Below are 57,671 nucleotides of genomic sequence, written 5' to 3'. Positions count from 1 at the left end.
TAGCATCCTTTCGCATACGCAATCCCCAAGGCTGTGCTTCCTGCATCAAGCGGCATGTTACGGAGCTGAATGGGTACACGGGCCGTACCGTCGTCGCGGAAATGATCGAGCCGGCACTGTGGCCCGCATTTTTGCAAGGCATACGCCGCGGCGCCAACTCCTATTCGGAACTCGAGCGCACGCCTGCCAGGAACTCCCGTTCAGTCGACGACTCGGCCGGCACGCGCTCGTCCATGGAATGTGCCATTGCGAAGGCCAGCCATGGCTTGATAGACCCGCGCGATATTGAGCTGCGCTTTCATGCGTTTGAAACGCAGCGTCGCCTGCGCAATCTTCATTCGGATTCCCGTTCGAGTACGGGTCCCCGTACTGGTCCACGGCCTTCCAGCCCGCGGCTGAAGGTGGTGCCATGAGTGACCGTTCCCGTGATCATTGGCTGACAGCAATCCAACACGCTCTCGATTGCTTCCGGTTTGCCGGTGTTCGAGCCGATTACTACGATTACCTTGCTGCTTTGCTGCAAGGCATGCAAGGACGTCGCACGCTCAGGGAAATCTTCGAGCGGGATGCGAGGCGTTATGGCGCGAAATCGGTGCGGGGCAGGTTATCGAGACGGTGGAGTCAAACCTATCAGGGGGCTGGCGGCGATCTGTACGCCACATGGCTGGGCTGCTTTCCGCAAGACGAGCTGGGCCTGATAAGGATGGCGCAATCATTCGGAAATGCCGCACTGGTCAGGACACTGGCGGAACTGGCGCGCGTGCTGCAGCTGACCTCCCGCGCCAAAGCAATCCTGACGGCAACCTTATGGTCGGGTGCGATGGCGCTGCTTCTGGCATTTTGCATGGTGCTGGCGGTACCCTGGTTTACGGTGCCGAGCCTGATGCGCACTTTTTCCACCGTGCCGGCCGAATACCATGGCGGTCTTACCCGGTCCCTGCTTCGGTTTTCAGAACTCGTTCAGGCCAACTGGCCGTTCATCGCAGTCCTCACCGTGGGTGGCAGCCTGCTCGTACTGTGGTCATTGCCCAATACATGTGGGCCGTTGCGCCGCAGCCTGGAAAGGTTCGCCCTGTGGCGCGTATACCGCTACGTTGCGGCACTGCGCTTTCTGACTTTGCTCGCTATCGTGCTCGGTCGCGATGGAAGCGAATCGACACAGCTGCGCACCGCTCTCATCATGCAGGGTACGGGCGCATCCAAATGGCAGGCCAGCCATATCAACGCCATGCTGGCCCGTATCGATGCAGGCATGGCGGGCGCAGATACCTTCGATACGGGCCTTCTCGATAGGGCACAGTTTTGGTTCCTGGCTGACATGGTAACGGCTCGTGGGCTGCAGGCGGGCCTGGTCCTGGGCGGCGAGCGTCTTCGTACCCAGGTCCTCGGCACTGTCGCCAAACAGGCGATGGCCTTGCGCTGGGGGCTGATGCTGTCCAGCCTGGCCTGCCTGCTGGGCCTGGGTTTATGGCATTACGCCGTCATTGACGAACTACGTCGATCACTGATGCTTTTCTACGCCAGCCAATAAGGGCCGGCGCAACTTCAAGGAGCTGTTATGTCTGTTGTCACTATCCGTGCCCAGCAAGGGTTCTCGCTTATCGAAGTCTCGATCGTTTCGGCCATCGTGTTGCTGCTGGCCATTATTGGAGTGCCCGCCATAGGCGGATACATTATAGAAAACAAAGTCCCGAAGGTGGGCGAGGAACTGGCGCGGTTCATCCTGCAAACAAAGATCAACGCCCCAACCGGAACGTCCAGCCCTTACGAGGGCATTGAGATCTCAAACTTTGCGAACTTGGTGCGCGATTCCAGTGTCTTTACGGTCTCCGGCACCGGCGCTGGCACGAAAGTGCTGCACGGGCTGGGAACCGATGGTGAAGTCGGCATAGATGTCGATGAATCGGCCGACAGCTTCGAGATCACTTTATCGAAAGTCAATAATGCCGCATGCCCGTCCATCGCCTCAGTGATGCAGCGGGTGTCCGACTCCATAACGATTGCTCCCGATAGCGGCGCCGCTGTCGTGGTCAAGGATGCCAGCCAGAACATACATTACAGCGCGTTGACCGTCGAGTCCAAATGCGCCAGGGGCGACGTTAATACTTTTGTGTTTACCGCCGGGTAGGGGGTCGACATGCGGACGCAACAAGGATTTGCCATGCTGGAGATCGTAGTTGCGGCAATCATGACGACCTTGATTGCCGTCTGGGCCGGCAATACGCTAGTCAATAAAATCAATGATGCCCAGGCGCAGGCTAGCGCGGTCTGGATGATGTCGGTTAAAAAATCGGTGCATGGCTACATTCAACGCTACGCGGATTCGTTGATCCAGGCCGACCACGCTGGAGCGCTCAATGGCCAGGGATATGCCGACTGGGCGGCCCCATTGCTAAGCGAGCTCAAGGCGGACGGCTTGTTGACGTCTGGCTTTCCCGAAACCGTCGCGGTGACGGGAAGCGCAGCGGTTCGATTGATGCGGCACGGCGCTTGTCCCGGTCTTTCGTGCCGCCTCGAGGCCATCGTGTACAGCACCTCGCCGTTTCAAGTATCCGCGAACAAGCAGGTGGATGAGCAAATGGTCGCGCAGTGGCTGATGGCTGCACAAGGATGGGGCGGGTCAGTTTCTGCGTCCCAGCCTCATCTGTTTCGTGGAGCGGCGTTCGAAATGCCGAATCCGGTCGGGCCCGGCATGGCCTCGCCGCCCGGCACCGTGGCGCTGGCCATTACCGCCGAGCAACTGGATCACTTGGACTTCCTGCGTGTACGCGATTCCCGCGACCCGCAATTTCGCGGTACGGCCACCATCGAAGGCAATGTCAATGCACTGAGCGATCTTCATGTGGCGCAGTATATGCATCTGGGCGCGGAGGAAGAGTTGAACAGCCCTTGCACAGACAACACAGCCATAACGCGTGAAATCAACGGCGGCTTGCTGGTCTGTCGGGAAAACGTGTGGCGCTCGTCCAGCCGCACAGGAGGCGGTGGCTATTCGGAAAACCTGCTGTATGGTTGCCTGACACGCGCCGGAGGCTCGACCGCCAACCCCGTCACGGGCATATGTGCCTGTCCCTTAGGGTCAAGTCCTGTGCTGATCTCCGATAGCGGACCGCAGGCGTTTCCCGAGGGGCGCACCCTGGGTTACCTGTGTGTCGATTAAGCATGGCATCCGTTATTAGTGAGGAATGCTCCAGTTCGTGATGGTGGCGCGTTCCGCGTTTGTCATTCCGGTCAAATTACCCAGCGGCATATAGTTGCTTGCTACGGTTTCCTTGATCTTGGCGCCATGCAGGGCGATCTGGTCCGTCGTCTCAAGCACCACGCCCAACGGAGCGGACACGAATCCGGGCTGTGTGGGTTTTGCCGCATGGCACTGCACGCATCGGGCTTCGATGATGGCTTGCACCTGTTGCATTCCGGCGGTACCGGACGGCGATGCTAGCGACGCGGTGGGCGCCATCGTTCGGGCCGGTGCGCCCAGCCACGCAATGACCAGCAACAGCGCAACGCCCACGGCGGGATAAGCGAGCTGGTTCTTTCCAAGGTGACGCAGAACGAAATACTGACGTATCGCGGCACCTGCGAAAATGAATAGACTGAGAATTATCCAGGCATGGGGACTGGTAAAAGTAAAAGAATAGTGATTGCTGAGCATCAGGAATACGACGGGCAGCGTGAAGTAGGTATTGTGCACGGACCGCTGCTTGCCGCGCATGCCGTCCAGCGGGTCGGGTGGGACGTTGGCTTTCAATGCCGCGACCATGCGCCGCTGCCCCGGGATAATCCAGAAAAGCACATTGGCCGACATGCAGGTTGCCATGACGGCGCCCGTCAACAGGAAGGCGGCGCGTCCCTGGAACATCTGGACGCTCAGGTAAGCGACGAATACCATCATGACGCCTACCGCCGCGCTTAACAGGCCGTCGCGCTCCATGGTGGGGCTTATACGCCGGCATAGCTGGTCGTAAATCACCCAGCCTGCCAGAAGGAAAATCACCGCGGCCGCGGCAGCCTGCCAGGGCTCAAGCGCCGCCGCCCAGGCCCACGGGCTGGAGGGATTCGTCAAGTAAACGTCCGGCTTCCTGAGATACAGGATGGCGAACAGGGCAAAACCGGACAGCCACGTGGAATACGCTTTCCAATAGGACCAGTGCAGATCGTCGGGCAGCTCGGCAGGATTGGTCAGGTACTTTTGATTGTGATAGAAACCGCCGCCGTGCACGGCCCACATTTCGCCGAATACGCCTCGCTGTTTTGCGGCCGAACGCTGGGGCGGCCTGAGGCTGTTATCGAGCATGACGAAGTAGATGGACTCGCCGATCCATGCGATTGCGGCAATGACATGCAGCCATCTAAGAAGCAGGTTGCCGAATTCCAGCAGATAGGCGTGCATGGGAGCTTCCGTGTTAACTGCCCCGGTACGTGGACCAAGCCCAGGGCGTGACGACCAACGGGACATGGTAGTTCTCGTCAGGCTTGGCGACGCCGAACCGGATAGCCACTTTGTCGACGAAGCGCGGTTGTGGAACATCGATGCCCATGCCGGCAAAATAGTCGCCGGCATGAAAGACCAGTTCGTAGACGCCAACCTGAAGAGCACCGTCCTGCAGCAACGGTTCGTCGCAGCGGCCATCGCCATTGGTGAAAAGTTGCTTGAGTAGTTTGCGGCGGTCGCCTTGCACCGAAAAAAAACTTATTTGGACGTTCTGCGCAGGCAGGCCGTGCAGGGTGTCCAGGACGTGCGTGGTAAGTTTGCCCATCGGCGTGTCTCCGTTATTGCGGCAGCTGCGCATCAACTATGTGTTGACGATTCTCTGGGCCGCCTCAATAATTGTCAAGGTCAACAGGAAAAAATGATATCCGATGTTTATACGTTCGAATGGCCGGAGCGCTCATGGATGCTGACTACCCCCGCAATATGGTCGGCTACGGCCGCCATCCACCGCAGGCCAACTGGCCCGGACAGGCGCGCATCGCTGTCCAGTTCGTACTGAATTACGAGGAGGGCGGCGAAAACAATGTCTTGCACGGTGATGCCGGATCCGAGCAGTTCCTGTCCGAGATCATTGGCGCCGCCAGCTATCCCGGGCGCCATCTTTCCATGGAATCCATTTATGAATACGGCTCTCGTGCGGGTGTATGGCGCATCCTGCGCGAATTCGAGCGTCGCGGCCTGTCATTGACGGTTTTTGCCGTCGGCATGGCACTCGAACGCAATCCTGAAGTGGCCCAGGCGTTCGTTGAACTGGGGCATGAAATTGCGTGCCACGGATATCGCTGGATACATTATCAATCCCTGCCCGAAGCGCTGGAACGGGAGCATTGCCGGCGATGCGTCGAGGTGGTGTCGCGCCTGACAGGCAGGCATCCGGAAGGGTGGTACACCGGGCGCGACAGCCCCAACACCCGGCGCATCATTGTTGACGAGGGTGGCTTTCTTTATGATTCCGATTATTACGGCGACGACCTGCCTTTCTGGATGCCGGTGCGGCGTAGCGACGGCCAGGTCGTGCAGCAACTGGTCGTTCCCTATACGCTGGATACCAACGACATGAGGTTCGCCACGACGCAGGGCTTTAATACGGGCGAGCAGTTCTTTACTTACCTTAAAGACTCTTTCGATGTCTTGTATGCGGAAGGCGCCACGACGCCCAAAATGCTGTCAGTGGGTCTGCACTGCCGGCTTGTCGGGCGGCCGGGACGGTTCGCAGCCCTGCAGCGCTTCCTGGATTATGTACAGAGCCATGATCAGGTGTGGATTCCAACCCGCGCTGAAATCGCGCGTCACTGGAAAGCTATGCATCCTTACATCGCAAAACCGGAATGCGCATGAGTGCCCCGCTTATTCTCGCCAATTTGAATAGCCTGCCGGCGGACGACTTCGTGTCTCTATTGGCCGGCATCTTCGAGCATTCGCCATGGGTCGCGCAAGCCGCAGCCGGCCAGCGGCCTTTTGAAGACGTCGATGCCTTGCATGCGGCCATGGTGTCCGCCGTCGAGGCGGCCGATTTCCAGGTGAAGCTTGCCCTTATACAGGCCCATCCGGATCTGGCCGGGAACGCCGCGGTGCGTGGCGCGCTGACTGATGAATCGGCACGTGAGCAGGCCGGCGCCGGGCTTGATCAATGTTCCCCCACAGAGTTTGCATCACTGGCTCGCTTGAATGAGGCCTACAAGCATAAATTCGGCTTTCCTTTCATCCTCGCGGTGCGCGGCCATGATCGGGCCGACGTCATTCGTCAGCTTGAACGGCGCTTGGCGCTGGAGCCTTGCCGGGAATTCGACGAAAGCCTGAAGCAAATCTACAGGATCGCAAGATTCCGGCTCGATGACATCGTGAAAGCGGGTTGAATAGGTACAAGACCCGATTGCGATGGCAGTCCATTAAGTCGAACGTATGGTATTCAAGGATCTTGTACGGGCAATCGATATGGGTAAACGCGACACCCTGCGGTTTTATCTGAACGGGCATCTACACCAGGTAAGTCCGGCATCGGTTACCCAGACCGTGCTCGAATACCTGCGCGAGCATTTAAGGCTTACCGGTACCAAGGAAGGCTGCGCGGAAGGCGATTGCGGCGCCTGCACGGTCACCGAAGCCAGTCTTGCCGGCAACGGTCAAGTGGCGTACAGCGCCGTCAATGCCTGCATACGTTTTTTGCCTACCCTGGATGGCAAGGCCATCTGGACCGTCGAGGCGCTTTCAGGCGCGAACGGCCTGTTGCACCCGGTGCAGCAGGCCATGATCGATCACCACGGCTCGCAATGTGGGTTCTGCACTCCCGGCTTTGTCATGTCCATGTACACCATGTACCAGAAAGGCCTGCGGGCGCCCACGCGCGAGCAGGTCCTGGAGCATTTGTCCGGAAATCTGTGCCGGTGCACGGGATACCGGCCCATCATCGACGCGGCACAGAATATGGGAAGCTATCCCATCGCAGGTGCTGACCACGACCTGGTGCGACGCCAGCTTGAGACCCTGTCGGCGCAATGCCGCGACACACTCGAACTGGAAACGCCGGGGCAACACTATATTGCCCCTACCACGACCTTTGAGCTCGCGGGCTTGCTGCAAGACAATCCCCACGCGATCCTGCTCGCAGGCGGCACTGACGCGGGGCTTTGGGTCACCAAGCAATTGAAGAAGCTCGATAGCATCATATATCTGGGCAATGTCGCCGAACTCACGCATATCCAGCGGGTGGCAGGCCAATTGAAAATCGGAGCCGCAGTCCTGCTGAACGATGGCTACGAAGCCATCGCGGCCGAGTATCCCGAGGCCACTGAACTGTGGAAGCGATTTGCCTCCATGCCTATCCGCAATGCGGGTACGCTGGTCGGCAATGTAGCTAACGGTTCGCCTATCGGAGACTCCGCACCCTTCCTGATCGCGATCGGTGCGCACGTGGTGTTGCGCAAGGGCGGCCATAGTCGTATCCTGGCTCTTGAAGACCTGTATCTGGACTACCGCAAGCAAGACAGGGCACCGGGCGAATTCATCGAAGCCTTGCTGGTGCCTTTGCGTATTCCGGGCATGCAGGTTGCGACCTATAAATTGTCCAAGCGTTTCGATCAAGATATTTCCGCTGTATGCAGCGCCTATGCGCTCAAGCTCGAAAACGGAAAGGTAGCATCGCTTCGTATTGCCCATGGTGGCATGGCTGCCACCGCCCGGCGGGCGCTGCATACCGAGCAAGCACTCCTGGGGCGGCATTGGCAAGAGGCGCCCGTAAGGCTGGGCATGGTGGCGATGCCGCAGGATTACCAGCCCATGACCGATATGCGGGCAAGCAGTGCCTATCGCTTGAAAGCGGCACAAAACCTGCTGTACAGGTTCTATCTTGAAAGCACGGGTGGGGTTCGAACACGCGTTTAAGGAGTCCGCCATGCATGACCGTTCTCATCAAACCGTGGGCCGCTCCATTGCACACGAAAGCGCGCCGCTGCACGTAAGTGGGACCGCACTCTACACTGACGATATTCCCGAGACACACGGTACGCTGCATGCCGCATTCGGATTATCCGAAAGGGCGCATGCACGCATTTCCCTCATGAATCTGGACGCCGTGCGCAAGGCGCCAGGCGTGGTCGCCGTCATTACGCTGGCCGATGTTCCCGGTCAAAAATACCTGGGTCCGTTCCTGAACGACGAGCCTGTCTTTGCCGACGGCGTTACCGAATATCTGGGGCAGCCTTTGTTTGCCGTGGCCGCCATCTCGAGAGATCTGGCGCGCCGTGCCGTAAAGCTCGCCAGCGTCGACTACGACGACCTTGACCGTACTCTTACGGTGCAAGAAGCCGCGGCCCGCGAACACTACGTCCTGCCACCAGTGCGCATTCGGCGCGGCGACATTCATGCCGTCCTGGCACAGGCCCCGCAACGCCATCAGGGAGAGGTCCGTTGCGGCGGCCAGGAACAGTTTTATCTGGAAGGCCAGATCGCGTACGCGGTGCCGGGCGAGAACCACGAGATGCATGTGCATTGCTCGACCCAGCACCCTTCCGAAATGCAGTTCATGGTGGCGCACGTATTGCAGCAGCCCGCGCATACGGTCAACGTCGAATGTCGCCGGATGGGCGGCGGGTTTGGCGGCAAGGAGAGCCAGTCATGGCCTTGTGCCACCGTGGCGGCGCTGCTTGCCAGGCGCACCGGCAAGCCGGTCAAGCTGCGCCTCGATCGCGATGACGATTTCCTCATGACCGGCAAGCGACACGACTTTCGCAGCCTATACGACGTTGCCTATACCGACGATGGGCAGATTTTGGGCATTGTGTTCGAGCACCAATTGCGCTGCGGATATTCCGCCGACCTTTCAGGGCCTGTGGCGGATCGCCAGATCTTCCACACCGATAATACCTATTATCTGGATACCTTCGATATCCTTTCGCTGAGGCTGAAGACCAACACGCAGTCCAATACCGCATTTCGCGGCTTTGGCGGCCCGCAGGGCATCCTGGCAATCGAATACGTCATTGACGACATTGCAATACGCTTGGGGAAAGATCCCCTGGACGTGCGAAAGCTCAACTTCTACGGTCGTGCCGAGCGCAATGTGACGCCTTATGCCATGACGGTTGAAGACAACGTCATTCATGAGCTTGTTGATCAGCTGGAGGCTTCGTCCGATTATCGGTTGCGGCGTGCGGGCATCGAGCAGTTCAACCGGGGCAGCCGGATCGTCAAGAAGGGACTGGCTCTTGTGCCGGTGAAGTTCGGTATCTCGTTTACCGCCACGCACCTGAACCAGGCGGGCGCGTTGCTGCATATCTATACCGACGGTTCAGTGCTGATCAATCATGGCGGCACGGAGATGGGGCAGGGCTTGAACACCAAGGTTGCGCAAGTGGTGGCCGAGGAACTGGGGCTCGACATTGCACGCGTGCGCGTATCGGCCGCCGACACCTCCAAGGTGTCGAACACGTCTGCCACCGCGGCCTCGTCGGGCACGGATTTGAATGGCAAGGCCGCCCAGGATGCAGCGCAAAAGGTCAAGAACGCTCTGGTTGCTTATGCTGCCGACCACTACGGCGTCGCGCCATCTGAGGTCAATTTTCGATCAGACCGTGTGTTTTGCGGTGACAAGGCTATGCTGGACTTTGCCGAGTTCGTGCAACAGGCCTATAACGCGCGTGTGCCGTTGTGGTCATCCGGTTTCTACCGAACTCCCAAGATCCATTACGATTTCAAGACGCTTACGGGAAGGCCTTTTTATTACTTCGTCTATTGCGCCGCGTGTTCCGAAGTGATGATCGACACCCTGACAGGGGAAAGCCGCCTGCTGCGCGCCGATATCCTGTATGACGCTGGCCGATCGCTGAATCCGGCTGTTGACCGCGGCCAGATAGAAGGCGGTTTTATACAAGGAGCAGGTTGGCTGACCACCGAAGAACTTTGGTGGGACGATGCCGGAAGACTGATGACACACGCCCCATCCACCTACAAGATTCCGTCGATCTCCGACTGTCCGCCCATACTGAACGTCCAGTTCTTCGATAATGGCAACGCCGAAGACAACCTCCATCGCTCCAAGGCGGTGGGCGAGCCACCGTTGCCCGCGGCTATTTCGGTGTTGCTGGCGATACGCGATGCCATACGCGCCACGGCTGGCCCCGGCGTGATCCCCACCCTGAACGCGCCCGCGACCCCGGAACGTATTCTCGAAGCACTTGCGTCGGTTTCCGGTTCTTCCGCAGCGGATGCGCGGTCGGCGGAGGAGTCCGCCACGCAGGCGGGCGCGTCCGTGCATGAAACCGGCGAAGTCGTTGCGGGTCCCGTGTCTTCGTATGAGTAAACGGGACCATGTTTTGCCGGAACAGGCAGCTCCGACGGCAACCGGGTGGTTGGCCGAGCTGCTGCAAGGGCTGGTCCGCAAGGAACCGCAGGTCCTGATCACGGTATTGCGTGCCCAGGGTTCCACGCCTCGCAATCCAGGGGCGCGCATGTGGGTGCACCCCGGCGGCATCGCCGACACCATAGGCGGCGGTCACCTGGAGTGGAAGGCTATTGCGCATGCGAAGGAAATGTTGAAAAACGGCAAACGCAGCAGGGAAGTGCTGCGCTTTCCGCTTGGGCCATCATTGGGTCAATGCTGTGGCGGTGTGGTCTGGCTGGGCTTCGAGTGCCTGACGCATGACGACGTCGCGTGGTGCCGGACTTTGCTGGCGGGCCTGGAAGGCGGACATGGCGTTCGGCGATCGCTATCCATGGCAGGCGATAGCGCGCCTCATCTCGATCTCCTGTCCCACGGCGCCGACATGACAGGCGACTGGAATCCAGGCAGCGGCCAGTGGGCCGATATCTGGACCGTTCCGTCACTGGATGTGGTGGTTTGCGGTGCCGGCCATGTCGGCCTGGCTATCGTCCGGTTGCTGGGAGATCTGCCGGTACGGGTCGTCTGGCTGGACCCTCGGCCCGACTGCTGGCCTGCAGACGTGCCCGCCAATGTGCGCGTCCTGCAGGGTGATGCCGATGACGTCCGCGATATGCCCGATGGCGCATGCTGGCTGGTGCTTACCCATAGCCATGCGCTGGACCTGCAGATAATTGAAGCAGTTTTACAACATCGGTCTTTTCGGTTTTTGGGATTGATCGGGTCCCGCAGCAAAAGGGCGCGCTTCGAATCACGACTGTGCCGGCGCTTTCCCGAAGCGCTGGTCCAGCGCATCCAGTGTCCGATCGGCCTCGCCGACACGTCCAGCAAACTTCCGGCGGCGATTGCCGTGTCAACGGTTGCGCAATTGCTCGCCTTCATTCCGGCTTAGCGCTTTTGGCGAAACAGCCCCTATAATCAAGGGTTATTTATTAATTAGTGTTTTTCTGCAATGAAAACCTCCGAAATACGCCAGAAGTTCCTGTCTTTCTTCGAGTCGAAGGGACACCAGGTGGTGCCGTCGTCGTCGCTGGTACCGGGCAATGACCCGACTTTATTGTTCACCAATGCGGGCATGGTGCAATTCAAGGACGTATTCACCGGGAAAGACACGCGCCCCTATAGCCGGGCCACGTCTTCGCAGCGCTGCGTGCGTGCGGGCGGCAAGCACAACGACCTGGAAAACGTCGGTTATACGGCCAGGCATCACACCTTCTTCGAGATGCTGGGCAACTTCAGCTTCGGCGACTACTTCAAGCGCGAAGCGATCCAGCATGCATGGGAATTGCTCACTTCCGTTTACAAGCTGCCTGCCGAAAAGCTATGGGTTACGGTCTATCACGAAGACGACGAGGCTTACGATATCTGGGCAAAGGAAATTGGTGTTCCGACCGAGCGCATCATTCGCATCGGCGACAACAAGGGCGCCCGCTATGCGTCGGACAACTTCTGGCAGATGGCCGACACCGGCCCTTGTGGCCCTTGCTCCGAAATTTTCTATGATCATGGCCCCGAAATTTGGGGCGGGCCACCGGGGTCGCCCGAGGAAGACGGCGACCGCTACATCGAAATCTGGAACCTCGTGTTCATGCAGTTCGAGCGCGATGCCGCGGGCAATATGCCGAAATTGCCCAAGCCCTGTGTCGACACAGGCATGGGTCTCGAGCGCATTGCGGCCGTGTTGCAGCATGTGCATTCGAATTACGAGATCGACCTGTTCCAGTCCCTCATCAAGGCGGCGGCCCGCGAGACAGGGGCAAGCGACCTCAACAACAATTCGCTCAAAGTCATTGCCGACCACATTCGTGCCTGCAGTTTCCTGATCGTCGACGGCGTGATCCCCAGCAACGAAGGCCGCGGCTACGTCCTGCGCCGTATCGTGCGCCGCGCCTTGCGTCATGGTCACAAGCTGGGTCAGTCCGGCACGTTCTTCTACCGCATGGTGGGCGACCTGGTCGCCGAAATGGGCGCTGCGTATCCCGAACTCGCGGCCCAGCAATCACGTGTCGAGCAAGTGATCAAGCAAGAAGAAGAGCGGTTCAGCGAAACGCTGGAAAACGGCATGAAGATTCTTGATGCCGCGCTGGCGAACATTGCCGAAAATGGCATGCTCGATGGCCAGACGCTGTTCACGCTCTACGATACCTACGGCTTCCCGGTAGACCTGACCGCCGATATCTGCCGCGAACGAAACGTCAATGTCGACCACGAAGGTTTCGAGCTCGCCATGAATCGCCAGCGCACACAGGCGCGGGCGGCGGGCAAGTTCAAGGCGGTCGAAGGACTGTCTTATAGCGGGGCTGAAACCCGTTTCGAAGGATACGAAAACCTGGCCAGCCAGGGCAAGGTCACCGCGCTGTACGTCGACGGTACCTCGGTCGATTCCCTGGCAGCCGGCCAGGACGCCATTGTGGTGCTTGACGCCACGCCGTTCTACGCGGAATCCGGCGGCCAGGCGGGCGATGCGGGGCTGCTGCTGGGCAACGGCTCGCGATTCGAGGTCGCCGACACTCAAAAAATTCAGAATGGCGTCTTCGGCCATCACGGACACTTACTCGAAGGGTCGCTTGCTTTGGGCGATACTGTCGATGCGCAAGTCGATACGCTGCGGCGGGCACGCACGGTGCGCAACCATTCGGCCACGCATTTGATGCACAAGGCTTTGCGGCAGGTACTGGGCGCACACGTCCAACAACGCGGCTCGCTGGTCGACGCCGACAAGACGCGGTTCGATTTTGCGCACGACGCGCCGCTGACACCCGCTCAAATCGTTGAAGTCGAGCAACTGGTCAATGCAGAGGTTCTCGAGAACCACGCCACCAACGCACAGTTGCTGCCCTATGACGAGGCGGTGCAGGGCGGGGCCATGGCGCTGTTCGGTGAAAAATACGGCGATGTCGTCCGTGTTCTGGATATCGGATCCTCGCGCGAGCTGTGCGGGGGAACCCACGTCACCCGTACCGGTGATATCGGCCTGTTCAAGATAGTGTCCGAGGGCGGTGTCGCCGCCGGCGTGCGCCGTGTGGAAGCCATCACCGGCGACAATGCGGTCAAGTGGGTGCAGCAGGTCAACGATACCTTGTTGCGCTCAGCCGGTCTGCTGAAGACCCAGCCTGCCGAGCTCGTGGACCGCATCACTCTTTTGCAGGGCCAGGTCAAGGGTCTCGAACGGGATCTCGACCAGCTGCGCAGCAAGCAGGCCTCCGCCGCCGGTAACGATCTCGCCAACCAGGCGGTCGATCTCAACGGTGAATCAAAGCTATTGGTGGCCGGCCTATCGGGCGTTGAAGCCAAAGCGCTGCGCGGCATGGTCGATCAGCTTAAAGACCGCCTGAAGTCGGCGGTGGTGCTGCTGGCCACCGTGGCCGACGGCAAGATCAGCCTTGTCGCCGGTGTTACGGCCGATCTTACCGGCAAGGTCAAGGCCGGCGACCTCGTCGGCCTCGTGGCGGCGCAGGTGGGGGGCAAGGGCGGCGGACGTCCTGACATGGCCATGGGCGGAGGCACCGATGTCGCCGCGCTCAATGATGCCATCGCCGGTGCCGATGCATGGGTGCGCGAACGCCTGGGACTGGTTTAAGGCAATGAGCGATACCTTTGGCGGGCTGGATGCCGATCTGGAAGTGGATGCCTCGGGCTTGAAATGCCCGCTGCCTATCCTGCGCGCCAAGAAAGCATTGGCTCAATTGCAAAGCGGGCAATTGCTCAAGGTGATAACCACCGATACGCATGCCGTGCGAGACTTTCAGGCCTTTGCCAAGCAAACCGGCAATGCGCTTGAGGGCCAGTTCGAGACTGAAGCGTCGGCCGTCCACTTCTTGCGGCGGCGCTAAATAGTTGTTCTTCCTGTCGTTTTTTAGTTGTCTCATGCGTCTCTATGCTAATTGGGTTTGCGGAAGCGGCCCGAAAAGTGCTAGAATCTTTTGTTTTTCACAGTATATTTTTAAGGATTACCAATGGTTGTGATTCGTCTAGCCCGTGGCGGCTCGAAGAAGCGTCCGTTTTACAACGTTGTAGCAGCCGACTCGCGTAATCGTCGCGATGGCCGCTTCATTGAGCGTGTGGGCTTCTACAACCCTGTAGCCAACGAAGGCCAGGAAAACCTGCGTCTTGCCCTGGATCGCGTTCAGTACTGGACCGACAACGGCGCACAATTGTCGCCTGCAGTGGCACGTCTGGTTAAAGATTTCTCGGCCAAAGCTGCTGCCTGATAGCAGTGCTTCGCAGCATTCATAGTGGCCAAGGCTGATTCCACGCACGTCAGAGCTCCTGCGGATCTGGTAGAGCTCGGCCGTGTTGTATCGGCCTACGGAGTGCGGGGCTGGGTCAAGATCCAGCCGCATTCCGCGAATGCTCAGGTTTTGCTTGCGGCAAAAACCTGGTGGTTGAAAGCGCCCGTTCCGGTTGGAAGCACGGGCGCTTTGCCGTGTGCCTTTGCCGCGGACGTCATTGCGTGTCGCCCTCAAGGGGCTACGGTCGTCGCTGAACTAAGCATCGTCGCCGACCGGGATCAAGCCGAAGCCATGAAAGGGCATACGGTATGGGCGCCCCGCAGCGATTTCCCGTCTGCTGACGACGACGAATACTACTGGGTCGACCTGATCGGCTGCCAGTTGTTCGGAGAACTCGATGGCCAGCCGGCGCTTATCGGCAAGGTCATCGATGTCGTGGACAACGGTGCCCATGCGCTTTTGCGTGTGGCCCGCGCTACGCTGGATGCCAATGGCGAGCTGGTGCTGATGGAAAACGAAAAAGGCCGTGCCATTGAGGTACTGGTGCCTTTTGTCAGTGCCCATGTCCACACGGTAGATATCGCGAACAAACGACTCGATAGCAATTGGCCGGTCGAGTTCTGACCGGTTTTCTGCGGTAAGGTTTGCGTTACAGCAGAAAGGCGGGCGCTATGCGATTTGACGTTGTTTCTCTTTTTCCCGATATGTTCTCGGTGGTGCGCGATCTCGGCGTGACCGGGCGTGCCCACAAGCAAAGCCTATGGTCGCTGGCACTATGGAATCCGCGCGATTTCACCCATGATATCCACCGCACGGTCGACGATCGGCCTTATGGCGGTGGTCCCGGCATGGTCATGATGGCCGAGCCGCTGGAGCAGGCCGTCGCTGCCGCCCGGGAAAGCCGGGCAAGCCGCGAGGCGGGCACTGGCGTTTCGTCGCCAGACGACAGTCCGGTCATTCTCATGAGTCCCACGGGCAGGCGTTTTGATCAGGCCATGGCCCAGGACCTGGCCAGTGGCCCCGGCGCCATCCTGATTTGCGGGCGCTACGAAGGCATAGACCAGCGTTTCATCAATCGCAATGTCACCCACGAAGTTTCCATGGGTGATTTTGTGCTGTCCGGAGGTGAAATTGCAGCGCTGGCCATTATTGACAGTGCGGTCCGCCTGCTTCCGGGGGCACTGAACGACGCGCATTCTGCGCTTCAGGACTCCTTCAACACCGCATTGACCGGTCTGCTGGACAGCCCGCATTACACCAGGCCCGAGGTTTACCGGGACGAATCGGTGCCTGCCGAGTTGTTATCCGGGCACCATGCGAATATTGCCGTGTGGCGCCGTCAGCAGTCGCTGACCATTACCGCCGCGCGGCGCCCGGACTTGATAGCCGCCGCCCGCGAGGCGGGGCTGCTGTCCAGGGCCGACGAGAAGTTTCTTCAGAGCTTGGCCAGCTGATCCTGCACCTTCTGCAGAGTCTCACCGAACTGGGCGACACGCAGCTTTTCCTGCTCGACCACAGCCGCGGGAGCGCGCTCCACGAAACTGGCGTTGGACAGCTTGCCGTTGGCCTTGGTGATCTCATTCTGAAGGCGGTCGATCTCTTTGCCTAGTCGCAGTCGTTCTGCGTCGACATCGATTTCAACATGCAGCATCAACTGCGTCGTGCCCACCACCTGGACCGGTGCGCCCACATCAGGCAGTTGATCGACGATTTCCACCGTTTCCAGTTTGGCCAGCGCGGCCAGATAGGGGCTGTTGGCCTGGAGAACGTCGCGGTCGCCCTGGGCGACCAGCGGAACGCGTAATGCCGGGGACAGGTTCATCTCGCCGCGCAAGGCGCGAACTGCCTCGACCTGGGCTTTGAGCACCGCTACCTGTGCCTCGGCTTGATCGTCGAGCAAAGTGTTATTGGCACGCGGATAGGGTTGTACGCACACACTGGCGTCGTCATCGGGAGCGCGCTTGCCGGCGACCACGGCTACTTTCTGCCAGAGCTCTTCCGTGATGTACGGAATAATGGGATGTGCCAGCCGTAATACGGTTTCCAATACCCGGATGAGCGTACGGCGGGTGCCCAGTTGCTGCTCCGGAGTACCGTGCTGGATCTGGACTTTGGCCAGTTCGACATACCAGTCGCAATACTCATCCCAGACGAAGTGGTAGAGGGCATTGGCAATATTGTCGAATCGGTAATCCGTGAAACCGCGTTCAATTTCCGTTTCCAGCCGCTGCAACTGGCTGATTATCCAGCGATCCGCAAACGAGAGCTCGCCGGGCGGCTGTGTGCCGCCAGGTTGAGCGCCCAGGTTGTGGCCTTCGGTGTTCATCAACACAAAGCGCGTGGCATTCCAGAGCTTGTTGCAGAAATTGCGATAGCCCTCGCAGCGCTTCAGGTCGAAATTGATGTTGCGCCCCAGCGTGGCATAGGCCGCCATGGTGAAGCGCAGGGCGTCGGTGCCGTAGGCGGGGAAGCCGTTGGGGTAGTCCTTGGCAGTCTTCTTCCTGATGCTGGCAGCCTGCTTGGGATTCATCAGTCCGGTGCTGCGCTTTTCGAGCAGGGCGTCCAGCCCGATACCGTCGATAAGGTCGACCGGATCAATCGTATTGCCTTTGGACTTGCTCATTTTCTTGCCTTCCATGTCGCACACGAGGCCGTGCACGTAAACGGTCTGGAAGGGGACTTTGCCCGTCATGTGCATGCTCATCATCACCATGCGGGCAACCCAGAAGAAGATGATGTCGAAGCCGGTTACCAGGACGCTCGAGGGCAGGTAACGTGCAAGGTCGGGCGTTTGTTCGGGCCAACCGAGATCGGTAAAGGGCACCAGTGCGGAAGAGAACCAGGTGTCGAGCACGTCGGCATCGCGCGTGAGGGGGCCGCTGACGCCTGCTGCGTCTGCTTTCTGGCGCGCCTCAGCTTCGTTGCGGGCGACAAAAATCTGGCCGTCTTCGGCATACCATGCTGGAATCTGGTGGCCCCACCACAGCTGGCGCGATATGCACCAGTCTTGTATTTTTTCCAGCCACTGGTTGTAAGTCGTGGTCCAGTTCTCCGGGTAGAACTGGATGCGGCCGTCCGCAACCACTTCCAGCGCTACATCGGTAATGCTTTTTCCCGGATTCAAGGTGTCGGCCGGTGCCGGTTTGCTCATGGCGACGAACCACTGGTCGGTCAGCATGGGTTCGATGACGGTATTGGTGCGATCGCCGCGCGGCACCATCAGCTTGTGCGGCCTTACCTGCTGCAGCAGATCTTGGTCCTTGAGGTCCTGGACGATCATCTTGCGCGCGTCGAAACGGTCCATGCCCTGGTAGGCGGCCGGGGCGGTGTCCGCTACTTTCGCGTCCAGCGTAAGCACGCTGATCATGTCCAGCCCGTGGCGCTGGCCGACGGCGTAGTCATTGAAATCGTGTGCGGGCGTGACTTTCACCACGCCGGTGCCGAACTCGCGATCGACATAGTCGTCGGCGATGACAGGTATTTGGCGACCGACTAGCGGCAGCGTGACCATTGCGCCGATAAGGTGGGCGTAGCGCTCGTCTTCGGGATGCACCATGAGCGCGACGTCGCCCAGCATGGTTTCAGGCCGCGTGGTGGCCACGACCAGGTGTTCAATATCGCCAACCGGCGTTGTCAGCGGGTAGCGGATTTCCCACATGAAGCCGTCTTCTTCCACGCTGACGACTTCAAGATCGGACACTGCGGTGCCCAGTACCGGGTCCCAGTTGACCAGTCGCTTGCCGCGATAGATCAGGCCTTGCTCATGCAAGCGCACAAAGGTTTCGACCACCCCTCGAGACAGGTTGTCGTCCATGGTGAAGTATTCGCGCTTCCAGTCGCAGGAGGAACCCAGGCGCCGGAACTGCTCGGTAATGGCATTGCCCGACTTCTGTTTCCATTCCCATACTTTATCCACGAACGCCTCGCGGCCCAGGTCGTGCCGCGAAATATTCTGGGCATCAAGCTGGCGCTCGACGACGATCTGGGTAGCGATACCCGCATGGTCGGTTCCGGGAATGAATACCGTGTCGTCGCCCCGCATGCGGTGATAGCGGACCAGCCCGTCCATGATCGTCTGGTTGAAAGCGTGGCCCATGTGCAGCGTGCCCGTCACATTGGGAGGGGGAAACTGAACCACGAAGGGCTGGCTGCCATGCTGACCGGAAGGCTCCACATGCTGGCCTCCGCTGAAGTAGCCCCGACGTTCCCATTCTGCGTACCAGCGCGTTTCTAGTTCTTGCGGTTCGAAGCTTTTGGAGAGTTGGGCGGGGTCGGTCGGTGCGAGTTCGTTGGTCATGGTGTAAAAAGTAATTGCAGACAGCCGCAGAGCGGCGAAAGTCTGACTATATATGAAACCGGAAAGCTGTGTGGGCCGAGGCCCGGGCACGTGTGCGGCGGCAAAGCCGGATGTTGGAGTGGCCGCCAGGTAGCGCTATTTTATGATATGGCGCCTGTGATTAGGCATGTTAAAATGCCCGGTTAACAAAAACTTTGTCAAAGTTATTGTTTTTATTAAGAAAACCGTTATGCAACCCGGATTTTCGTTGTCTTTCCACCGTGCCACGCCCATTTGCAAGGCGTCGCGGGTAACGGCAGCGTAAGAATCCCCATTTATTCTTTGGATTTTATATGGCTATTGAACGCACCCTTTCCATTATCAAGCCTGATGCAGTTGCCAAGAACGTCATTGGTCAAATCGTGGCCCGCTTCGAACAGGCCAACCTGAAAGTTATTGCAGCCCGTCTGCAGCAACTGTCGCGTGAAGATGCAGAACGCTTTTATGCCGTACACAAAGAGCGTCCGTTCTACAAAGACTTGGTCGATTTCATGGTGTCGGGCCCCGTATTCGTACAGGTATTGGAAGGCGAAAACGCCATTCAAAAGAACCGCGACCTGATGGGCGCGACCGATCCTAAAAAGGCCGACGCCGGCACAATCCGCGCCGATTTCGCCGACAGCATCGACGCCAATGCCGTTCACGGTTCCGACGCCGCTGAAACCGCCGCCAACGAAATCGCTTTCTTCTTTGCAGAAAGCACCGTCCACAGCCGTTAATCCACCAGGATTGCACCTTTATTCACTGCGCCACGTTTATGTCATCTACTGAACCCATCAATCTTCTGGGCCTCGATACCGCGGCCCTGACCGACCTGGTCGGCCGGTGGGGCGGAAAGCCGTTTCGAGCCAAGCAGTTGCAACGCTGGGTACATCAGCGCGGCGTGGATTCTTTCGACGACATGACGGACCTGGCGCGTGAATTTCGCCAGCAGCTCACAGAGCATTGTTCGATTCATGCGCCAGACGTATCAACCGAACACCGCTCTGCCGATGGCACCCGCAAGTGGCTTTTCGACGTCGGCAAGAACAATGCCATCGAGACGGTCTTCATTCCTGAAGACGATCGCGGCACCCTGTGCATATCGAGCCAGGCGGGCTGCACCGTCGCATGCCCATTCTGTTCAACCGGCTATCAAGGCTTCAATCGCAACCTGACCACGGCCGAGATCATCGGCCAACTCTGGTATGCAAAACGCGCCGTGCAAGCCGACCTGTCCAACGCTCGCGTAGGCGAACAGGCTGCGGTTGCGCCCGAGCCGGCCCGCGTGATCAGCAACGTGGTCATGATGGGAATGGGCGAGCCCTTGCTCAACTACGATCAGGTGCTGGGCGCCTTGCGGCTCATGATCGACGACAACGCCTATGGACTATCCCGCCGCCGCGTCACGGTGTCGACTTCCGGAGTGGTGCCGATGATGGACAGGCTGGGCCGCGACTGCCCGGTTGCCTTGGCGGTATCGCTGCATGCGCCCAACGATGCATTGCGCGACAAGCTTGTACCCCTTAACCGCAAGCATCCCCTAGCCGAACTTTTGGCGGCGTGCAATCGCTACCTGGAACACGCGCCGCGTGACTTCATCACTTTCGAATACATCATGCTGGACGGCGTCAACGACACCGACCAGCATGCGCGGGAACTGATCGAGATTGCAAAGCAGGTGCGTTGCAAATTCAATTTGATACCCTTTAATCCATTTCCGCAGTCCGGGCTCAAGCGCTCGCCCACAGCGCGCATACGCTTGTTTGCCCAGCGCCTGATGGACGCGGGCCTGGTCACCACCGTGCGCAAGACGCGCGGCGACGATATCGCCGCAGCCTGTGGGCAACTTGCAGGCGACGTCAAAGACCGCACGCGCATCAACGAGCGCTTGCCCGACCGGGCAGTCATTGCCATCAAACAGGAGCGTGGATGAATCAACCATTGCTGAAAGAAGCCCGGCTCGAAGTCGTGGCCCCTCCCGTACCTACGGGAATAGGACCCACGCTGCGCAGTCTGCGTGAAGCCCGTGGCTTATCGCCTGGTGAAGTCTCGGCCAGGCTCAAGTTCACCAACCGTCAACTCGATGCGCTGGAAACCGAGCAATGGGACCGCCTTCCTAGTGGCGTTTCACTACGAGGCTTCGTCAAGAATTACGCACGCTACCTCGAGGCCGATGTCGAGGCATTGCTGACGATGCTCGACAATCAGGTCGGTGCAACCGCAGCCAAAACCGTTCCCGTGTCCCATGCCGGTTCGCTTGGGCCCGCCGACTTGCCCATACATGGCGAGCCCGTGCACAGGCCCTGGGGCTGGCTCCTTATTATCCTGGTCCTGCTGTTTGTCGCCGGTTTCTACGCGATCGAGCGCGGCTGGATTCCAGATTCCTGGCTCATATTCGACTGGCTTAAATCCCTGAAAAAATGAACGATCTTCCAGGCAGCACTTCCGGCATCCCTTCTTCACCTGTCGGCGCCTCGCCACGACGGCCCACGCGGGCAGCCGTGGTGGGCTGGGGCGGCAAATCAGTGCGGATCGGAGGCGGGGCGCCCGTTGTGGTGCAGTCCATGACCAATACCGATACCACCGATGCCGTTGCGACCGCCATCCAGGTCAAGGAATTGGCCATGGCGGGGTCCGAACTGGTCCGCATTACCGTGAACACGCCGGAAGCGGCGCGCGAGGTGGCCGCGATCCGGGAACAGCTCGATCGCATGAACATCTCGGTTCCATTGGTGGGCGATTTCCACTACAACGGCCATAAGCTGCTGACCCAATTTCCGGAATGCGCGCAGGCCTTGTCGAAATACCGCATCAACCCCGGCAATATGGGAGGCGGAAAGAAGCGCGATGACAATTTCGCCCAGATGATAGAAATTGCCTGCCGCTACGATAAGCCGGTGCGCATAGGCGTCAATTGGGGCAGCCTTGACCACGAGCTCCTTGCCCGCATGATGGATGAAAACAGTGCACATCCCCAACCCAGGGATGCGCAGGCGGTAATGCGCGATGCGCTGGTGGTGTCGGCGATCACCAATGCCCAGCGCGCCGAGGAACTCGGCCTGAACCCGAATGCCATCGTACTTTCGTGCAAGGTCAGCCATGTGCAAGACCTGATCACCGTATACCGCGACCTATCAGAGCGCTGCGACTATCCGCTGCACCTGGGATTGACCGAAGCCGGCATGGGCAGCAAAGGCATCGTGGCTTCTACGGCGGCATTGTCGGTGCTGCTGCAGCAGGGCATAGGCGATACGATACGTATCTCGCTTACACCGGAACCGGGCGGCGACCGGCGTCGCGAAGTCGTCGTCGCGCAGGAAATCCTGCAAACGATGGGTTTGCGTGCCTTTACGCCCATGGTGGTAGCATGCCCGGGTTGTGGGCGCACCAGCAGCACGGTGTTTCAGGAGCTCGCCGACAGCATACAGACCTATTTGCGTGAACAGATGCCGGTCTGGAAGAGCCGCTATCCCGGCGTCGAGACCATGAACGTGGCCGTCATGGGTTGCGTCGTGAACGGCCCTGGTGAAAGCCGCCATGCCGATATCGGCATCAGCTTGCCGGGCACAGGCGAGATCCCGTCTGCGCCGGTCTTCGTGGATGGTCAGCGCACAGTAACGTTAAAGGGTGATGGTATCGCCCAGGAATTTCAATCCATTGTCGAGCAGTACGTCGAACGTCGATATGGCGCCGGCCACCCGAACAACTACAAGGGGCGGGTCTGACCCGCGGAAAACAAGAACTCTATGACGCAGTCGTTTCAAAAGGTCCGTGCCCTGACCGGCATGAAAGATGTATTGCCCGATACCAGCGCCCAGTGGGAAGCGCTGGAAGCAACGGTTCGCGAGTGGCTGTCCGGTTATGGCTACCGCAACATGCGCACCCCAGTGCTGGAACATACCCGGCTGTTCACGCGGGGCATCGGCGAGGTCACCGACATCGTCGAGAAGGAAATGTATACGTTCACCGACGCCCTTAACGACGAGCAGCTGACCATGCGGCCCGAGTTCACCGCCGGTATGGTGCGCGCTGCCATCGAGCACAATATTCTGTATGACCGGCCCCAACGCGTATACGCCATGGGTCCGGTGTTCCGTCACGAAAAGCCGCAGCGCGGGCGCTATCGGCAGTTCCATCAGGTTGACGTCGAGGCCCTGGGGTTTGCCGGACCTGATGTCGATGCCGAACTTATCGTGATGTTGTCGCGCTTGTGGAAAACACTGGGCTTGACCGATATCAGGCTCGAGCTGAACTCATTGGGGCAAGCTGACGAGCGTGCCGCGCACCGCGACGCCCTGATCGGCTATCTGGAACAGCATAAAGACGTGCTCGATGCTGAAGCGCAACGGCGCATGTACACCAATCCCTTGCGCGTGCTCGACACCAAGAATCCCGCGATGCAGGAAATGGCGAACAATGCCCCCCGGTTGTTCGATTTCCTGGGTGATGAGTCACTGCGTCATTTCGAGGGCGTCTGCGAACGATTGCGCGATGCGGGCATCGATTACACACTGAACACGCGCCTGGTACGCGGACTCGACTATTACAATCTGACGGTTTTCGAGTGGGTCACCGACAGGCTCGGCGCCCAGGGTACGGTATGCGGCGGCGGCCGCTACGATGGATTGATCTCGCTATTGGGCGGCAAGGCGGCGCCCGCCGTCGGGTTTGCCATCGGCGTCGAGCGTTTGCTTGATCTTTGCGCACAGTCCGGCGAGCCAGATCCCTTACCCGAGTGCCAGGTCTATATGATTCACCAAAGCCCCGACGCCCAGCGCCTTGCCGCTCAATTGGCCGAGCCCTTGCGCGATGCGGGCTTGCGCGTCATCGTCCATGCGGGACCTGCAGGCTTCAAGGCGCAATTCAAGCGGGCCGATGCCAGTGGTGCCACGGTTGCGGTTATTCTGGGTGCCGATGAGCTCGCTACGAAAACAGCAAGTGTCAAATGGCTGCGGGTAAAAGAAGATGGACAGGAACAGCCGCAGCAAGAGATGATCGCGCTCGATCGCCTCGTTACAGAATTGAAATTAAAGGTCTAAGGCATGGCATACGATTTAGAAGAGCAGGAAAAGCTTGATGCATTGCGCGCATGGTGGGAACGCTACGGTACGGTATGCGCCATTATCGTCTTTGTGATCGTCGCGGGTATTGCGGGATGGCGCGGATGGCAGTGGTACGACGGTCATAAGGCGGGACAGGCCATGGGCTATTTCGAAGCCCTCGAGAACGCAGCGGCGCAAGAGGGCGATGACGCGGCTGCACGAATCAAGGCCGCCAGCACCACCTTGCGCAGCGATTTTTCCGGATCGGGTTATACAACGCGTGGCGTGCTGGTGGCGGCACAGGCGTTACAGGAACGTAACGACCTCGACGGCGCCCGTGAACAACTCGAATGGCTCATCAAGAACAGCACGGATATCGCGCTGGTCTCACTGGCGCGCCTGAGGCTGGCTGGTGTCCTCCTGGATCAGAAACAGTACGAGCCGGCCCTGGCCCAGCTTACCGGTGCGCCTGCCGCGTTTGAAGGCTTATACGCCGATCGTCGCGGCGATATCCTTTTGGCTCAAGGCAAGCAGGTCGAAGCGAAATCGGCTTGGGAGAACGCACTGAAAGAGCTTGGATCCGATCCCGTAGCGCAGATCGTGCGATTGAAAATTGATGCATTAGGTGGAGTCTGACCCATGTCTTTTTCCCTTACTCGCCGTGCCTTGCGTAACACTGTGCTGGCGTTCAGCCTTACGGCGCTCGCAGGTTGCTCGCTGTTCTCGAACCGTAATGCACGGTATGACCCCTCTCCCCTGACCGAATACACGGCCGGCGTGTCCGCCAATATAGCGTGGTCGGTCTCTATCGGCAGCGATGGCGGATACGGTTTTGCGCCTGTCATGGTCGGTGACTCGGTCTATGCGGCGACGCCCGACGGGTCCGTCAGCAAAGTCGATATCGCATCCGGCCGTATCCAGTGGCGCGGCGATGCGCAGCGTGAGCTCACAGCCGGTGTCGGTTCAGACGGACAAGTCACGGCCGTTGCCGCCGGTGATGGAACCGTGGTGGCCTTTGACGATACGGGCGCCGAGAAGTGGCGAACGAAAGCGTCCAGCGCGGTCAATATCCCTCCGGCAGTCGGTGCAGGCGTCGTGGTCGTTCGCAGCAGCGACTATCGTATTCAGGCATTCGACGCCGCGACGGGCGAGTTGCGCTGGAATATTCAACGTCCCGGACCGGCTCTGGCGCTGAAGACCAACATGCAGATGATCATTGTTGACGGTCTTCTGATATCCGGCATGCCCAACGGCAGGCTGATGGCAATCAACGCCGCCAACGGCGCTGTGCAATGGGAAGGCACCATTTCGGTTTCGCAGGGTGCAACCGATCTCGAACGAATCAGCGATGTGGTGGGCAGTCCCCAGATTCAAGGCCCGCTACTTTGTGGCGTCAGCTATCAGGGCAAGATGGTCTGCTTCGATGTGTCCCAGGGCGGCCGTCCGGTGTGGGAACAAAACTTCTCCAGCAATACCGGCATGGCTACCGATGCGCAGCAGGCTTATGCCGCCAATCAACGCAGTGTCGTGCATGCATTTTCGCTGGCTGATGGCCGGGAAGTCTGGAAGCAGGACGCACTGAGCAATCGTCGTCTTTCCGCACCGGCTGTTGTTCCGCAGGCGGTGGCATTTGGCGACCTTGAAGGTTATGTCCATTTTCTATCGCGTACCGACGGAACATTGCTGGGTCGGGTGCAAGTCGGTGGCGACGCCATTACGTCGCCATTGCTGGCCACCAATCGTGGTGTGCTGGTGCAAACAGGTAATGGCAATTTGGTTTTGGTTGGTGTCAATTGAATAGTATTAAGTTTAAACCGGTGGTAGCCCTGGTGGGCCGCGCCAACGTGGGCAAGTCCACGTTGTTCAACCGGATCACCCGCTCCCGCGCGGCTCTGGTCGCCGACTTCGCGGGACTGACCCGCGATCGCCATTATGGCGAGGGGCGTGTGGGCGAGCATCCTTTCATCGCGGTGGATACGGGCGGATTCGAGCCCGTTGCCAAAGACGGCATCCTGCTTGAAATGGCGCGCCAGACCCAGCAGGCAATCGCCGAATCCGACGTCGTCATATTCCTGGTCGACGCGCGGGCGGGCATAAATGCCCACGATCACGAAATTGCGCGGTTGTTGCGTAAAACCGGGCAACGCGTGTTCCTGGCGGTCAACAAGGCCGAGGGCATGCGCTATGGATCCGCTGCATCGGAATTCCACGAACTAGGCCTGGGCGAACCACATCCAATTTCCGCCTCGCACGGCGACGGGGTGGTCGATCTTATCGAACTTGCCTTGTCGTTTCTCGACAAGGAACCAACCGGCGAACCCGATGCACCGGTATTCGACCTGGACGAGGCCAATGCGGCCTTCGACGATGATGGCGATATCGTTCTTGACGCCGAAGAGGCCGACGAAGCCGGCCAAGACAGCGAGGCACCGGTCAACCATCGCATCAAGCTTGCCATTGTCGGACGCCCCAACGTAGGGAAGTCCACGCTCATCAATACCTTGCTGGGCGAGGAACGCGTCATTGCCTTCGATATGCCGGGTACGACGCGCGATGCCATTGAAATCGAATTTGAACGCGGCGGGGTCGCCTATACACTTATCGACACGGCGGGTTTGCGTCGTCGTGGAAAGGTATTCGAAGCGGTAGAAAAGTTTTCCGTGATCAAGACCTTGCAGGCCATCGAGGCGTGCAACGTGGTGTTGCTCATGCTCGACGCGCAAACCGAGATCTCGGACCAGGACGCCCATATTGCAGGCTTTGTGCTTGAGACGGGCAGAGCGCTTGTCGTGGGCATCAATAAATGGGATGGGCTGGATGCCCATCAGCGCGAAACCATCTTGCGTGAATTCGAGCGCAAGCTGCGTTTCCTGTCTTTCGCCAAGATGCACACCATGTCCGCCCTTAATGGCGCGGGCGTCAATGCGCTGATCAAATCGGTGAATTCGGCCCATGCCGCGGCGTTTGCAAAGCTGTCCACGCCCAAGCTCACCCGTATTCTGCAGGCCGCGGTTGAACAGCAGCCGCCGCCGCGCAAAGGGATCTTCAGGCCCAAGATGCGCTATGCGCACCAGGGCGGTCAGAACCCACCGCTTATCGTCATACATGGCAATGCGTTGGATAACATCTCCGAATCGTATCGGCGTTATCTGGAAACCCGCTTCCGCACCACATTCAAGCTCGAAGGCACGCCTTTGCGCATTGAATTCAAGTCATCGCACAACCCGTACGCAAAGGGGGACTCGTGAGTCGTTTCTGGAGTGACCACGTCGTAGATCTGTCGCCTTACACCCCCGGCGAGCAGCCTAAAGTCGACAATCTGCTGAAGCTGAATACCAACGAGCATCCGTTCGGCCCTTCGCCGCGCGTGCTGACCGCCATCAAGGATGCCGCCGACGACAGCCTGCGGCTGTATCCGGACAATGATTCCACGGCGTTGCGCCAGGCGGTGGCGACGCTGCATGGTGTGCAGGCCGGGCAGGTCTTTCCGGGCAATGGGTCGGACGAGGTGCTGGCGCATATTTTCAACGGCTTGTTTCGCCATGGCGACCGGCCCTTGCTCATGCCGGACGTTACCTACAGCTTTTATCGCACGTATTGCAAGCTCTACGGCATCGCGTGCCGAACCATCCCGCTCGCCGACGATTTCTCCATCCGCGTGTCCGACTATGTCGGTGCACATCCGGTCAGGCCGGCGGGCATCATCTTTTCCAATCCGAATGCGCCTACCGGTATCGCGCTGACTCTTGCCGATATCCGGGCCATTGCCGGCGCCAATCCGGATGTTCCGGTGGTGGTGGATGAAGCCTACGTGGATTTCGGGGCAAGCTCGGCAATAGCATTGCTGTCGGAATGCCCGAATATTGTCGTGGTGCATACGCTTTCGAAATCCCGCTCATTGGCGGGACTGCGGGTGGGGTACGCCGTCGCCTCAAAGGAAATTGTCGACGGTCTCGTACGTATTAAAGACAGCTTCAACTCTTATCCCTTGGACAAGTTGGCGCAGGTCGGAGCGGTTGCCGCATTGCAAGATAGTGCTTATTTTGACGAAACCCGAAATGCTGTCATAAAGGTTCGGGAAAACCTGTCGAAACAATTGAAAACGCTTGGATTCGAAGTTTTACCTTCGCTGGCAAACTTTGTTTTTGCGCGCCATCCGGAACACGACGGAGCCGCGCTAAGCCGCGCTCTGCGGGCCGAAGGCATTCTTGTGCGGCATTTCGGCATCGCACGGATTGATCAGTTTTTACGCATTACGGTAGGAACTCAGGCGGACTGCGACCGTCTATGTAATACCTTGTCCGAAATAATTCTGAAAACCCATTAGAATTAGGTCGAACTGGCGGAATTTGGCCGTTTTGGGCTGCGTATTCAGGGAAAACCCTGTACAGTAGAGCCCTTCACCAAAATTACTTTAAATAACAACACAATTGGAGCCTAGCCAATGAGCAACAAAGGGCAAACACTACAAGATCCGTTTTTGAATGCTTTACGCAAGGATCACGTGCCCGTATCGATTTACCTGGTTAACGGGATCAAGCTGCAAGGGCAGGTTGAGTCGTTTGATCAATATGTCGTTCTGTTACGCAATACCGTCACACAAATGGTTTACAAGCACGCCATCTCCACCGTCGTACCCGCGCGACCGGTTGTTTTCCAAGTGGATGAGCCCTCTGAGTAAGTTCCCGCTACATCCAGCCAATCAAATGCCCGCCGTGTGCTTAGTGCCGGCGGGTACTTTGTTCATGACCTCATGAAGGTCCTTATTCTCAATGTAGACCTCGGCAAGCCGGACTACCAGGCTCATGCCGATGAGTTCCTGATGCTGGCAAAAGGCGCAGGCGCGGAGGTCGTTGCGACGGTCGTCGCGCGTCGGTCTCGGCCCGATGCCGCGCTGTTCATTGGTACGGGCAAGCTCGACGAAGCGGTATTGATCGCCGATGAGATGGGCGCTGAAATCGTCCTGTTCGATCAGCCGCTTACGCCAGGCCAGCAGCGCAACCTGGAACGTGGATTCAATCGCCGTGTCGTGGACCGGGTCGCCCTGATCCTGGATATTTTCGCGCTGCGTGCCAAAAGCCATGAAGGCAAACTCCAGGTCGAATTGGCCCAGCTCCAGCATTTGTCTACGCGTCTTACCCGGATGTGGTCTCATCTTGAGCGCCAGCGCGGCGGTATCGGAATGCGCGGTCCCGGCGAGGCGCAGCTGGAAATGGATCGCCGAATCATCGGCGACAAGGTCCGCCTGTTGAAAGAGCGTCTGGCACGAGTCCAGCGCCAGCGTAGCACCCAGCGTCGTTCGCGTTCGCGCGGGAGCATACTTTCCGTGTCGCTGGTGGGCTATACCAACGCCGGTAAATCCACCTTGTTCAATTCGCTCACGCGGGCCGGCGCCTTTGCCGCCGACCAGCTTTTTGCCACGCTGGATACGACTACGCGCCGTATCTGGATAGAAGGGGCTGGACAGGTGGTTATCTCCGACACGGTCGGCTTTATCCGCGACTTGCCGCCTACGCTTATTGCCGCCTTTCGTGCAACCCTTGAAGAAACGGTCCAGGCCGATTTGCTTCTGCACGTGGTGGACGCCGCCAGTCCGCAACGCGACGAACAGATGGCCGAAGTGGACAAAGTGCTTGCTGATATCGGGGCGGACGAGGTCCCACGCATTCTTGTCTATAACAAAATAGATGAGGCCGGCTACGAGCCCAGGATGGAGCGCAATGAACATGGTACGATTGCACGAGTTTTTGTGAGCGCTCTGAAGCGCGCCGGTTTAGATGGTTTGCGTGGGGCAATTGTCGAATCAGGTCAAATCGCGGGAAATAATGCGTCAAATATCGAAAATCTTTAATCTGAATGATCCAGGCTGGGGCCGTGGCGGTAATAACGGTTCCGAACCTCCTCGCCGTCCAAAGGGCGACGGGCCTCCCGACCTCGACGAGGTCTGGCGCGATTTCAATAGCCGGCTGGGTTCTCTGTTTGGGCGCAAGCCCAACCGCGGCGACAAACGCTTCGGTGGCGGGGGCAACGGTTCGGGTGGCAATGGCATGCCGTCGATGCCCAAGGGCTCGCCCAAGATGATAGGCGCGGTGGCTGTCATCGCCGTCGGGTTGTGGCTGGCCAGCGGTTTGGTGATCGTGCAGGAAGGGCAGGTCGCCGTCGTCACGCAGTTCGGCAAGTACACCAAGACATTGTCTCCGGGCTTGCAGTGGCATATGCCGTATCCCATCGAAAGTCACGAGACCGTCAATATTTCGCAGTTGCGTACTTTCGAAGTGGGTTTCCGGGGCACGGCGCGAAACAAGGTCCTGCCTGAGTCGCTCATGCTCACCACCGACGAGAATATTGTCGACCTCCAGTTCGTGGTGCAATATCGCCTGATGCCTACGGGCGCGCCTGATTACCTGTTTAATACGAGCCAGCCCGATGAGTCCGTTCGCCAGGCGGCCGAAACGGCAATGCGCGAAATCGTCGGCAGGAAGCCGATGGACTTCGTGTTGTATTCCGGTCGTACGGAGGTGGCAACCGAAGTTCAGGCCCTGGCCCAAAGCATCCTTGATGTCTACGAGACCGGCGTACAGATCAGCACTGTGGCAATCCAGAACGTACAGCCTCCCGAGCAGGTGCAAGCCGCTTTTGACGACGCCGTAAAGGCCGGACAAGACCGCGAGCGCCAGATCAACGAAGGTAATGCCTATGCCAACAAGGTATTGCCAGAGGCACAAGGCCAGGTCGCCCGCATGGTGCAGGAAGCCGAAGGCTACCGTGCCACGATCATCGGCGATGCCCAGGGTGATACCGCCCGCTTCACCAGTGTTGAGTCCGAGTATGCGAAGGCGCCCGACGTCACGCGTGAACGCATGTACTTGTCGACCATGCAGCAAATCCTGGAACGTAGCAGCAAAGTCATGATCGACTCCGAAGCCAGCAACAATATGCTGTATTTGCCTCTCGACAAGATCATGCAGCAAACGGCGGGTGCCGGCACCCGCTCCAGCAGTTCGGTAGAGAGCACCACAGGCGCAGCTGCCGCTGCTGCTCAACCACCGAAGACGGCCAGTACTCCAGCGAGAACCAGTACGCCCGATAACAGCGCTTCAACCAGAAATGCGCTGACGAATCCGTATTCACGCTAGGAGGCCATGATGCAACGTTTTTTCCCCGCTTTAGTCGGCCTGGTTATCTTGCTGGCAATTCTGTCCACCTGCGTGTTCGTCGTGCGCGAGCGCGACTCGGCCTTGGTGTTTGCATTGGGTGAAGTTCGCGAGACCATCACCGAGCCCGGCCTGTATTTCAAGCTGCCGCCACCGTTCGAAAATGTGGTGCGCCTTGATAAGCGCCTGCAAACCATCGAAACCAACGATCCTGAGCGTATCCAGACAGCAGAAAAGAAAAACCTGCTGATTGATTCCTTCGTGAAGTGGCGCATCGCTGACCCGCGCCTTTTCTATGTCACTTTCGGTGCCAATGATCGCGCCGCGGTCGAGCGCCTGCAGGCGCAGATCCGCGATGCCCTCAACGCATCGGTCAACGTTCGCACCGTGAAGGAAGTCGTCTCCAGCGAGCGCGACACCATCATGAAAGAAGTGCTGACCACGGTCGAGGCCCGCGCCAAGCCGTTGGGCGTCCAGGTGGTCGACGTACGCCTGCGCCGCATCGATTTTGCTCCTGAAATCTCCGAGTCGGTTTACCGTCGCATGGAAGCGGAGCGCAAGCAGGAAGCCAACCGCCTGCGTGCCACCGGTGCGGCCGATAGTGAACGCATTCGTGCGCAAGCCGATCGCCAACGCCAGGAACTGGTCGCCAAGGCGTATGCCGAATCGCAAGGCATCCGAGGCGAGGGCGATGCCCGGGCCGCGGCAGTCTACGCCGAAGCCTATGGCAAGAATCCCGAGTTCTACAGCTTTTACAAGAGTCTTGAAGGATATCGCGCTGCGTTCTCCGGCGCCAACGACACCATGGTACTCAGCCCGAAATCCGACTTCTTCAAGTTCTGGACATCGCCTGAGGGCGGTACGCCCGCCGTCCCCTAACCTGGCTGCCCTGACGGCAGGCCTGCCCCAAGCCTTGAGAGCCGGGCAGGCCTGTCGCCAATACCAGGCGGCAAGCGCGTCGACGGTATAGCGGGGCCTAGCCCGGTTTCCTTATTGGTTCCTATCGTTTATACTATCGCGTAAGTTTTGTTTACTTCCTACCGCAAGCGACTTGGCGGGCTTACGCCCCAAGTCGCTTTTTGTTTGGCAGTGCTATTTGCAATATTTTTCAGGACTGGATGATGTCCAATTGGTTGTTGCCAGAAAGTCTGGCCGATATTCTGCCTGCCGAGGCGCGTCGCATCGAAGAGCTGCGGCGCAATTTGCTGGATCTGTATCGCACGTATGGCTTCGAGCTCGTAGCGCCGCCATTGGTCGAATACATAGACTCTCTGCTTTCCGGCACCGGCAGCGCGTTGAACCTGCGTACCTGCAAGCTCATTGACCAACTATCGGGCCGAACCATGGGCGTGCGTGCCGACATGACGCCGCAGGTCTCCCGCATCGACGCCCATTTGCTCAATCGCGAAGGCGCAACCCGGCTATGCTATTGTGGATCGGTCTTGCATGCGCGGCCTTCCGGTTTGCTTTCCGACCGCGAATTGCTTCAGATCGGTGCCGAAATATTCGGCCATGCGGGTGTGGAAGCCGATATCGAGGTATTGGAACTGGCCCTGGAAAGCGTCAAGCGGGCCGGTGTAAAAGAAGCCAGGCTCGACTTGAATCATCCTGGGGTGGTGCGGGCAATTATTGATTCCGACCCTGCCCTCCAGGGCGCGGAAGAAGCCATATCCGAATTGCTCAGCACTAAAGATATCCCCGCGATCAACGACCTTCCATCGACGATAGCAGGTGTACAGCCGGCCACCGTGAAGGCTTTGCTCGACTTGGCCTCGCTGTATGGCGGGCCGGAGGTCATTGCCAGGGCACGCGCCGTTCTGCCGCCGCTACCGACCTTGCTGGCCGGACTGGACGATCTCGAGATCCTGGTTCGGGCCTTGCCCACGCATCAGTTCAGCATTGATCTGGCCGATATGGGCAGCGGCTATGGCTACCATTCCGGCGTCGTGTTTTCCATCTATGCCGAAGGATGGCATGATGCATTGGTCAAGGGCGGCCGTTACGACGGTGTGGGCAAGGCATTTGGGCGTTCGCGTCCCGCCACGGGGTTCAGCCTCGATTTGCGCAAGCTGTCGGCGGGCTTACCGCCCGCAACAATCGCGAAGGCGATACGCGCGCCGTGGGGCACCGATGCCGCCCTGGTCGCGGCATTGCGCCAGTTGCGCGGAGACGGCGAGATCGTCGTGCAAGTATTGCCAGGGCAGCCGCATCGGCTGGATGAATTTACCGTCGACCGGGAATTGGTCCTGGATGACGGGGCATGGAAGGTAAGGGCGATACAGTAATCCGCTACGCCGGACAGCTTTATCGTATGGTTTGAACCTGATTTGGCCTTGTGTACAGCGGGTCGATACTTTTTAATACATGACATGAGCAAGAATATTGTGGTAATCGGCACCCAATGGGGTGACGAAGGCAAGGGCAAGATCGTAGACTGGCTGGCTGAATCGGCCCAGGGCGTCGTGCGCTTCCAGGGCGGTCATAACGCCGGGCATACGCTGTGGATCAACGGCAAGAAAACGATACTTCGGCTTATTCCGTCGGGCATCATGCATCCGCACGTCACTTGCTATATTGGTAATGGCGTCGTGTTGTCGCCCGAAGCCTTGCTGAAGGAAATCGGCGAACTCGAAGAGGCCGGCCTGGACGTCCGTTCGCGCCTGCAAATTTCCCCTGCCTGCCCGCTTATCCTTCCCTACCATATTGCGGTGGACCAGGCTCGTGAAGCGCGAAAGGGCGAGGGCAAAATCGGTACGACCGGCCGGGGTATCGGGCCGGCCTACGAAGACAAGGTGGCGCGGCGCGCATTGCGGGTGCAAGACCTCTATGACCCTGCAATCTTCGACGAAAAGCTCGCCGAAGTGCTCGACTTCCATAATTTTGTCCTGACTCAATACCTGGGCGGCAAGGCGGTTTCGTCCGACGAGGTACGCGATCAGGCTATGGCGCTGGCGCCTGCCATCAAGCCCATGGTGGCCGATGTATCGCAAAATCTTTACGTTGCGCAAAAAACCGGCCAGAAACTTTTATTCGAAGGCGCGCAGGGCGCCTTGCTCGACATCGACCATGGCACGTACCCCTTCGTCACCAGCAGCAATTGCGTGGCCGGTGCCGCGTCAGCCGGTGCCGGCGTTGGGCCGCAGTCGCTCGACTACGTGCTGGGCATTGCCAAGGCCTACACCACCCGGGTCGGTTCAGGTCCGTTCCCCACTGAATTGCTGGACGACACCGGCGCCCGCCTGGCCACGGTCGGCAAGGAATTCGGTTCGGTCACGGGGCGGCCGCGGCGTTGCGGCTGGTTTGACGGCGCCGCCATGAAGCGCTCGGTCATGATCAACGGAATATCCGGTCTTTGCATCACCAAGCTTGACGTCCTCGATGGCGTGGAGCAGCTCAAGATTGGTGTTGGCTATCGCTATAAGGGCGAATTCCTCGACGTGCTGCCTTATGGCGCCCATGCTGCCGCCGAGGCGGAACCGGTGCTCGAAGAGATGGCCGGCTGGACGGAATCGACCGTAGGCGTCACCGATTACGATAAGCTGCCGGTCAATGCGCGCCGCTATCTGGAACGCATTGCTGAAGTCTGCGATGTGGCCATCGACATGGTGTCCACCGGTCCCGACCGTTTGGAAACCATCGTATTGCGCCATCCTTTCAAAGGATAAACAGCTGCGCAAAAGCGCCCTGAACCCGGTGTTTGCGTGTAACTTGCAACACAAGACCCCGAATTTCGCAAGGAATTCGGGGTTTTTCCATTTGCGCCTTTTCGCCTGTCCCTTGGCGGTTTATCATAACGGACCTTTTGAATCAGTATGGGAACCATCGCCTTATGACCAATCCAAGCACCGACCGAGACCATTGGGTCAGCTGGGATCAATATCATGCGCTTATCGAGCGGCTTGCCTTGACGCTACACGAGTCGGGCTGGCATTTCGACAAGATCGTATGTCTGGCGCGCGGTGGTGTCCGTGTTGGCGATGTATTGTCACGCATATACGATGTTCCTTTGGGTATCCTGGCGACCAGCAGCTATCGCGAAGCGGCGGGCACTGAACAGGGCCAGCTCGATATCGCCCAGTTCATCACCATTACCCGCGGCACACTGGACGGCCGTGTGCTTCTGGTGGACGACATGGTTGATACAGGCATGACGTTTGGCCGTGTACGCGACCATCTCCTGTCGCAATTTCCGGCCATTACCGAACTGAAGACAGCTGTCCTGTGGTGGAAGGGACATTCGCAGTCCATACCCGATTATTTCGTGGACAAGCTGCCGACCAATCCATGGATACACCAGCCCTTTGAAGACTACGACAGCATTCGTCCCCATCAGCTCGAAGCATGGGTGCGCAAGGGTGTTCGTGGTTGAGTTTTTCGCCCGTCCAGCGCCTATGGCATGGGCAGGCGGCCCAACGTTGACAGCTTATGATCGAACCATGAACCAACTATTCGTGGTAAACTCTTAGGTTGTCGTTAATTCACTAATCTATAACTTGCAAGGCTTAAGATTACATGCCTATCGTTCGTCTGAAAGAAAACGAGCCGTTTGAAGCCGCACTGCGTCGCTTTAAGCGCACCATCGAGAAAATTGGTCTCTTGACCGAATTGCGCGCGCGCGAATTTTACGAGAAGCCCACTGCCGAACGTAAACGCAAGCATGCTGCAGCCGTCAAGCGCCACTACAAACGCATCCGCAGCCAACAACTGCCTCCGCGTCTGTATTGATTGATCCCTGAATCATTTGTTCAGGATCTCCTCGCCCGTGTAGATGTTGTTGACGTTGTCGGGCGATATGTACAGTTGCGCAAGGGTGGGGCCAATTTACTTGGCCTTTGCCCGTTTCACAATGAAAAGAGTCCCTCTTTCACGGTAAGTCCCACCAAGCAGTTCTATCACTGTTTTGGTTGCGGTGCGCACGGCAGCGCCATTACGTTTCTGATTGAGCATACCGGCGCCAGCTTCCCCGAGGCGGTTCGCAACCTGGCCGCGAACGCCGGCATGACGGTTCCCGAAGCGCCCCGAAGTCCCCGCCAGCGTGCCGCGGATCAAGTCCGCAAAGACGAAGTTTCCCGCCAGCAGCAGGTCCTTGACCAAGCTCAGGCGCATTACGTGCGCGAACTCAAAGGCGCGCGAAATGCTGTCCATTATTTGAAGCAGCGTGGGCTGTCCGGGGAAACGGCGGCCCGTTTCGGGTTGGGTTGGGCAGGCGCCGACAGGCGCGGCTTGTCGTCCGTTTTCCCCCAGTATGAGGATGCCTTGCTGGTTGAATCGGGGCTCGTCATTGAAGCCGAGGACGGACGCCGTTATGATCGCTTTCGTGAGCGCATCATGTTTCCCATACGCAATCAGCGGGGAAACCTGATCGGCTTCGGCGGGCGCATCATAGGCAAAGGCGAACCCAAGTACCTGAATTCGCCGGAAACCTCGCTGTTTTCCAAGGGCCACGAGTTGTATGGTCTTTGGGAGGGACGGACCGGAATCCGCAAAGAAGGCCATGTTCTGGTCGTTGAAGGCTATATGGATGTGGTCGGCCTGGCGCAGCATGGCCTGTCCAACGCCGTGGCTACGCTGGGTACAGCCACCACGTCGTTTCATATACAAAAGCTGTTGCGGGCCAGCAACAAGATCATATTCAGTTTCGATGGCGACAAGGCCGGCCGCAAGGCGGCATGGCGGGCGCTGAATACCTGCCTGCCGCTGGTGCGCGACGATGTATCGATGCGGTTCCTGTTCCTGCCGTCCGAGCATGATCCGGACTCCTATATCCGCGAGTATGGCCAGGAAGCCTTCAAGGCGACGGTGGCCGAGGCCGTACCTTTGTCGCGGTTCATGCTGGACGAGCTTTCGTCCCGTCATGCGATGCACGAAGCAGAAGGGCGCGCGGCCTGCGTGCACGAGGCCAAGCCCTTGCTCGCATCGCTTCCGGAAGGCACCTTGCGCGTACAGATCGAACGCGAATTTGCCAAGCTGGTGCATTTGACGCCGGAAGAACTGAGCCAGATGCTGGCCGAAGTGAGTGTGCCGGAACCCGTGATGCTTTCACCGTACAAGCCGGCGGCGCATCCCGAGGGGTTGCCGTCGGGTGGAAACGAAGAGCCGCCCGGGTTCATGGATGCGCCTATGTTCGATCCGGATGACTATGGATCCTACGATAATGTCGAGGACAGACCTGCCGAATCATTTTCGCGCCAGGTGTCGACAGGGTCGCGAGGGGGCAAAGCCCGCACGGTGACGCCAATGGCCAAGCGCCTTTTGCGTTTGCTGCTGGCGCATCCGGAGCTGGTTTCGGGTCTGGGCGACCAGCAACTTGAAATTCTGGAGCAAGGCCCCCATCTAGTCCTTGTCCGAGACCTTATCGCCTTGGCCAACGTCAGCGGCGCCCGCCATGCCGGCGCCTTGCTGCAAGCGGCGGATCCGGGTTCAGACCTGGCTGGTGTATTGGCTTCGGTAAGCCCTGAGCTATTGGCCCAGGAAGATTTGCCGGACCCGCAGACCGAATGGAACGACGCAATGCGACGTATCGAGCTTGACGCCATCAAGGCTGAGCAGTCGACACTGGTCCTTGCGGGCTTGAAGGACGATATTTCCCGAAAGAGGTATCACGAGCTGACGCGACGAATTGCATTACTAAGTAGTGCTGCTTCCCGTTAAGTGTTGTAAAATAGAGAGTTTTCGCAATACCTGTGCATATTATTGCCTAATAATGGTGCAAACCGGCTAGCCCCCTTTGCCTTGCAACGACCGCGTCAAGGAATATTAAACATGGGCTGCTTGGGTCGACATCAGCATTAACGCCGCATATGCATATTTTTTGCGATAAGTAAGTTCTGCCCCTGCAACACTCGTTGGCCAATGGCCGACCGAGTGATTTTGCGCCTACGGAAGCGACTATGACCCAAAGTACTGGTAAAACCCCCCTGTCGGCTGAAGAAGCTGTCAAGAAATCTACAACTGTGGCCGCGACTAAAACCGTCGCCAAGACAGCAGTGAAGGTTGGGGATGGTGTTACGGCAGATAAAGCCTCTACCGTGAAAAAGGCTCCGGCCAAGAAAGCGGCGACCACAAAGGCTGCTGCCAAGAAAGCCGCCGAGCCGGGTTCGACCGAGGTAAAGAAAGCTGGCAAGACCGCGGCTCGCGCTGTTCCCACTGGGCGTCGCCCTGGGCGGCCGGCCAAGAACGCCAACAACGATAGCGCCGATTTCAACGACGACGATTCCGGCGACGCTGAAGTCATCCCCGAGCTCAAGCCGCTGCCCAAGCGCGGTGGAAAGCGCGCGAAGGGTGACAAGGACGTCCCCGCGCGCAACCAGATGACTCCCGAGGAACAAGAGGCTCGTCGCAATCGCTTGAAAGTGCTGATCAAGCTCGGTAAAGACCGCGGCTACCTCACGTACGGCGAAATCAACGACCATTTGCCCGATGATCTGGTCGATGCCGAAGCGATCGACGGCATTATCAGCACGTTCAGCGACATGGGCATTTCGGTGTACGACCAGGCGCCCGATGCCGATGCGCTGCTCATGAGCGATAACGCGCCTGTCGCCACCAGCGACGACGACGTCGAGGACGAAGCCGAAGCAGCCCTGACCACGGTGGACTCCGATTTCGGCCGCACCACCGATCCGGTGCGCATGTATATGCGCGAAATGGGTACGGTCGAGCTCCTTACGCGCGAAGGCGAAATCGAGATCGCCAAGCGCATCGAAGACGGCCTCAAGCATATGGTCATGGCCATCGCGGCGTGTCCGGTTACCGTCAATGAAATCCTTCAGTACGTGCAGCGTGTGCGCGAAGGCGCCGCCCAGATCGATGAGGTCGTTGACGGTCTTATCGACCAGGAAGGCGAAGAATACGCCGGTGCCGGCGTTTCCGTCGACAATGACGAAAACGAAGACGGCCCCGCGGGCGGAATGAGCAGCAAGCAGCTCGAGTACCTGCGCTCCACCGCCCTCAAGAAATTCGAAACCATTGGTGTATGGTTCGGCAAGATGCGCAAGGCGTTCGAACGCGACGGCTACCAGGCCCAGGAATATATCCAGGCACAGGAAGCCATCCTGAACGAACTCATGGGCATCCGGTTCACGGCCAAAATGGTCGAGAAGCTGGCCGATACCCTGCGCGAACAGGTCGGTGAAGTGCGCAAGCTCGAACGTGCCGTGCTGCATGCGTGCGTGGACCGCGCCGGCATGCCCCGTGCCTATTTCATCAAGGTATTCCCCGGCAACGAAACGAACCTGGATTGGGTATTGGGCGAGGTCGCCGGCGGACATGCTTATTCAGAGACGCTGGAGCGCCACATTCCCGCCGTACAAGAGATCCAGCAAAAGCTGATCGATCTGCAAACGGCTGTCGTTTTGCCGCTCAAGGATCTCAAAGACGTCAACAAGCGCATGGCAACCGGCGAAGCCAAGGCTCGCAAGGCCAAGCGCGAAATGACGGAAGCGAACTTGCGTCTGGTTATCTCCATTGCCAAGAAGTACACGAACCGGGGCCTGCAGTTCCTGGATCTGATCCAGGAAGGCAATATTGGCTTGATGAAAGCCGTGGACAAGTTTGAATATCGCCGCGGCTATAAGTTTTCCACTTATGCCACATGGTGGATTCGACAGGCCATTACCCGTTCCATTGCCGACCAAGCGCGCACCATTCGTATTCCGGTGCACATGATTGAAACGATCAACAAAATGAATCGTATCAATCGCCAGATTTTGCAGGAAACCGGTGCCGAGCCCGATCCCGCCACGCTGGCTCAAAAGATGGACATGCCGGAAGACAAGGTGCGCAAGATCCTGAAGATCGCCAAAGAGCCGATCTCGATGGAAACGCCTATCGGCGACGATGATGACTCCCATTTGGGCGACTTCATCGAAGATACCGGTACCTTGTCGCCGTCTGAATGGGCGCTGCATGGCTCGATGCGCGATGTGGTCAAGGAAGTCCTCGATTCGCTGACTCCACGGGAAGCGAAAGTATTGCGCATGCGCTTCGGTATCGAAATGAGCACCGATCAGACGCTGGAAGAAGTCGGCAAGCAATTTGACGTTACACGCGAGCGTATTCGTCAAATAGAAGCCAAGGCTTTGCGCAAGCTGCGCCATCCAAGCCGGGCCGACAAGCTCAAGAGCTTCCTGGAAGGCCAGTAAGCCCCGCGCGCCCAGGTTCATCGGGCGCCAAAGCAGGCCTGTCTTAGCTCTGGCGGCATCCTTTGGGATGCCGCTTTTTTATGGGTGTTCCGGCTCAGGGTACCGGTTTTGGCGCAATGCCCGAGGATAAAGGAGTGGCGGCCTGTCGACGCAGGTAGCGATACAGCGTGCTGCGGTGCACGCCGAGACTGCGGGCGGCATGACTGATGTTGTTGGGGGATTCCGCGATAGCGCGTTCGATGGTCTGGTCGCTGATGCCGCGCAAGGTCGTTGCGGGACAAGCCGGCGGTATAGGGCCGGCAGCGACCGTGCCGACGTGCGTGCGTATTTCAGGTGGTAGATCGGCGGCCTTAATGGCGCTTCCGGCCGCGTGCAGATGAACAAGGCGGCGCAGCACACTATGAAGCTGCCGGTAGTTGCCGGGCCAATGATAGCCGGCCAATTCCTGCAATGCCGTATCGGTCAGTATCATGGCGCGCTCCGCGCCGCCCAGGCGCTGGAATTCCTGGCACAAATATTTGTCCATGCCGGGCCGCTCGCGCAGGGGAGGTAAATGGACGTCAAAGTCTTGCAGGCGGTAATATAGGTCAGCGCGGAAGCTGCCGTTTTCCACCATTGCCATCAAGTCATGGTTTGTCGCGCTGATCAGGCCGAATTCGACCGGTATGCGCTTGTCGGACCCCAGCGGCTGCACCTCGCGCTCCTGCAGTGCACGCAGCAGGCGCGTCTGCAGCAATAGCGGCATGTCGCCGATCTCGTCCAGGAAAAGCACCCCGTTGTGCGCTTCACGCAGGCGACCGCGGGATCCTTCACGGCGCGCGCCTGTGAAAGCGCCCGCTTCGTAGCCGAACAGCTCGGATTCGATCAGGCTTTCCGGCAGGGCGCCGCAATTGATGGCGACAAACGGACCTTGATGCCATTGGCTGTGGCCATGGAGATGCCGCGCGAAGATTTCCTTGCCGGCCCCGGTTTCTCCTTGCAGCAATACGGCCATCCCTGCGTTGACAGCGGTGACGGCCTTTTGCATGTCGGACTTCAAATCGTCGGCCAGGGGCGGCAGCGCCGGTTTCAAGACCGTATTGTGGCGCGTTGCCTGGCGGTCCGGAACTGTTACCTTTGAGGGGACCAGGGGAACGGAATACGCATTGCGAGGTGCGCGCCCAGGCCGTAGTGTGCCGTACAACATGGTGCCGCCGCGAGTATGTAGCGTGCGTGGCGTTTCATCCAGCTGCTTCCAGTTATCCAGCCAGTCGTGTACCGACGTATCCAGCAGGCTCCAGTCGCTGTCCAGCAAGCGCAAGGCCGTGTCGTTCGCACCGACGATACGGTCTTCTTCCAAAAGCAAAATGGCGCGCTCCACCGAGTCGAGCAGGGATGCGTGGCGCTGGAATACCACCCGATGCAGGCGTGTGTCGGTATGGTCCAGCACCCGATTGCCAATCTGGCTTGCGCAAATCTTAGCCAAGCCCATGGCATAAGCATGCAGGGTGGTTGCCTCGCTGGAAATATCGAGTACGCCGATCACCTCGCCGCGCGGCGAGAGTATGGGCGCGGCATGGCAGCTGAGGATCCTGTTGCATTCCATGAAATGTTCGCTGCCGTGAACACGCACCGGTGCGGCGTCGAACAGCGCCGTCCCGATCGCGTTCGTGCCGCGTAGGGATTCGGCCCAACTGACACCCGGTTGCAGGGCCACCTTCTCGGCCTTGCGCAGGAATTCAGTGCTGCCGGCTTCCTGGAGAATCACGCCGCTGGCATCTGCCAACAGCACTACGCTTTGTGCGCTGGCAACCAGCGACGCCAGGGTTTCGATTTCCGGTTGTGCCAGTTGCAATACATTCGCGTGCTGCTCGCGACGGGTTTGAAGGTCTGCCGCCGACATGGGGTCGGGATCGATCTGCAGGACCGTGCCAATGGCCTGGCAGCGCTCCCAGGAGCGCCGGATACGCGTCTCCCCAAGCCGCTGGAGAGTATCTTGCGGCGTGGCCGATGTCAGCGGCTTGAGCGAGTTCATCCCGATGCCTCCTGTTGCATTGTGCGCCACGGATGTGTCGCAGAATTGGCCAGCGACTGTCGCAATGTGCGACAACCCTCTGTTTTACAATCAATTATGCCACTCGCAGAGTCTTATAGGAACTGGCTTGGCGCGGCCCTATCCGCTTCCTCGGTAAGACCTGAACTGGCATGTCTATTGCTAGTTGTAGAGAGCTAGTCCTCGACGCGAGGCTGCTTTCAACATCAAGGAGACAAGAAATGGACTTAACAGATCTGAAACATTTCGGTATCGATGTCGAGTACCCCTATAAACGCCACTACGAGAATTACATAGGCGGGCAATGGGTAGCTCCGGTTTCCGGTACTTACTTCGAAAATATATCTCCGATTACCGGGCAAGTGTTTTGCGAAGTGGCTCGTTCCGATGCCGCCGATGTCGACGCGGCGCTTGATGCGGCGCATGCTGCCCGCAAGAAATGGGGCGAAACCTCGGTCACTGAACGGTCCAATCGGCTCTTGCGCATGGCCGACAAAATGGAACAGAATCTCAAGGTGCTTGCCGTCGCCGAGTCCATCGACAATGGCAAGCCCTTGCGTGAAACCATGGCCGCCGATTTGCCACTGGCCATCGACCATCTGCGCTATTTCGCCGGATGCATCCGCGCGCAAGAAGGGGGGATTTCCGAGGTCGACAACGACACGGTCGCCTACCATTTCCCAGAGCCGCTGGGTGTCGTAGGCCAGATCATCCCCTGGAACTTTCCGCTACTGATGGCTATCTGGAAGCTGGCGCCTGCGCTGGCGGCCGGCAACTGCGTGGTGCTCAAGCCCGCGGAACAAACGCCTGCCTCGATCCTGGTGCTCATGGAACTGGTGGGCGATCTCTTCCCGGCCGGCGTCATCAACGTTGTCAACGGTTATGGCAAGGAAGCCGGGCAGGCGCTGGCGACCAGCAAGCGTATTGCCAAGCTGGCCTTCACCGGTTCCACGCCGACCGGCAAGCACATACTGCATGCGGCTGCCGAAAATCTCATTCCCAGCACCGTCGAATTGGGTGGCAAAAGTCCCAATATCTTCTTTGCGGATGTCATGGACCGGGAAGATGCGTTCTTCGACAAGGCCCTGGAAGGCCTGGCCATGTTCTCGCTGAATCAGGGTGAAATCTGCACATGCCCCTCGCGGGTCCTGGTCCAGGAATCAATCTACGAGCAATTCATCGAGCGCGCCATCAAGCGCGTCGAAGCCATCAAGACAGGGCATCCGCTGGATTCAACCACCATGGTCGGTGCGCAGGTGTCGCAGGTGCAAATGGATAAAATACTCTCGTATATCGATATCGGGCGCGGTGAAGGCGCACAATGCCTCACCGGCGGGGCACGCAATGCTCCGGGCGAGGGCTTGAGCGAAGGCTTTTACGTCAAGCCCACTATGCTTTTCGGCGACAACAGCATGCGTGTCTTCCAGGAAGAAATATTCGGACCGGTGGCGTCCGTCATGACCTTCAAAGACGAAGAGGAGGCCATCGAAATTGCCAACGATACGGAATATGGCCTCGGTGCGGGCGTATGGACCCGTAACGGTACCCAGGCATATCGGGTAGGGCGGCAGATACAAGCCGGCCGGGTATGGACCAACTGCTATAACCTGTATCCGGCTCACGCGGCATTCGGCGGTTATAAAAAGTCGGGTATCGGACGGGAAAATCACAAGATGGCACTGGCTTCATACCAGCAAACGAAGTGCTTGCTGGTCAGCTACAGCCCCGATGCCCTGGGGTTCTTCTAAGCGCGCGCCCACACGCCAAGTTCTATCGGCTCATTGATGATCGTTGGTGTTTGCCGGCCATGGCGATAAACTCTCGTTTATCCCATCCGGCAAACCTTCCGAGTTAATTATGACCTTATCGATAGACCTGAATTGCGACATGGGCGAGAGTTTTGGCGCCTGGAACATGGGGCAGGACGACGAAATCCTGCCCTTTGTCACGTCCGCCAATATCGCTTGCGGTTTTCATGCCGGCGACCCCGGCGTCATGCGCAAAACCGTGGCCGCAGCCTTGGCACAGGGTGTCGCGCTGGGCGCTCATCCGGGTTTACCGGACCTCGTCGGATTCGGGCGCCGCAACATGGATATCACTCCGGATAGCGCCTACGACATGGTGGTGGTTCAAGTGGGTGCCCTGGCGGGCGTCGCCGCCAGCCAGGGTGGCCGTTTGCATCACGTGAAAGCACACGGCGCCTTGTACAACATGGCCGCCCGTCAACCGGAACTGGCTAAGGCGATTGCGCAGGCTGTGTACGATGTCGACCGTTCATTGGTGTTCTATGCGCTGGCCTCCAGTGTGCAAGCCGCCGCTGCGCAAGGCATCGGCCTCAATGTTGCACAAGAAGTCTTTGCGGACCGCAGCTACCAAAGCGACGGCTCGCTAACTCCCCGCAAGCAGGCCGGCGCCATGATCGTCGATGTCGATGTCTCAATCCGGCAGGTATTGCGCATGATCACCGAAGGCAAGGTGGCAACAATGCAGGGTGTCGACGTTGCCGTCCAGGCCGATACCTTGTGCATACATGGCGACCAGCCCGGCGCTGTCGTGTTTGCCAGGGCGATACGCCAGGCGCTCCAGGATAACAATATTTCAGTGAAGACAATTCAACACTGAAGGAGCCTGCGCGGCCTGGACTCCAAGGCGGTCATTGTCTGTTCGCGTCCGCGACCGGCTGCGGAGCAATCGTTGCGGGGGTCGACGTGCCCGGCGCGCCGCTACCCCGTCTTGTGGTGACGCAGTGCACGGCAAGCCCAAGGACCAGCCCCCAGAATGCGCTGCCAATACCCAGGAAGCTTGTGCCGGATGCGGTGCACAGGAAAGTAACCAGAGCCGCTTCGCGGCCGTTTTCCGCGGCAAGGGCGCCTGCCAGGCTGTTGCCTATCGTACTCAGCAAGGCCAGGCCTGCAATGGCAGCGACCAGCTCCAGCGGGAAGGCGGCAAATAAACCTACCACCGTCGCACCGAACAATCCGGTAATCAAATAAAACGCGCCGGCCCAGACTGACGCCAGATACCGTTTATCGGGATCGGGGTCGGCATCGCGGCTCATGCATATGGCAGCGGTGATTGCCGCGAGATTGAAGGAATAGCCGCCGAACGGTGCAAGCAGCAGGCCTGTGATGCCGGTCCAGCTGATTAGCGGCGATGCCGGCGTGTCGTAGCCGTTGGCTCGCAGCACGGCAAGGCCGGGAATATTCTGCGATGTCATCGTCACAATGAACAGGGGAATCCCTACACCTATCAGCGCGGACAGCGAGAACTCCGGCATTATCAGCATCGGCTTCGCCGGCGTCCAATCCAGCAGTTCCAGATGCAGGAGCCCCTGGGCCCCAGCGTATACCACGCCGGCCAGCAAGGCCAACGGCACGCTATAGCGCGGCAATGCCAAGCGACCCAGCCAGAAGACCAGGAACATGATCGCGACCAGTAAGAGCTGGGCTTGCATGGACGTGAAAAGGTCCATGCCGAAGCGGACGAGAATCCCGGCCAGCATCGCCGCGGCAATATGCCGCGGTATGTAGTGCATGACTTTCTGGAACCAGCCTGTAACGCCGCAAAGAGTGATCAGCAAGGACGAGAACAGGAAAACACCGATAGCCTGGTTCATGCTGAGGCCCGACAGCCCGGCGACCAGCAAGGCGGCGCCGGGTGTGGACCAGGCCGTCAGCACGGGGCTGCGGTAGCGTAGCGACAGTGCGATGCTGCTGGCCCCCATGCCTATGCCCAGTGCCCACATCCATGAGACCAGCTCGGCCGACGTCGCGCCGGCCGCGTTGGCGGCCTGGAAAATAATGGCGACGGAACTGCTGTAGCCAACCAGCACAGTGATGAATCCGGACGAGATGTGTGAAATTTTGAAGTAGTTGCCCATGGTGGTCTCGTTGATCGGTTGTGCGTTATAACGTCTGGCCGCGACTCATGCTAGCATCGTACGTTATAACGCACAATACATATTTTTCAATCCTTCGGTTCCCGCCGGGTGACGATGAGGCCGCCATGCAAGATCCTGCTAATTACCTGGCTCAGGCGTTGAAGCAACTGCGTACGCGGCGCGCCTGGAGCCTGGACCATGCCGCCCGGGAGACCGGCGTCAGTAAAGCAATGCTGGGTCAGATCGAGAGAGCCGAATCTAGTCCTACGATTGCAACGCTCTGGAAAATCGCCACTGGTTTCCAGGCGCCTATTTCAAGCTTCCTGCATCCGCCCGCCGAGATGACGCTCGACGAAAGCATAGGCGCCGAGGCCGATACGGACCGGCGCGGTCTGGCTGTCGAGCCGGGAATCGTCGTGCGCTCTTTATTTGCCTACGACGCGCGGTTCGGATTCGAATTGCTGGAACTTATACTGGTGCCGGGCGCTGTTCGGCTGTCTGAACCCCATGCAGCAGGCGTAACCGAGCACGTGACGGTCATCAGCGGCACCATGGAATTGCTGGTCGAAGGGCGATGGATTCCCTTGTCCGAAGGCAGTGCCGTGCGATTTGCGGCCGACCGCCCACATGGTTACCGCAATCTCGCCGTTCATTCCTCTACCTTTCATAATCTTATTCATTATCCGGCGGGCTATGAAAAGTCCGGTGGTGGCTCAGGATCAACACCATGAAAACAGCGTTTCCCGATGCCGAGCGGCGCCACATCCTGCAGGAAGCCATACAACAAGGCCAAGCCTACACGCTGGCGCAGGAAGATATTGCTTTTCTTGCGAGCGAAGACCTGCGTCCTGTGCGCATGCAATTGGAGCTTCTCAAGACCGAGCATGCCCTGCGCGAGCACGGCGTAAATGCCACCATCGTGGTGTTTGGCAGTGCCAGAATCCTGTCTCCCGAGGACGCCAGGGCGGCGCTGGCACTGGTCAAGGAGCAATCAGACGTACAGCCGGACGATCCAGGCCTGCAGCGCGCACTGGCACTGGCGACGCGGCGAGTTGCGCAATCGCATTGGTACGATGAGGCTTACAGCTTTGCACGCAAGGCATCACAGTGCTTCGAGCACGAGGGGCCCTGCGATCTCGTCGTGATGACCGGCGGCGGGCCCGGCATCATGGAGGCCGCCAATCGTGGCGCCTTCGAGGCCGGCGAGCGATCGGTGGGGCTGAACATCACCTTGCCGCACGAACAGTATCCCAATCCTTTCATCACGCCTGAACTGGCATTCCGGTTTCATTATTTTGCGCTGCGCAAGATGCATTTCCTGTTGCGCGCAAAAGCGCTCGTCGCGTTTCCGGGAGGCTTTGGCACGCTGGACGAGCTCTTCGAGGTTTTGACCCTGGTGCAGACCCGCAAGATGGGGCGCATTCCCATTGTTCTGGTGGATAGTGCGTTCTGGAAGCGTCTGGTCAATTTTGATTTCCTCGTAGAGGAAGGCATGATTGCGCCGGAAGATTTGCAGTTGTTCGTCATGGTGAACAGCGCTGAGGAGGCCGTCGATGCGCTTCGTGAGTTCTATGCAATGACACCGCCCTAGGAGTTGGCGGATGGCGCGGGCAGGCATCACGCTTGCTATGTGATTCCCGGAGATCACCAAGCAACTGACCCTACAGGAGGCCGCCATGGCTACCAACACCTTCACCGATATGCCGTCCACGACCTCAAATCCGGACAGCACCCGCGAGAACGCAGGACAGACGGCGGAGGATGACCATAAAGTCGATATCTCGTCGGCCGACGACGTAGACGTAGACAAAGACATACCCACGGAGGAGGAAGACGCGTCCAGCCCGCCGCCCGCCTCTGTCAAGGACGGGGGATAAGCTTTTATGGCCTACCAGGAATGAGGCTTGCTGTTATCCAGGCTTGATTAGCATGCAAATGGACGACGGCTATGAAAAGTACGCAACGTAGGCCGGGCCTCATCGCAACGGCCAGTGTCATTGCCATACTCGGTTTGGCGCTGACCATGGGAGGAGGGTGGCTTATTGCGTTGGGCGGATCATGGTATTACGCCTGCACGGGCCTGGTTCTTATTGGAACAAGCTGGCTACTGCTCAAGCGTAAGCCGGCCGCTTTGTATCTGTATGCCTTGCTCGTTATTGCAACGTTGGCATGGAGCCTATGGGAAGCAGGACTGGACTGGTGGCCACTGGCGGCGCGGGGTGATGTGCTCTTCATCGTCGGCATTTTTCTCTTGATGCCATGGATTACACGTCCAGTGTTGGCAAAGGCCTCGTCCAACGCTGATACATCCTCGTCGATGGCGGCGATACGCCATGGTGGCGGATTGGCGTTGTCCACAGCGCTGGGTCTATTCCTGATCGTGGCCATTGCCTCCTGGTTCGTCGACCCGCAACGGGTGGAGGGCGAGTTGCCGGGATCGCGCACGCAGGCAGTCGCCGATGCCGGTGGGACGCCTCCTGGAGAGTGGCACGCATATGGACGCGATGGATATGGACAGCGCTACTCGCCGCTGGCACAGATCACGCCTGATAATGTCGACCAGCTGGAGGTTGCCTGGCATTTCGAGACCGGCGACGTCCGCGGACGTCCAGGAGACCCCGTTGAAACGACTTTCGAGGTGACGCCCTTGAAAATCGACAACAGGCTCTATCTATGCACGCCGCATCAATCGGTGATTGCGCTGGATGCAACCACCGGCGAGCAGATATGGCGCTACGAGCCGCAAGTTGAAGGTGATCTGGCGCTGCAGCACCTGACCTGCCGCGGGGTTTCCTACCAGAAGCCGGCCGTGAATGCGGCATCCTCGGAATGCGCGGCCAAACTGTTCATGCCCACGGCTGACGGGCGTGTTATTGCGCTCAATCCCGAGAATGGCGAAGTCTGCAAGGCGTTTGGACAAGGCAAGGGCTACATCGACCTTTGGGAGAATATGCCCCACAAGAAGCCCGGCGGCTACTACTCCACGTCGCCGGTTGTGGTTACCGACGCATTGCTGATCGTCGGAGGTACGGTGCTGGACAATGTTTCCACCCAGGAGACTTCCGGCGTGATCCGCGCCTACGATGTCAACACTGGCGACCTGGTATGGAATTGGGACGCCGGCAACCCTGGCGTCACGACTCCGCTGCCGCGGGGATCGACTTACACGCCCAATTCGCCGAACAGCTGGTCGATCTCCAGCGTGGATGAGAAGCTGGGCATGGTCTATGTCCCCTTGGGCAATCAGCCGCCTGATCAATGGGGCGCCGAACGAAGCGAAGCTGTAGAGCGGTACTCTTCGTCCGTCGTGGCGCTGGATCTGGCCACCGGACAAGTTCGTTGGCATTTCCAGACGGTGCACCACGATTTGTGGGATTACGACGTCCCGGCGCAACCCAGTCTCATAGACCTCACTATAGACGGCCAGACGGTGCCGGCTTTGGTTCAGCCCACCAAACAGGGCGAGCTGTTCATGCTGGACCGGCGCAATGGCGAGCCAGTGATGCCGGTTACGGAAACGCCGGTGCCCCAAGGTGCCGTCGAAGGTGAACGGCTCGCCCCGACACAGCCGGTCTCCGCGCTGTCCTTTGACCCGCCTGCCTTGACCGGGGCGGACATGTGGGGTGCGACGATGTTTGATCAGTTGGCCTGCCGCATAGCGTTTCATAAGTTGCGCTATGAAGGCCGGTACACACCTCCTTCCTTGGAAGGAACGCTGGTGTATCCCGGAAACTTTGGTGTGTTCAACTGGGGTGGCATTGCCGTTGATCCGCAGCGTCAGGTTGCATTCACGACGCCGACTTATCTGGCATTTGTCTCCCAGTTAGTGCCTCGTGCCGACGACACGACGCTATATGTCCAGGGCGAGGAGCGTCCAGAGGATAGCTTGCCGGCACTGAACGAAAACTTCGGCGCGCCCTTCGCGGTCAAGCTAAGCGCCTTCACGTCTGCGCTTGGTCTGCCATGCCAGGCGCCTCCATGGGGCTATGTGGCGGGAGCCGACCTGACCACCGGCAAGATCGCCTGGAGACACAAAAATGGAACGGTCATCGATAGCTCGCCCTTGCCTTTGCCGTTCAAGATGGGCGTGCCGAATCTGGGTGGTCCCATCATGACGGCTGGGGGCGTTGCATTTCTTTCCGGCACACTGGACTACTATGTACGTGCCTACAACGTGACGAACGGCGAGCAGCTCTGGCAAAGCCGCCTTCCCGCAGGTGGGCAGGCGACACCCATGACGTACACCGGAGCCGATGGGCGGCAGTTCGTACTTGTCGTTGCCGGAGGACATGGTTCACTGGGTACGAAAGCAGGTGACGATGTGATTGCCTATGCGCTACCTAACGGAGGTAAATAGTCATGGCAGCAACCAATACTTATTGCAGCACCGAACCCGACCGCTCAGAGATCGACGCCCTGACTGGGCCTACCATGCTGGAGTTCGGCACGCCATGGTGTGGATATTGCCGCGCGGCCCAGCCCGCCATCATGTCGGCGCTGCAGGCGCACGACACTGTCCGTCATCTCAAGATAGAAGACGGCAGCCGCCGCCCCTTGGGCCGTTCCTTCACCATCAAGCTCTGGCCGACACTGGTTTTTTTACGCGACGGGCAAGAAGTGCTGCGGCTTGTGCGGCCAGGCGACGAGCAAGCCATCGCCCGGGCACTATCGCAAATCGACCCCGGCTCGACGTAGTTCCGGACTATCGGTTTTTCTGATTCAGCGCGGCGATAAGGCCATCTACCCCATTCTGGCGGATTTGCTGCGCGAATTGATTGCGGTAGTTTTGAATCAACCAGATTCCCTCGACGTTGAGATCATAGATCTTCCAACCCTCGGGCGTACTCTCCATGCGATAGTCGACATTGACCTGCGGTCCGTTACGTTGTGAGAAATAACTTCGAACGACGACGTCTTTCGCTTTGGAATCGCCGCGGAAGGGCAGGAGGTTCAAGGCTGCGATCTTGTCCACATCAGCCAGCGCTCCGGCATAGGTTCGAATAAGCGTGCCCTTGAAGGCCTCGACCAGTTCATGCCGCTGCTGTTCAGTGGCGGTCCGCCAGCCCTGTCCCGCCGCCAGGCGGGTGGTTTTTTCAAAATTGACGTACGGCAGGAGGTATTGGTCTACCAGTTCATTGATCCGGCGGGTATCGCCTTGTTTTGCGGCGGGATCGCGCCGGACAGCCTCGAGGGCGTTGTTGCCGACGGCTTCGATGAAGGCGTTGGGCTCAGCCCGGGGGTTCACCGTATGTTGAGCGTAAGCGTTGCCCATGGCCAGGATGAAAAGGCCGGTAATGAAAAACATCACGGATGCGTTGCGCCATGATGCCATTCGGCGAGACGGGTCTTCATGGCGTTGACTGGATATATGCGAGTTCATGTGGCAAATTCAAATTGACAAAGACTTGTTCATTCTATTTCGCCGCAGAGGTCCAGGATCGACCTGTTTGGAAACTACTTGTTTCCCGGTAGGCAGAATATCCGCGGCGCGATTGTCACCGGCACGTCGATTGCTCTCACCTCGGACAGGGACCGAAAAAATGGGTACGTTGATCCAGCGCTATGAAAAAAACCTTACCGGTCGGGACTATGCCGTAGGCGATATACACGGTCACTTCAGCCGCCTGCAGCAAGCCATCGAGATGGTTGGCTTTAATCCGGATAAGGACCGCTTGTTCAGTGTTGGCGACCTCGTGGATCGTGGCCCCGAGGCTGAGCAAGCTCTCGATTGGCTCGCTTTGCCCTGGTTTCATGCGGTAAGGGGCAATCATGAGGATTATGCAATACGGCATAGCCTGGCCGGTCGCGTTGATATAGAGAATTACAGGGTTAATGGAGGTGGATGGTTCCTGGATATGCCAAGCGCACGGCAGAAGCAGTTTGGTCTTGTATTCAACGAGCTGCCATACGCCATGGAAATTGAGACGAAGAATGGTTTGGTGGGCATGCTCCACGCCGATTGTCCAGTGCGGGATTGGAACTTCTTATTGGAGGCGCTCGGGACGGAGGCAGCACGAACGCGGGCAATCTGGTCGCGCGAACGCTTGCAGCGTCTCGATGAGACAGCAGTCAGGAATATCCACGCCGTCGTGGTAGGGCACACACCTATTCAAGAGGTCATCGCGCTAGGAAATACCGTCCACATTGACACGGGTGGATGGCTGAAAGAAGGACACTTTACCTTGCTTGACTTGGAAAGTATTTAAGTTATGCCTGCGCGGCCGCACAGGCATTGGTTTCCATCAATGAAAAAAGGGGCAATACATGAGCATCTCAACTACCAAGTCTATTTCTGTGGGGCTTGTACTCGGCGTTGCGGGTTTCGCCTTGACGCCGGCTTCGGCTCAATACACAGGTCCGTCTGAAAAAGTCACGGCAAGCACTGTCGCCGAAGTGATAGAGAAGTCCAAGGACGACGATAAAGTGGCACTCAAGGGATTGTTGATCAGGAAGACGTCGGACGAGCACTATGTTTTCTCTGATGGGACGGGTGAGATACCGGTTGAGATCGACGACAAGATATTCCCGAAAGTCCCCGTCGACGATAAAACGACCGTCCAGATCAGGGGCGAGGTTGATAAAGGCTTGGTCGGCAAGATCGAGATCGATGCTAAAGCGATGGAAATTCTTAAATAGTAATCGGCCGGGGCACAGTATTTGCTACAGAAGTTCAACGGCAATGTGCCGTTGCATATGACCTTAGGATTTTCAACATATTGATTAATATAATTTACAAAGGTGGTGAATATGAAAGCACTTCATAAAACTCTTCTCGTTGCGGCCTTGGTAGCTACTCCATTTGCAGCCGTTCAGGCGCAAACCACGGGTACCAACAAAGTGGGCGAAATGCCTGAAAGTTCCAAGCCCGATGCCAATCCGCCGCCGACCAAGAGTCCTAATATGACTACGCCTCCAACGTCGGGTACGGCTACAGGCGAAGCTCCTCATAGCACCGTACCGGGAACCGACAAACCTGCAACAACGAATACCGCCAATCCGAAATTGCATGGGTCTGATGTTCCCTCCAACAGCACGTCACCGTCTTCCACAATCGGTACGCCGCAACAAACGGCACCATCGGGTGAATCGCCACCTCGGGCGGCTCCAATGCGTTCCGGCTCGGACGCCACGAGCAATGAGGGCAGCAGCACCATATCGGGAAGTCGCAAGCCGTAACTGCCAACCGGTATACGTTCGGTCACGCATTGCGTCGTGGCCGAACGCAACGTCCAGCTCAGGCGCCGAAGTTGAGTATTCGAATTAGCCAAACAGCGCACCAGGCCTTTGTGCTGCTTTTCTATATGAATTCAAGAGGTAAATATAATGAATAAATCACAAATTCCCGTTGCCCAGAAAGAAGTATTAAGCCTCCTGCTGGATGACCATCGGAAGGCCAAAAAGCTGTTCAAGGAATTCGAAAACGCAAGCGATGCAGCGAAGAAGCAAAGCATCGTTGCGGAGACCTGTATGGAGTTGACTGCTCATACGCAAATCGAAGAGCAGCAATTCTATATGTTCCTGCGTGACCAGGATCCAGAGGCCTTCGGCGACTTACTGGATGAAGCGCTGGTCGAGCATGCCAGTGCCAAGGAATTGATACGCCAGTTGCAGGAAATGAAGCCGGGCGATGACTTGTACGACGCGAAATTCATCGTACTGGGTGAATACATCAATCACCACGTTGCGGAAGAAGAGGACGAGCTGTTTCCTAAAATAATTTCCAGGAAAATCGATTTGCGCGAACTTCTTCCAGCGATGACGCAAATGAAGGAAGACCTGCTGGCGGAGATCGCCAACGCGTAGTCGGCATCATGGTACTGCCCATGGCAATGCGCCTATGCCGTCCCCACCATAGCTTGCAGCTCAGCGAGTAGTAGGTCCCGATTTTCAGTTTTGGTGCTCATTGCCACATAGGCATCCGGACGAATCAGGTAAATATACCCGGCGCGGTAGTCATCAGTGGCTACCGTGCCGGTTGTTGTGGCGATCGCCTTTAGCGCATCCGGCAGTTTTATCGTGGGTGCCGAGACGGACAGCAGGGCAAACTTGCCGTCCGCAAGCACTTCATGAAGCCGGGTGGCTCCGCTGTCGGTGTGGTTTACAGGAAGATCGGGCGCACGCTCGCCCGGCGCAGGTTTTGGAGAGGCGCTCGGCAACATGCGTGTAAGCGGACTGTGGTGGTAGTGCAAGTCGACCTCGGTCAATTGATCGACCAATATCTGGCGCAGCGCGGAAATACGTCCCAGGGCGCCAACCGCCAGGTTGCGGATTTCCTGCAGGATGGGATTGCGCACTATGGCCACTTTGGTCATAGTGCCGGCATTGCGCAGTACTTGTTCGCCGATGGCACTGCGCTCGGGCGAGTAACTTTCAAGTAATTCCGATGATGCCCTGCCATGCCACACCATGGCCAGTTTCCATGCCAGGTTAATGACATCCTGCATGCCTGTATTCATTCCTTGTCCGCCGGCAGGGCTATGAATGTGCGCAGCATCCCCGCAAAGGAATATCCGTCCATGGCGGTAATCGTTCACTTTGCGCTCATTGATCCTGAACCGGCTTGTCCATACAGGATCGTGGGCGCTTAAACGGGTGGGTCCACGTTCGTCCAGCAAGGACTGCACCTCTACCAGGGTGGGCGCAGATGCGTTCTGTGCCGAGGCATGCCCGAGATCGGCGATGACCCGGAACCGTGCACCCCGAATAGGTATGAGCGCCAGAACGCCATCGGGCGTCCAGCAGATAGTGAGTTCGTCGTTGGGCAGATCACCATCGAGCTCCACATCCGCCAATAGCCAGTCGGATGGAAGGGTATCGCCATCGAACTGGACGGCGAGCCCGTGGCGAATGGTGCTATGTGCGCCATCGCAAGCAGCCAGATACGAATAGTCGGTGTTTTCTTCGCTTCCGTCCGCATGGCGCAGGGCAGCCGTGGCGATGTCTTTGTTATCCGTGAACGATACGAGTTCCACGTGTCGTTCGACATGAACGCCCAATAGAGCCAATTGCTCTTCAAGCAAGCGCTCGGTGTCGCTCTGGGGAAGCATCAGCGCATAGGGAAAACGGCTGCGCGCGGCATCGAGCCGGACGTGTACCAAGGTATGGTGCCGATCCAGGATACGCACGCCAGTGGCTTTCATACCGGTTTCAATAAAGGGCTGCACACAACCCTGTATGTCGAGCATTTCCAATGTGCGGGGCCACAGCACCAATGCTTTGGATTTATCGCTGCGGGCCGCCGCCTTGTCGATAATACGCAGCGCGACACCCTGGCGCTTCAATGCCATTGCCATGGTCAAGCCTACCGGGCCAGCGCCTGCGATCAGTACGGGTCGATCCATGTCACGACCTCATTCTCTGTGGGATGCTTACGCTTTCTTGACGAACTCCGATTTTAAGCTCATGGCACCGAAGCCGTCGATCTTGCAATCGATATCATGATCACTGTCGACCAGTCGGATATTCTTCACCTTGGTGCCCACCTTGACTGCGCCCGCCGAGCCTTTGAGCTTCAGGTCTTTGATGACCGTGACGGTATCTCCGTCTTGCAGCACATTTCCGGCTGAATCGCGATAAACCCTGCTCGTTTCGACCAGTATTACGGCTTGTTCCGACCATTCGTGAGCACATTCTGGACAGATGTAGAGGCCCGCATCTTCGTATGTGAACTCCGAACTGCATGTCGGACAGGAGGGCAATGTACTCATGAATAATCCCTGGGGCGTACGCCATAAAAGCGATAAAGTATGGGGTGGCCGACCATGCTGCGGATTCAATCCACTGTCATGGCCAGGCCTCTTGATCTGTTCTAGCGGGGAAGCTGCACAGATGGCAATGTTGTACTTTCCTCGAAGTCCATGGTGTCCATGTCCGTATCCGTGTCCACCGGTTTTCCGAAGATCTTCAGCCAGACAAAACCAATGATGCCGGCGGCCAGGGATGCCAGGAGAATGGCCATTTTGGATGCGTTGATGACTTCCGCCTCTCCGATGAAGGCAAGATTGGTGATGAAGATGGACATCGTGAAGCCTATGCCGCCCAGCAGACCCGCACCCACTACATGGCGCCAACGCAAGTCGAGCGGCAGCTTGCAGATTCCGAGAGTGACGGCAAGCAGGCATAACAGTGTTATTCCAACAGGCTTGCCTATGACCAGCCCGGCCATGATGCCAAGGCTGTTTGTCGAGGCAAGCTCTTGGGTCCAGCCGGAACTGATGATAATCCCGGTATTCGCCAAGGCAAAGATAGGCAGGATGATGAAGGCGACCGGCTTGTGCAGGAAATGTTCCAGCTTATGCGATGGTGAACTTTCATCATCTTGCTTGGCAGAAAAAGGAATGGTGAATGCCAGGAGTACGCCGGCGATCGTTGCGTGAACGCCGGACTTCAGCATGAAAACCCACATTACGGCGCCGCCCAGCAGGTAGAGCGGGACAGACATGACGCGCAGGTAGCGGTTCATGCAGGCCAGAAGGGCGAATACGGCCGCGGCGGCCAGCAAGTAGGTGAAGGACATCTCTGCGGTATAGAAAACCGCGATGACAATAATGGCACCCAGGTCATCCATGACGGCCAAGGCAGCGAGAAATACCTTGAGCGACGCCGGGACCCGGCTTCCAAGAAGGGCGAGAACTCCTAATGCGAAAGCGATGTCCGTAGCCATAGGAATACCGATACCGGCCTGTGTCGGTGTTCCGGCGTTCATGCTGAAATGGATTAGTGCCGGGACGCAAATTCCGCCGACGGCAGCAACGATGGGAAGAAGCGCATTCTTGAGTTCCGACAGCTCTCCGTTGTACAGCTCACGTTTGAGTTCAAGGCCGATCAGCAGGAAAAAGATAGCCATCAACGCATCATTCACCCAGTGCTCTATGCTCAGCCCGCCCACATACACGCGCCATATCTGAAGATAGCCTTCTCCCAGCGGGGAGTTGGCCAGGAGCAGCGAGATAACGGTACAGGCGATCAACAGAATGCCGCCCGCCTTTTCCGAATCGAAGAACTGCTTGAATGTTTGCGATAGTCTTCTTTCTATAATGGCCATGTTGTCCCTAGGAAAAAGCGACAGTATTTGTCGAGGATGGATGGATGTTTTGGACACAGCTGAGCCTAAGCTGGGTGCTCAATGGATTTCTTCTGGGGCAGGCTGAGGCCAGCCATGTCGGGGGGATGGCGGAAACTGACGATGGAGTAGTAGAGGGTGTAGGCATAGGGTCGCAGATAAGGCGCGTGGCGGCCCGACCATCGCATACCCTGTCACACAGGAAGTGTGAACACCCGCGGAAAGTATAGACGATTCTTTTTAGAAAACGCTTATGCCCAGGGAGCCAGACGTGGCAATCATGAAAATTCTTGTGAATATCGACGTTCCGCGGTAATCCCCCCATTTTCAGCAGTGAGCGGCAGTAGAATCAGTTAAATATTTACTGGCTAGTTTCTGTCTTGGAGTGATGCCGCCCAGTGCCATGTTGGGTCGTTCGTTGTTGTAAGTCCAGAGCCA

At 58.4% G+C, this 57,671-nt stretch carries 53 protein-coding genes (1 of these 53 running past the window's edge); 43 read left to right on the top strand and 10 right to left on the bottom strand.

The features are described from left to right. The 4 genes in view from CR159_RS14205 to CR159_RS14190 are tightly spaced (at most 33 nt apart) and all read left to right on the top strand, a layout consistent with a single transcriptional unit that may run on beyond the window. On the top strand, positions 1–413 hold the 3' end of the coding sequence (locus tag CR159_RS14205) for a GspE/PulE family protein (protein WP_233208326.1). 1,423 nt of this gene lie to the left of the window's left edge; the window shows 413 of its 1,836 coding nt (coding positions 1,424–1,836); its start codon lies off the left edge, out of view; its stop codon occupies positions 411–413. After that, a complete protein-coding gene (locus tag CR159_RS14200; protein ID WP_102074621.1) occupies positions 410–1,531 on the top strand; it encodes a type II secretion system F family protein in 1,122 nt (373 codons plus the stop codon). The genes CR159_RS14205 and CR159_RS14200 overlap by 4 nt, the downstream gene beginning before the upstream one ends. A 27-nt stretch (positions 1,532–1,558) precedes the next feature. After that, entirely contained in the window at positions 1,559–2,128 is a 570-nt protein-coding gene (locus CR159_RS14195; RefSeq protein WP_102074620.1) for a pilus assembly FimT family protein, read from the top strand. A gap of 33 nt (positions 2,129–2,161) precedes the next feature. After that, positions 2,162–3,160, top strand: a complete 999-nt coding sequence (locus tag CR159_RS14190; RefSeq protein WP_102074619.1) for a hypothetical protein — start codon at positions 2,162–2,164, stop codon at positions 3,158–3,160. 15 nt (positions 3,161–3,175) lie between these two features. Here CR159_RS14190 and CR159_RS14185 read toward each other — a convergent pair whose 3' ends face one another. Further along, a complete protein-coding gene (locus CR159_RS14185; protein ID WP_102074618.1) occupies positions 3,176–4,393 on the bottom strand; it encodes a urate hydroxylase PuuD in 1,218 nt (405 codons plus the stop codon). Between the two features lie 13 nt (positions 4,394–4,406). Next, positions 4,407–4,760 (bottom strand): hydroxyisourate hydrolase, encoded by a 354-nt coding sequence (gene uraH / locus CR159_RS14180; RefSeq protein ID WP_102074617.1) that lies wholly within the window; start codon positions 4,758–4,760, stop codon positions 4,407–4,409. A 134-nt stretch (positions 4,761–4,894) separates the two neighbouring features. Between uraH and puuE the strand changes: the two genes are divergently transcribed. The 10 genes from puuE (at position 4,895) to trmD (ending at position 16,056) form a co-directional block, all read left to right on the top strand. Beyond that, positions 4,895–5,833, top strand: a complete 939-nt coding sequence (gene puuE / locus CR159_RS14175) for an allantoinase PuuE (protein WP_102074704.1) — start codon at positions 4,895–4,897, stop codon at positions 5,831–5,833. Further along, complete coding sequence (gene uraD / locus CR159_RS14170) at positions 5,824–6,351, top strand: 2-oxo-4-hydroxy-4-carboxy-5-ureidoimidazoline decarboxylase (protein WP_439650541.1); 528 nt, start codon at positions 5,824–5,826, stop codon at positions 6,349–6,351. The genes puuE and uraD overlap by 10 nt, the downstream gene beginning before the upstream one ends. Before the next feature lie 79 nt (positions 6,352–6,430). Next, the gene (xdhA, locus tag CR159_RS14165) at positions 6,431–7,876 is read left to right on the top strand and encodes a xanthine dehydrogenase small subunit (protein WP_102074703.1); all 1,446 of its coding nucleotides are present in this window, start codon (positions 6,431–6,433) and stop codon (positions 7,874–7,876) included. A 10-nt stretch (positions 7,877–7,886) separates the two neighbouring features. Next, a complete protein-coding gene (gene xdhB, locus CR159_RS14160; RefSeq protein WP_102074615.1) occupies positions 7,887–10,292 on the top strand; it encodes a xanthine dehydrogenase molybdopterin binding subunit in 2,406 nt (801 codons plus the stop codon). Continuing rightward, positions 10,285–11,262, top strand: coding sequence for a xanthine dehydrogenase accessory protein XdhC (gene xdhC / locus CR159_RS14155; RefSeq protein WP_158238548.1), 978 nt, complete (start codon positions 10,285–10,287; stop codon positions 11,260–11,262). The genes xdhB and xdhC overlap by 8 nt, the downstream gene beginning before the upstream one ends. Before the next feature lie 60 nt (positions 11,263–11,322). Then, positions 11,323–13,950, top strand: a complete 2,628-nt coding sequence (gene alaS, locus CR159_RS14150) for an alanine--tRNA ligase (RefSeq protein ID WP_102074613.1) — start codon at positions 11,323–11,325, stop codon at positions 13,948–13,950. Between the two features lie 4 nt (positions 13,951–13,954). Continuing rightward, positions 13,955–14,203, top strand: a complete 249-nt coding sequence (locus tag CR159_RS14145) for a sulfurtransferase TusA family protein (protein ID WP_102074612.1) — start codon at positions 13,955–13,957, stop codon at positions 14,201–14,203. Positions 14,204–14,326: 123 nt separating this feature from the next. Continuing rightward, positions 14,327–14,581 (top strand): 30S ribosomal protein S16, encoded by a 255-nt coding sequence (rpsP, locus tag CR159_RS14140; protein ID WP_102074611.1) that lies wholly within the window; start codon positions 14,327–14,329, stop codon positions 14,579–14,581. Positions 14,582–14,605: 24 nt separating this feature from the next. Beyond that, positions 14,606–15,226 (top strand): ribosome maturation factor RimM, encoded by a 621-nt coding sequence (gene rimM, locus CR159_RS14135; protein WP_102074610.1) that lies wholly within the window; start codon positions 14,606–14,608, stop codon positions 15,224–15,226. Positions 15,227–15,273: 47 nt separating this feature from the next. Beyond that, a complete protein-coding gene (trmD, locus tag CR159_RS14130; protein ID WP_102074609.1) occupies positions 15,274–16,056 on the top strand; it encodes a tRNA (guanosine(37)-N1)-methyltransferase TrmD in 783 nt (260 codons plus the stop codon). Here trmD and CR159_RS14125 read toward each other — a convergent pair. Further along, positions 16,038–18,899, bottom strand: a complete 2,862-nt coding sequence (locus CR159_RS14125; protein WP_102074608.1) for a valine--tRNA ligase — start codon at positions 18,897–18,899, stop codon at positions 16,038–16,040. The two genes, trmD and CR159_RS14125, sit on opposite strands and share 19 nt — an antisense overlap. A gap of 332 nt (positions 18,900–19,231) precedes the next feature. On the opposite strand from CR159_RS14125, the gene ndk reads away from it, so the two are divergent. The 19 genes from ndk (at position 19,232) to rpoD (ending at position 40,259) form a co-directional block, all read left to right on the top strand. Beyond that, positions 19,232–19,657, top strand: a complete 426-nt coding sequence (ndk, locus tag CR159_RS14120; RefSeq protein WP_102074607.1) for a nucleoside-diphosphate kinase — start codon at positions 19,232–19,234, stop codon at positions 19,655–19,657. 38 nt (positions 19,658–19,695) lie between these two features. Next, positions 19,696–20,853, top strand: a complete 1,158-nt coding sequence (gene rlmN, locus CR159_RS14115) for a dual-specificity RNA methyltransferase RlmN (protein WP_102074606.1) — start codon at positions 19,696–19,698, stop codon at positions 20,851–20,853. Continuing rightward, the gene (locus tag CR159_RS14110) at positions 20,850–21,344 is read left to right on the top strand and encodes a helix-turn-helix domain-containing protein (protein WP_102074605.1); all 495 of its coding nucleotides are present in this window, start codon (positions 20,850–20,852) and stop codon (positions 21,342–21,344) included. The genes rlmN and CR159_RS14110 overlap by 4 nt, the downstream gene beginning before the upstream one ends. Continuing rightward, positions 21,341–22,645, top strand: coding sequence for a flavodoxin-dependent (E)-4-hydroxy-3-methylbut-2-enyl-diphosphate synthase (ispG, locus tag CR159_RS14105; RefSeq protein WP_102074604.1), 1,305 nt, complete (start codon positions 21,341–21,343; stop codon positions 22,643–22,645). The genes CR159_RS14110 and ispG overlap by 4 nt, the downstream gene beginning before the upstream one ends. A gap of 21 nt (positions 22,646–22,666) precedes the next feature. Further along, positions 22,667–23,959 (top strand): histidine--tRNA ligase, encoded by a 1,293-nt coding sequence (gene hisS, locus CR159_RS14100; RefSeq protein WP_102074603.1) that lies wholly within the window; start codon positions 22,667–22,669, stop codon positions 23,957–23,959. A gap of 3 nt (positions 23,960–23,962) precedes the next feature. After that, positions 23,963–24,598 carry a YfgM family protein gene (locus CR159_RS14095; RefSeq protein ID WP_102074602.1) on the top strand — a complete coding sequence of 212 codons (636 nt, stop codon included), beginning with the start codon at positions 23,963–23,965 and terminating at the stop codon, positions 24,596–24,598. 3 nt (positions 24,599–24,601) lie between these two features. Continuing rightward, a complete protein-coding gene (gene bamB, locus CR159_RS14090; protein ID WP_102074601.1) occupies positions 24,602–25,759 on the top strand; it encodes an outer membrane protein assembly factor BamB in 1,158 nt (385 codons plus the stop codon). A 5-nt stretch (positions 25,760–25,764) separates the two neighbouring features. Then, positions 25,765–27,210, top strand: coding sequence for a ribosome biogenesis GTPase Der (gene der / locus CR159_RS14085; RefSeq protein WP_102074702.1), 1,446 nt, complete (start codon positions 25,765–25,767; stop codon positions 27,208–27,210). Then, a complete protein-coding gene (gene hisC, locus CR159_RS14080; RefSeq protein ID WP_102074600.1) occupies positions 27,207–28,289 on the top strand; it encodes a histidinol-phosphate transaminase in 1,083 nt (360 codons plus the stop codon). Before der ends, hisC begins: the two co-directional genes overlap by 4 nt. A 117-nt stretch (positions 28,290–28,406) precedes the next feature. After that, complete coding sequence (hfq, locus tag CR159_RS14075; protein ID WP_073101368.1) at positions 28,407–28,643, top strand: RNA chaperone Hfq; 237 nt, start codon at positions 28,407–28,409, stop codon at positions 28,641–28,643. A gap of 72 nt (positions 28,644–28,715) precedes the next feature. Then, positions 28,716–29,813, top strand: coding sequence for a GTPase HflX (gene hflX / locus CR159_RS14070; protein ID WP_102074599.1), 1,098 nt, complete (start codon positions 28,716–28,718; stop codon positions 29,811–29,813). Then, positions 29,788–31,098, top strand: coding sequence for an FtsH protease activity modulator HflK (hflK, locus tag CR159_RS14065; RefSeq protein ID WP_102074598.1), 1,311 nt, complete (start codon positions 29,788–29,790; stop codon positions 31,096–31,098). The genes hflX and hflK overlap by 26 nt, the downstream gene beginning before the upstream one ends. Before the next feature lie 9 nt (positions 31,099–31,107). Next, a complete protein-coding gene (hflC, locus tag CR159_RS14060) occupies positions 31,108–31,995 on the top strand; it encodes a protease modulator HflC (RefSeq protein ID WP_102074597.1) in 888 nt (295 codons plus the stop codon). A 242-nt stretch (positions 31,996–32,237) separates the two neighbouring features. Next, positions 32,238–33,401, top strand: coding sequence for an ATP phosphoribosyltransferase regulatory subunit (locus CR159_RS14055; RefSeq protein ID WP_102074701.1), 1,164 nt, complete (start codon positions 32,238–32,240; stop codon positions 33,399–33,401). Between the two features lie 84 nt (positions 33,402–33,485). After that, positions 33,486–34,781, top strand: a complete 1,296-nt coding sequence (locus CR159_RS14050; protein WP_102074596.1) for an adenylosuccinate synthase — start codon at positions 33,486–33,488, stop codon at positions 34,779–34,781. Between the two features lie 164 nt (positions 34,782–34,945). Further along, positions 34,946–35,485, top strand: coding sequence for a phosphoribosyltransferase (locus tag CR159_RS14045; protein WP_102074595.1), 540 nt, complete (start codon positions 34,946–34,948; stop codon positions 35,483–35,485). 143 nt (positions 35,486–35,628) lie between these two features. Next, on the top strand, positions 35,629–35,841 hold the full coding sequence (gene rpsU / locus CR159_RS14040; RefSeq protein WP_102068946.1) for a 30S ribosomal protein S21: 213 nt from the start codon (positions 35,629–35,631) through the stop codon (positions 35,839–35,841). Continuing rightward, on the top strand, positions 35,842–37,767 hold the full coding sequence (gene dnaG, locus CR159_RS14035; protein ID WP_102074594.1) for a DNA primase: 1,926 nt from the start codon (positions 35,842–35,844) through the stop codon (positions 37,765–37,767). 239 nt (positions 37,768–38,006) lie between these two features. Further along, on the top strand, positions 38,007–40,259 hold the full coding sequence (rpoD, locus tag CR159_RS14030; protein ID WP_102074593.1) for an RNA polymerase sigma factor RpoD: 2,253 nt from the start codon (positions 38,007–38,009) through the stop codon (positions 40,257–40,259). A gap of 94 nt (positions 40,260–40,353) precedes the next feature. Here rpoD and CR159_RS14025 read toward each other — a convergent pair whose 3' ends face one another. After that, the gene (locus CR159_RS14025; RefSeq protein ID WP_102074592.1) at positions 40,354–42,273 is read right to left on the bottom strand and encodes a sigma-54-dependent Fis family transcriptional regulator; all 1,920 of its coding nucleotides are present in this window, start codon (positions 42,271–42,273) and stop codon (positions 40,354–40,356) included. Between the two features lie 239 nt (positions 42,274–42,512). On the opposite strand from CR159_RS14025, the gene CR159_RS14020 reads away from it, so the two are divergent. Next, the gene (locus CR159_RS14020) at positions 42,513–44,039 is read left to right on the top strand and encodes an aldehyde dehydrogenase family protein (RefSeq protein ID WP_102074591.1); all 1,527 of its coding nucleotides are present in this window, start codon (positions 42,513–42,515) and stop codon (positions 44,037–44,039) included. 109 nt (positions 44,040–44,148) lie between these two features. Beyond that, entirely contained in the window at positions 44,149–44,913 is a 765-nt protein-coding gene (locus CR159_RS14015; protein WP_102074590.1) for a LamB/YcsF family protein, read from the top strand. Positions 44,914–44,944: 31 nt separating this feature from the next. Here the strand turns inward: CR159_RS14015 and CR159_RS14010 are convergent, their stop codons facing one another. Next, positions 44,945–46,171: a benzoate/H(+) symporter BenE family transporter gene (locus CR159_RS14010; RefSeq protein WP_102074589.1), complete on the bottom strand. Its 1,227-nt coding sequence runs from the start codon at positions 46,169–46,171 to the stop codon at positions 44,945–44,947. A 125-nt stretch (positions 46,172–46,296) separates the two neighbouring features. On the opposite strand from CR159_RS14010, the gene CR159_RS14005 reads away from it, so the two are divergent. The 5 genes from CR159_RS14005 (at position 46,297) to CR159_RS13985 (ending at position 50,866) form a co-directional block, all read left to right on the top strand. Beyond that, a complete protein-coding gene (locus CR159_RS14005; RefSeq protein WP_102074588.1) occupies positions 46,297–46,902 on the top strand; it encodes a helix-turn-helix domain-containing protein in 606 nt (201 codons plus the stop codon). Next, positions 46,899–47,762: an LOG family protein gene (locus CR159_RS14000; RefSeq protein WP_102074587.1), complete on the top strand. Its 864-nt coding sequence runs from the start codon at positions 46,899–46,901 to the stop codon at positions 47,760–47,762. Before CR159_RS14005 ends, CR159_RS14000 begins: the two co-directional genes overlap by 4 nt. Before the next feature lie 85 nt (positions 47,763–47,847). Then, positions 47,848–48,048, top strand: coding sequence for a hypothetical protein (locus CR159_RS13995; protein ID WP_102074586.1), 201 nt, complete (start codon positions 47,848–47,850; stop codon positions 48,046–48,048). A gap of 71 nt (positions 48,049–48,119) precedes the next feature. Next, complete coding sequence (locus tag CR159_RS13990; RefSeq protein ID WP_102074585.1) at positions 48,120–50,528, top strand: glucose/quinate/shikimate family membrane-bound PQQ-dependent dehydrogenase; 2,409 nt, start codon at positions 48,120–48,122, stop codon at positions 50,526–50,528. Between the two features lie 2 nt (positions 50,529–50,530). Continuing rightward, positions 50,531–50,866, top strand: a complete 336-nt coding sequence (locus CR159_RS13985) for a thioredoxin family protein (RefSeq protein ID WP_102074584.1) — start codon at positions 50,531–50,533, stop codon at positions 50,864–50,866. A 7-nt stretch (positions 50,867–50,873) separates the two neighbouring features. On the opposite strand, the gene CR159_RS13980 is transcribed toward CR159_RS13985, so the two are convergent. Continuing rightward, positions 50,874–51,503, bottom strand: a complete 630-nt coding sequence (locus CR159_RS13980; protein WP_439650548.1) for an MlaC/ttg2D family ABC transporter substrate-binding protein — start codon at positions 51,501–51,503, stop codon at positions 50,874–50,876. 208 nt (positions 51,504–51,711) lie between these two features. On the opposite strand from CR159_RS13980, the gene CR159_RS13975 reads away from it, so the two are divergent. After that, positions 51,712–52,377, top strand: a complete 666-nt coding sequence (locus tag CR159_RS13975; protein WP_102074583.1) for a metallophosphoesterase — start codon at positions 51,712–51,714, stop codon at positions 52,375–52,377. A gap of 58 nt (positions 52,378–52,435) precedes the next feature. After that, entirely contained in the window at positions 52,436–52,807 is a 372-nt protein-coding gene (locus CR159_RS13970; RefSeq protein WP_102074582.1) for a NirD/YgiW/YdeI family stress tolerance protein, read from the top strand. A 308-nt stretch (positions 52,808–53,115) separates the two neighbouring features. Here the strand turns inward: CR159_RS13970 and CR159_RS13965 are convergent, their stop codons facing one another. Further along, complete coding sequence (locus CR159_RS13965) at positions 53,116–53,439, bottom strand: hypothetical protein (RefSeq protein WP_143705467.1); 324 nt, start codon at positions 53,437–53,439, stop codon at positions 53,116–53,118. Between the two features lie 55 nt (positions 53,440–53,494). On the opposite strand from CR159_RS13965, the gene CR159_RS13960 reads away from it, so the two are divergent. Then, positions 53,495–53,974, top strand: coding sequence for a hemerythrin domain-containing protein (locus tag CR159_RS13960; protein ID WP_102074580.1), 480 nt, complete (start codon positions 53,495–53,497; stop codon positions 53,972–53,974). Between the two features lie 32 nt (positions 53,975–54,006). Here the strand turns inward: CR159_RS13960 and CR159_RS13955 are convergent, their stop codons facing one another. From CR159_RS13955 to nhaA, 3 genes are all read right to left on the bottom strand, one after another. Continuing rightward, positions 54,007–55,512: an FAD-dependent monooxygenase gene (locus CR159_RS13955; protein WP_102074579.1), complete on the bottom strand. Its 1,506-nt coding sequence runs from the start codon at positions 55,510–55,512 to the stop codon at positions 54,007–54,009. A 27-nt stretch (positions 55,513–55,539) separates the two neighbouring features. Then, on the bottom strand, positions 55,540–55,878 hold the full coding sequence (locus tag CR159_RS13950; RefSeq protein ID WP_102074578.1) for a zinc ribbon domain-containing protein YjdM: 339 nt from the start codon (positions 55,876–55,878) through the stop codon (positions 55,540–55,542). 101 nt (positions 55,879–55,979) lie between these two features. After that, the gene (gene nhaA / locus CR159_RS13945; RefSeq protein WP_102074577.1) at positions 55,980–57,215 is read right to left on the bottom strand and encodes a Na+/H+ antiporter NhaA; all 1,236 of its coding nucleotides are present in this window, start codon (positions 57,213–57,215) and stop codon (positions 55,980–55,982) included. Between the last annotated feature and the right edge of the window lie 456 nt (positions 57,216–57,671).

Origin of the sequence: Pollutimonas subterranea, assembly GCF_002849655.1 — a bacterium.
In the GTDB taxonomy this organism is placed as follows: Bacteria; Pseudomonadota; Gammaproteobacteria; order Burkholderiales; family Burkholderiaceae_B; genus Pollutimonas; species Pollutimonas subterranea.
Note: the sequence above shows the minus strand (reverse complement) of the source record. Positions and strands in the feature narration are given on the sequence as shown.

What these genes read in the sequence shown, in the direction of transcription:
- CR159_RS14200 (WP_102074621.1), top strand. Translation starts at nt 410, where the DNA reads ATGAGTGACCGTTCCCGTGATCATTGGCTGACAGCAATCCAACACGCT.
- CR159_RS14195 (WP_102074620.1), top strand. Translation starts at nt 1,559, where the DNA reads ATGTCTGTTGTCACTATCCGTGCCCAGCAAGGGTTCTCGCTTATCGAA.
- CR159_RS14190 (WP_102074619.1), top strand. Translation starts at nt 2,162, where the DNA reads ATGCTGGAGATCGTAGTTGCGGCAATCATGACGACCTTGATTGCCGTC.
- CR159_RS14185 (WP_102074618.1), bottom strand. Translation starts at nt 4,393, where the DNA reads ATGCACGCCTATCTGCTGGAATTCGGCAACCTGCTTCTTAGATGGCTG.
- uraH (WP_102074617.1), bottom strand. Translation starts at nt 4,760, where the DNA reads ATGGGCAAACTTACCACGCACGTCCTGGACACCCTGCACGGCCTGCCT.
- puuE (WP_102074704.1), top strand. Translation starts at nt 4,895, where the DNA reads ATGGATGCTGACTACCCCCGCAATATGGTCGGCTACGGCCGCCATCCA.
- uraD (WP_439650541.1), top strand. Translation starts at nt 5,824, where the DNA reads ATGCGCATGAGTGCCCCGCTTATTCTCGCCAATTTGAATAGCCTGCCG.
- xdhA (WP_102074703.1), top strand. Translation starts at nt 6,431, where the DNA reads ATGGGTAAACGCGACACCCTGCGGTTTTATCTGAACGGGCATCTACAC.
- xdhB (WP_102074615.1), top strand. Translation starts at nt 7,887, where the DNA reads ATGCATGACCGTTCTCATCAAACCGTGGGCCGCTCCATTGCACACGAA.
- xdhC (WP_158238548.1), top strand. Translation starts at nt 10,285, where the DNA reads ATGAGTAAACGGGACCATGTTTTGCCGGAACAGGCAGCTCCGACGGCA.
- alaS (WP_102074613.1), top strand. Translation starts at nt 11,323, where the DNA reads ATGAAAACCTCCGAAATACGCCAGAAGTTCCTGTCTTTCTTCGAGTCG.
- CR159_RS14145 (WP_102074612.1), top strand. Translation starts at nt 13,955, where the DNA reads ATGAGCGATACCTTTGGCGGGCTGGATGCCGATCTGGAAGTGGATGCC.
- rpsP (WP_102074611.1), top strand. Translation starts at nt 14,327, where the DNA reads ATGGTTGTGATTCGTCTAGCCCGTGGCGGCTCGAAGAAGCGTCCGTTT.
- trmD (WP_102074609.1), top strand. Translation starts at nt 15,274, where the DNA reads ATGCGATTTGACGTTGTTTCTCTTTTTCCCGATATGTTCTCGGTGGTG.
- CR159_RS14125 (WP_102074608.1), bottom strand. Translation starts at nt 18,899, where the DNA reads ATGACCAACGAACTCGCACCGACCGACCCCGCCCAACTCTCCAAAAGC.
- ndk (WP_102074607.1), top strand. Translation starts at nt 19,232, where the DNA reads ATGGCTATTGAACGCACCCTTTCCATTATCAAGCCTGATGCAGTTGCC.
- rlmN (WP_102074606.1), top strand. Translation starts at nt 19,696, where the DNA reads ATGTCATCTACTGAACCCATCAATCTTCTGGGCCTCGATACCGCGGCC.
- CR159_RS14110 (WP_102074605.1), top strand. Translation starts at nt 20,850, where the DNA reads ATGAATCAACCATTGCTGAAAGAAGCCCGGCTCGAAGTCGTGGCCCCT.
- ispG (WP_102074604.1), top strand. Translation starts at nt 21,341, where the DNA reads ATGAACGATCTTCCAGGCAGCACTTCCGGCATCCCTTCTTCACCTGTC.
- hisS (WP_102074603.1), top strand. Translation starts at nt 22,667, where the DNA reads ATGACGCAGTCGTTTCAAAAGGTCCGTGCCCTGACCGGCATGAAAGAT.
- CR159_RS14095 (WP_102074602.1), top strand. Translation starts at nt 23,963, where the DNA reads ATGGCATACGATTTAGAAGAGCAGGAAAAGCTTGATGCATTGCGCGCA.
- bamB (WP_102074601.1), top strand. Translation starts at nt 24,602, where the DNA reads ATGTCTTTTTCCCTTACTCGCCGTGCCTTGCGTAACACTGTGCTGGCG.
- hfq (WP_073101368.1), top strand. Translation starts at nt 28,407, where the DNA reads ATGAGCAACAAAGGGCAAACACTACAAGATCCGTTTTTGAATGCTTTA.
- hflX (WP_102074599.1), top strand. Translation starts at nt 28,716, where the DNA reads ATGAAGGTCCTTATTCTCAATGTAGACCTCGGCAAGCCGGACTACCAG.
- hflK (WP_102074598.1), top strand. Translation starts at nt 29,788, where the DNA reads ATGCGTCAAATATCGAAAATCTTTAATCTGAATGATCCAGGCTGGGGC.
- hflC (WP_102074597.1), top strand. Translation starts at nt 31,108, where the DNA reads ATGCAACGTTTTTTCCCCGCTTTAGTCGGCCTGGTTATCTTGCTGGCA.
- CR159_RS14055 (WP_102074701.1), top strand. Translation starts at nt 32,238, where the DNA reads ATGTCCAATTGGTTGTTGCCAGAAAGTCTGGCCGATATTCTGCCTGCC.
- CR159_RS14050 (WP_102074596.1), top strand. Translation starts at nt 33,486, where the DNA reads ATGAGCAAGAATATTGTGGTAATCGGCACCCAATGGGGTGACGAAGGC.
- CR159_RS14045 (WP_102074595.1), top strand. Translation starts at nt 34,946, where the DNA reads ATGACCAATCCAAGCACCGACCGAGACCATTGGGTCAGCTGGGATCAA.
- rpsU (WP_102068946.1), top strand. Translation starts at nt 35,629, where the DNA reads ATGCCTATCGTTCGTCTGAAAGAAAACGAGCCGTTTGAAGCCGCACTG.
- rpoD (WP_102074593.1), top strand. Translation starts at nt 38,007, where the DNA reads ATGACCCAAAGTACTGGTAAAACCCCCCTGTCGGCTGAAGAAGCTGTC.
- CR159_RS14025 (WP_102074592.1), bottom strand. Translation starts at nt 42,273, where the DNA reads ATGAACTCGCTCAAGCCGCTGACATCGGCCACGCCGCAAGATACTCTC.
- CR159_RS14020 (WP_102074591.1), top strand. Translation starts at nt 42,513, where the DNA reads ATGGACTTAACAGATCTGAAACATTTCGGTATCGATGTCGAGTACCCC.
- CR159_RS14015 (WP_102074590.1), top strand. Translation starts at nt 44,149, where the DNA reads ATGACCTTATCGATAGACCTGAATTGCGACATGGGCGAGAGTTTTGGC.
- CR159_RS14010 (WP_102074589.1), bottom strand. Translation starts at nt 46,171, where the DNA reads ATGGGCAACTACTTCAAAATTTCACACATCTCGTCCGGATTCATCACT.
- CR159_RS14005 (WP_102074588.1), top strand. Translation starts at nt 46,297, where the DNA reads ATGCAAGATCCTGCTAATTACCTGGCTCAGGCGTTGAAGCAACTGCGT.
- CR159_RS14000 (WP_102074587.1), top strand. Translation starts at nt 46,899, where the DNA reads ATGAAAACAGCGTTTCCCGATGCCGAGCGGCGCCACATCCTGCAGGAA.
- CR159_RS13995 (WP_102074586.1), top strand. Translation starts at nt 47,848, where the DNA reads ATGGCTACCAACACCTTCACCGATATGCCGTCCACGACCTCAAATCCG.
- CR159_RS13990 (WP_102074585.1), top strand. Translation starts at nt 48,120, where the DNA reads ATGAAAAGTACGCAACGTAGGCCGGGCCTCATCGCAACGGCCAGTGTC.
- CR159_RS13985 (WP_102074584.1), top strand. Translation starts at nt 50,531, where the DNA reads ATGGCAGCAACCAATACTTATTGCAGCACCGAACCCGACCGCTCAGAG.
- CR159_RS13980 (WP_439650548.1), bottom strand. Translation starts at nt 51,503, where the DNA reads ATGGCATCATGGCGCAACGCATCCGTGATGTTTTTCATTACCGGCCTT.
- CR159_RS13975 (WP_102074583.1), top strand. Translation starts at nt 51,712, where the DNA reads ATGGGTACGTTGATCCAGCGCTATGAAAAAAACCTTACCGGTCGGGAC.
- CR159_RS13970 (WP_102074582.1), top strand. Translation starts at nt 52,436, where the DNA reads ATGAGCATCTCAACTACCAAGTCTATTTCTGTGGGGCTTGTACTCGGC.
- CR159_RS13960 (WP_102074580.1), top strand. Translation starts at nt 53,495, where the DNA reads ATGAATAAATCACAAATTCCCGTTGCCCAGAAAGAAGTATTAAGCCTC.
- CR159_RS13955 (WP_102074579.1), bottom strand. Translation starts at nt 55,512, where the DNA reads ATGGATCGACCCGTACTGATCGCAGGCGCTGGCCCGGTAGGCTTGACC.
- CR159_RS13950 (WP_102074578.1), bottom strand. Translation starts at nt 55,878, where the DNA reads ATGAGTACATTGCCCTCCTGTCCGACATGCAGTTCGGAGTTCACATAC.
- nhaA (WP_102074577.1), bottom strand. Translation starts at nt 57,215, where the DNA reads ATGGCCATTATAGAAAGAAGACTATCGCAAACATTCAAGCAGTTCTTC.